This is a genomic window from Rhizobium changzhiense (assembly GCF_013087625.1).
Taxonomy (GTDB): Bacteria; Pseudomonadota; Alphaproteobacteria; order Rhizobiales; family Rhizobiaceae; genus Rhizobium; species Rhizobium sophorae.
In genome coordinates this window covers 288204-343365 of the sequence record NZ_JABFCQ010000005.1, presented here as the reverse complement: position 1 = coordinate 343365, position 55162 = coordinate 288204, and the positions used below count along the sequence as shown (strand labels likewise).

General features: G+C 61.3%; 57 protein-coding genes and 1 pseudogene (2 of these 58 only partly in view). 29 read left to right on the top strand and 29 right to left on the bottom strand.

Annotated features, from left to right (window positions below; genetic code table 11):
* The 3 genes and pseudogenes from G9X68_RS24490 to G9X68_RS24480 all read right to left on the bottom strand — a co-directional run.
* Positions 1–205, bottom strand: the 5' portion of a protein-coding gene (locus G9X68_RS24490) for a RidA family protein (RefSeq protein WP_171604600.1). Its footprint begins 149 nt before the window's first position; the window shows 205 of its 354 coding nt (coding positions 1–205); the start codon lies at positions 203–205; its stop codon lies beyond the left edge, outside the window.
* Positions 206–485: 280 nt separating this feature from the next.
* Entirely contained in the window at positions 486–1355 is an 870-nt protein-coding gene (locus G9X68_RS24485; protein WP_171604599.1) for a LysR family transcriptional regulator, read from the bottom strand.
* A gap of 134 nt (positions 1356–1489) precedes the next feature.
* Positions 1490–1654, bottom strand: a pseudogene (locus G9X68_RS24480) (TOBE domain-containing protein); the annotation flags it as partial.
* Between the two features lie 214 nt (positions 1655–1868).
* On the opposite strand from G9X68_RS24480, the gene speB reads away from it, so the two are divergent.
* From speB to G9X68_RS24450, 6 genes are all read left to right on the top strand, one after another.
* Positions 1869–2930 carry an agmatinase gene (gene speB / locus G9X68_RS24475; RefSeq protein WP_171604598.1) on the top strand — a complete coding sequence of 354 codons (1062 nt, stop codon included), beginning with the start codon at positions 1869–1871 and terminating at the stop codon, positions 2928–2930.
* Between the two features lie 84 nt (positions 2931–3014).
* Positions 3015–3812, top strand: a complete 798-nt coding sequence (locus G9X68_RS24470) for a transporter substrate-binding domain-containing protein (protein ID WP_129421968.1) — start codon at positions 3015–3017, stop codon at positions 3810–3812.
* A 144-nt stretch (positions 3813–3956) separates the two neighbouring features.
* Positions 3957–4625 carry an amino acid ABC transporter permease gene (locus G9X68_RS24465; protein WP_171604597.1) on the top strand — a complete coding sequence of 223 codons (669 nt, stop codon included), beginning with the start codon at positions 3957–3959 and terminating at the stop codon, positions 4623–4625.
* Positions 4622–5269: an amino acid ABC transporter permease gene (locus tag G9X68_RS24460; protein ID WP_171604596.1), complete on the top strand. Its 648-nt coding sequence runs from the start codon at positions 4622–4624 to the stop codon at positions 5267–5269. The genes G9X68_RS24465 and G9X68_RS24460 overlap by 4 nt, the downstream gene beginning before the upstream one ends.
* Positions 5270–5425: 156 nt before the next feature.
* The gene (lhpI, locus tag G9X68_RS24455; RefSeq protein ID WP_171604595.1) at positions 5426–6397 is read left to right on the top strand and encodes a bifunctional Delta(1)-pyrroline-2-carboxylate/Delta(1)-piperideine-2-carboxylate reductase; all 972 of its coding nucleotides are present in this window, start codon (positions 5426–5428) and stop codon (positions 6395–6397) included.
* Between the two features lie 164 nt (positions 6398–6561).
* Positions 6562–8364 carry an adenine deaminase gene (locus tag G9X68_RS24450; RefSeq protein ID WP_171604594.1) on the top strand — a complete coding sequence of 601 codons (1803 nt, stop codon included), beginning with the start codon at positions 6562–6564 and terminating at the stop codon, positions 8362–8364.
* Between the two features lie 34 nt (positions 8365–8398).
* Here G9X68_RS24450 and G9X68_RS24445 read toward each other — a convergent pair whose 3' ends face one another.
* Genes G9X68_RS24445 through tsaD form a run of 5 tightly spaced genes read right to left on the bottom strand, consistent with a single transcriptional unit; the run spans position 8399 to position 11869 of the window.
* A complete protein-coding gene (locus G9X68_RS24445) occupies positions 8399–9046 on the bottom strand; it encodes a class I SAM-dependent methyltransferase (RefSeq protein WP_171604593.1) in 648 nt (215 codons plus the stop codon).
* The gene (locus G9X68_RS24440; RefSeq protein WP_003543603.1) at positions 9043–9474 is read right to left on the bottom strand and encodes an EVE domain-containing protein; all 432 of its coding nucleotides are present in this window, start codon (positions 9472–9474) and stop codon (positions 9043–9045) included. Before G9X68_RS24440 ends, G9X68_RS24445 begins: the two co-directional genes overlap by 4 nt.
* Before the next feature lie 2 nt (positions 9475–9476).
* Positions 9477–9770: a YciI-like protein gene (locus tag G9X68_RS24435; protein ID WP_171604592.1), complete on the bottom strand. Its 294-nt coding sequence runs from the start codon at positions 9768–9770 to the stop codon at positions 9477–9479.
* Between the two features lie 9 nt (positions 9771–9779).
* Entirely contained in the window at positions 9780–10763 is a 984-nt protein-coding gene (locus tag G9X68_RS24430) for an NAD(P)H-dependent glycerol-3-phosphate dehydrogenase (RefSeq protein WP_171604591.1), read from the bottom strand.
* Positions 10760–11869 carry a tRNA (adenosine(37)-N6)-threonylcarbamoyltransferase complex transferase subunit TsaD gene (tsaD, locus tag G9X68_RS24425; RefSeq protein ID WP_171604590.1) on the bottom strand — a complete coding sequence of 370 codons (1110 nt, stop codon included), beginning with the start codon at positions 11867–11869 and terminating at the stop codon, positions 10760–10762. Before tsaD ends, G9X68_RS24430 begins: the two co-directional genes overlap by 4 nt.
* Before the next feature lie 72 nt (positions 11870–11941).
* Here tsaD and hemC point away from each other — a divergent pair, with 72 nt between their 5' ends.
* The 6 genes from hemC to G9X68_RS24395 are packed head-to-tail and all read left to right on the top strand — an operon-like array spanning position 11942 to position 17792.
* Positions 11942–12871: a hydroxymethylbilane synthase gene (gene hemC, locus G9X68_RS24420; RefSeq protein ID WP_077977850.1), complete on the top strand. Its 930-nt coding sequence runs from the start codon at positions 11942–11944 to the stop codon at positions 12869–12871.
* A 7-nt stretch (positions 12872–12878) separates the two neighbouring features.
* Positions 12879–13595 (top strand): uroporphyrinogen-III synthase, encoded by a 717-nt coding sequence (locus G9X68_RS24415; RefSeq protein WP_171604589.1) that lies wholly within the window; start codon positions 12879–12881, stop codon positions 13593–13595.
* A 59-nt stretch (positions 13596–13654) separates the two neighbouring features.
* Positions 13655–14926, top strand: coding sequence for a COG4223 family protein (locus G9X68_RS24410; protein ID WP_171604588.1), 1272 nt, complete (start codon positions 13655–13657; stop codon positions 14924–14926).
* Positions 14927–14930: 4 nt separating this feature from the next.
* Positions 14931–16547, top strand: a complete 1617-nt coding sequence (locus G9X68_RS24405; RefSeq protein WP_171604587.1) for a heme biosynthesis protein HemY — start codon at positions 14931–14933, stop codon at positions 16545–16547.
* Between the two features lie 17 nt (positions 16548–16564).
* On the top strand, positions 16565–17050 hold the full coding sequence (locus tag G9X68_RS24400; protein ID WP_017962409.1) for a tellurite resistance TerB family protein: 486 nt from the start codon (positions 16565–16567) through the stop codon (positions 17048–17050).
* A complete protein-coding gene (locus G9X68_RS24395; RefSeq protein ID WP_171604585.1) occupies positions 17028–17792 on the top strand; it encodes a glutamine amidotransferase in 765 nt (254 codons plus the stop codon). The genes G9X68_RS24400 and G9X68_RS24395 overlap by 23 nt, the downstream gene beginning before the upstream one ends.
* Positions 17793–17815: 23 nt before the next feature.
* On the opposite strand, the gene G9X68_RS24390 is transcribed toward G9X68_RS24395, so the two are convergent.
* Positions 17816–19051: an MFS transporter gene (locus G9X68_RS24390; RefSeq protein ID WP_171604583.1), complete on the bottom strand. Its 1236-nt coding sequence runs from the start codon at positions 19049–19051 to the stop codon at positions 17816–17818.
* 139 nt (positions 19052–19190) lie between these two features.
* Here G9X68_RS24390 and G9X68_RS24385 point away from each other — a divergent pair, with 139 nt between their 5' ends.
* On the top strand, positions 19191–19481 hold the full coding sequence (locus G9X68_RS24385; protein ID WP_025396317.1) for a YggT family protein: 291 nt from the start codon (positions 19191–19193) through the stop codon (positions 19479–19481).
* The gene (locus G9X68_RS24380; protein WP_171604581.1) at positions 19478–19789 is read left to right on the top strand and encodes a DUF167 domain-containing protein; all 312 of its coding nucleotides are present in this window, start codon (positions 19478–19480) and stop codon (positions 19787–19789) included. Before G9X68_RS24385 ends, G9X68_RS24380 begins: the two co-directional genes overlap by 4 nt.
* A 4-nt stretch (positions 19790–19793) precedes the next feature.
* Here G9X68_RS24380 and ppa read toward each other — a convergent pair whose 3' ends face one another.
* The 4 genes from ppa to G9X68_RS24360 all read right to left on the bottom strand — a co-directional run bounded on the left by ppa (position 19794) and on the right by G9X68_RS24360 (position 25357).
* A complete protein-coding gene (ppa, locus tag G9X68_RS24375) occupies positions 19794–20327 on the bottom strand; it encodes an inorganic diphosphatase (protein ID WP_171604580.1) in 534 nt (177 codons plus the stop codon).
* A gap of 209 nt (positions 20328–20536) precedes the next feature.
* A complete protein-coding gene (locus G9X68_RS24370; RefSeq protein WP_003543622.1) occupies positions 20537–21043 on the bottom strand; it encodes a GNAT family N-acetyltransferase in 507 nt (168 codons plus the stop codon).
* A 248-nt stretch (positions 21044–21291) separates the two neighbouring features.
* Positions 21292–23112, bottom strand: a complete 1821-nt coding sequence (typA, locus tag G9X68_RS24365) for a translational GTPase TypA (protein WP_171604578.1) — start codon at positions 23110–23112, stop codon at positions 21292–21294.
* 157 nt (positions 23113–23269) lie between these two features.
* Positions 23270–25357: a M3 family metallopeptidase gene (locus tag G9X68_RS24360; protein ID WP_171604577.1), complete on the bottom strand. Its 2088-nt coding sequence runs from the start codon at positions 25355–25357 to the stop codon at positions 23270–23272.
* Between the two features lie 229 nt (positions 25358–25586).
* Between G9X68_RS24360 and G9X68_RS24355 the strand changes: the two genes are divergently transcribed.
* A complete protein-coding gene (locus tag G9X68_RS24355; RefSeq protein ID WP_171604575.1) occupies positions 25587–26018 on the top strand; it encodes a hypothetical protein in 432 nt (143 codons plus the stop codon).
* 62 nt (positions 26019–26080) lie between these two features.
* On the opposite strand, the gene G9X68_RS24350 is transcribed toward G9X68_RS24355, so the two are convergent.
* Together G9X68_RS24350 and G9X68_RS24345 are read right to left on the bottom strand one after the other, a co-directional pair.
* Positions 26081–26722, bottom strand: coding sequence for a LysE family translocator (locus tag G9X68_RS24350; protein ID WP_171604573.1), 642 nt, complete (start codon positions 26720–26722; stop codon positions 26081–26083).
* Between the two features lie 369 nt (positions 26723–27091).
* Complete coding sequence (locus tag G9X68_RS24345) at positions 27092–27784, bottom strand: winged helix-turn-helix transcriptional regulator (protein ID WP_171604571.1); 693 nt, start codon at positions 27782–27784, stop codon at positions 27092–27094.
* A 167-nt stretch (positions 27785–27951) separates the two neighbouring features.
* On the opposite strand from G9X68_RS24345, the gene G9X68_RS24340 reads away from it, so the two are divergent.
* From G9X68_RS24340 to G9X68_RS24330, 3 genes are all read left to right on the top strand, one after another.
* Positions 27952–29109 (top strand): acyl-CoA dehydrogenase family protein, encoded by a 1158-nt coding sequence (locus G9X68_RS24340; protein ID WP_171604570.1) that lies wholly within the window; start codon positions 27952–27954, stop codon positions 29107–29109.
* A gap of 480 nt (positions 29110–29589) precedes the next feature.
* A complete protein-coding gene (locus tag G9X68_RS24335; RefSeq protein ID WP_171604569.1) occupies positions 29590–30570 on the top strand; it encodes an AraC family transcriptional regulator in 981 nt (326 codons plus the stop codon).
* A gap of 59 nt (positions 30571–30629) precedes the next feature.
* The gene (locus G9X68_RS24330; protein WP_171604568.1) at positions 30630–31838 is read left to right on the top strand and encodes an MFS transporter; all 1209 of its coding nucleotides are present in this window, start codon (positions 30630–30632) and stop codon (positions 31836–31838) included.
* A 115-nt stretch (positions 31839–31953) separates the two neighbouring features.
* On the opposite strand, the gene G9X68_RS24325 is transcribed toward G9X68_RS24330, so the two are convergent.
* On the bottom strand, positions 31954–33177 hold the full coding sequence (locus G9X68_RS24325; protein ID WP_171604567.1) for an argininosuccinate synthase: 1224 nt from the start codon (positions 33175–33177) through the stop codon (positions 31954–31956).
* A 176-nt stretch (positions 33178–33353) separates the two neighbouring features.
* Between G9X68_RS24325 and G9X68_RS24320 the strand changes: the two genes are divergently transcribed.
* Positions 33354–34205, top strand: coding sequence for an SDR family NAD(P)-dependent oxidoreductase (locus G9X68_RS24320; RefSeq protein ID WP_171604566.1), 852 nt, complete (start codon positions 33354–33356; stop codon positions 34203–34205).
* A gap of 85 nt (positions 34206–34290) precedes the next feature.
* Entirely contained in the window at positions 34291–34932 is a 642-nt protein-coding gene (locus tag G9X68_RS24315) for a LysE family translocator (protein ID WP_171604565.1), read from the top strand.
* Between the two features lie 339 nt (positions 34933–35271).
* Here G9X68_RS24315 and G9X68_RS24310 read toward each other — a convergent pair whose 3' ends face one another.
* From G9X68_RS24310 to G9X68_RS24285, 6 genes are all read right to left on the bottom strand, one after another.
* Positions 35272–35580 carry a hypothetical protein gene (locus G9X68_RS24310; RefSeq protein ID WP_171604564.1) on the bottom strand — a complete coding sequence of 103 codons (309 nt, stop codon included), beginning with the start codon at positions 35578–35580 and terminating at the stop codon, positions 35272–35274.
* A 152-nt stretch (positions 35581–35732) separates the two neighbouring features.
* A complete protein-coding gene (locus G9X68_RS24305; protein ID WP_171604563.1) occupies positions 35733–36527 on the bottom strand; it encodes an ABC transporter ATP-binding protein in 795 nt (264 codons plus the stop codon).
* On the bottom strand, positions 36524–37402 hold the full coding sequence (locus tag G9X68_RS24300) for an ABC transporter permease (RefSeq protein ID WP_017989717.1): 879 nt from the start codon (positions 37400–37402) through the stop codon (positions 36524–36526). The genes G9X68_RS24305 and G9X68_RS24300 overlap by 4 nt, the downstream gene beginning before the upstream one ends.
* 122 nt (positions 37403–37524) lie before the next feature.
* The gene (locus tag G9X68_RS24295; RefSeq protein ID WP_171604562.1) at positions 37525–38478 is read right to left on the bottom strand and encodes an ABC transporter substrate-binding protein; all 954 of its coding nucleotides are present in this window, start codon (positions 38476–38478) and stop codon (positions 37525–37527) included.
* Positions 38479–38571: 93 nt separating this feature from the next.
* Complete coding sequence (gene rlmN / locus G9X68_RS24290; RefSeq protein ID WP_171604561.1) at positions 38572–39798, bottom strand: dual-specificity RNA methyltransferase RlmN; 1227 nt, start codon at positions 39796–39798, stop codon at positions 38572–38574.
* Between the two features lie 246 nt (positions 39799–40044).
* Complete coding sequence (locus G9X68_RS24285) at positions 40045–40554, bottom strand: invasion associated locus B family protein (protein ID WP_171604560.1); 510 nt, start codon at positions 40552–40554, stop codon at positions 40045–40047.
* 336 nt (positions 40555–40890) lie between these two features.
* Between G9X68_RS24285 and G9X68_RS24280 the strand changes: the two genes are divergently transcribed.
* A complete protein-coding gene (locus tag G9X68_RS24280; RefSeq protein ID WP_171604559.1) occupies positions 40891–41451 on the top strand; it encodes a sigma-70 family RNA polymerase sigma factor in 561 nt (186 codons plus the stop codon).
* On the opposite strand, the gene G9X68_RS24275 is transcribed toward G9X68_RS24280, so the two are convergent.
* Both G9X68_RS24275 and G9X68_RS24270 read right to left on the bottom strand, forming a co-directional pair.
* Positions 41448–41840, bottom strand: a complete 393-nt coding sequence (locus tag G9X68_RS24275) for a YkvA family protein (RefSeq protein ID WP_171604558.1) — start codon at positions 41838–41840, stop codon at positions 41448–41450. The genes G9X68_RS24280 and G9X68_RS24275 overlap by 4 nt on opposite strands.
* Before the next feature lie 66 nt (positions 41841–41906).
* Positions 41907–42212 (bottom strand): 4a-hydroxytetrahydrobiopterin dehydratase, encoded by a 306-nt coding sequence (locus G9X68_RS24270; protein WP_171604557.1) that lies wholly within the window; start codon positions 42210–42212, stop codon positions 41907–41909.
* Positions 42213–42246: 34 nt separating this feature from the next.
* On the opposite strand from G9X68_RS24270, the gene G9X68_RS24265 reads away from it, so the two are divergent.
* Complete coding sequence (locus G9X68_RS24265; RefSeq protein ID WP_171604556.1) at positions 42247–42747, top strand: low molecular weight protein-tyrosine-phosphatase; 501 nt, start codon at positions 42247–42249, stop codon at positions 42745–42747.
* Here G9X68_RS24265 and thpR read toward each other — a convergent pair.
* A complete protein-coding gene (thpR, locus tag G9X68_RS24260; RefSeq protein ID WP_088677535.1) occupies positions 42654–43247 on the bottom strand; it encodes an RNA 2',3'-cyclic phosphodiesterase in 594 nt (197 codons plus the stop codon). The genes G9X68_RS24265 and thpR overlap by 94 nt on opposite strands.
* Positions 43248–43315: 68 nt before the next feature.
* A complete protein-coding gene (locus G9X68_RS24255) occupies positions 43316–43960 on the bottom strand; it encodes an arylesterase (protein WP_171604555.1) in 645 nt (214 codons plus the stop codon).
* 72 nt (positions 43961–44032) lie between these two features.
* On the opposite strand from G9X68_RS24255, the gene G9X68_RS24250 reads away from it, so the two are divergent.
* From G9X68_RS24250 to G9X68_RS24235, 4 genes are all read left to right on the top strand, one after another.
* Positions 44033–44743, top strand: coding sequence for an ABC transporter ATP-binding protein (locus G9X68_RS24250; RefSeq protein WP_171604554.1), 711 nt, complete (start codon positions 44033–44035; stop codon positions 44741–44743).
* Complete coding sequence (locus G9X68_RS24245; protein WP_171604553.1) at positions 44740–47283, top strand: ABC transporter permease; 2544 nt, start codon at positions 44740–44742, stop codon at positions 47281–47283. Before G9X68_RS24250 ends, G9X68_RS24245 begins: the two co-directional genes overlap by 4 nt.
* A gap of 180 nt (positions 47284–47463) precedes the next feature.
* On the top strand, positions 47464–48192 hold the full coding sequence (locus G9X68_RS24240; protein WP_171604552.1) for a Bax inhibitor-1/YccA family protein: 729 nt from the start codon (positions 47464–47466) through the stop codon (positions 48190–48192).
* Between the two features lie 109 nt (positions 48193–48301).
* A complete protein-coding gene (locus G9X68_RS24235; RefSeq protein WP_171604551.1) occupies positions 48302–48850 on the top strand; it encodes a GNAT family N-acetyltransferase in 549 nt (182 codons plus the stop codon).
* Positions 48851–48856: 6 nt separating this feature from the next.
* Here the strand turns inward: G9X68_RS24235 and G9X68_RS24230 are convergent, their stop codons facing one another.
* The 3 genes from G9X68_RS24230 to acnA all read right to left on the bottom strand — a co-directional run bounded on the left by G9X68_RS24230 (position 48857) and on the right by acnA (position 53209).
* Positions 48857–49258 (bottom strand): DUF2794 domain-containing protein, encoded by a 402-nt coding sequence (locus G9X68_RS24230; RefSeq protein ID WP_171604731.1) that lies wholly within the window; start codon positions 49256–49258, stop codon positions 48857–48859.
* Between the two features lie 283 nt (positions 49259–49541).
* The gene (locus G9X68_RS24225; RefSeq protein WP_027666934.1) at positions 49542–50282 is read right to left on the bottom strand and encodes a DUF1223 domain-containing protein; all 741 of its coding nucleotides are present in this window, start codon (positions 50280–50282) and stop codon (positions 49542–49544) included.
* A 236-nt stretch (positions 50283–50518) separates the two neighbouring features.
* Positions 50519–53209 (bottom strand): aconitate hydratase AcnA, encoded by a 2691-nt coding sequence (acnA, locus tag G9X68_RS24220; protein ID WP_171604550.1) that lies wholly within the window; start codon positions 53207–53209, stop codon positions 50519–50521.
* A 262-nt stretch (positions 53210–53471) separates the two neighbouring features.
* Between acnA and ccmA the strand changes: the two genes are divergently transcribed.
* From ccmA to G9X68_RS24205, 3 genes are all read left to right on the top strand, one after another.
* Positions 53472–54119 (top strand): heme ABC exporter ATP-binding protein CcmA, encoded by a 648-nt coding sequence (gene ccmA / locus G9X68_RS24215; RefSeq protein WP_171604549.1) that lies wholly within the window; start codon positions 53472–53474, stop codon positions 54117–54119.
* Positions 54120–54390: 271 nt separating this feature from the next.
* The gene (ccmB, locus tag G9X68_RS24210; protein ID WP_163876132.1) at positions 54391–55050 is read left to right on the top strand and encodes a heme exporter protein CcmB; all 660 of its coding nucleotides are present in this window, start codon (positions 54391–54393) and stop codon (positions 55048–55050) included.
* A gap of 48 nt (positions 55051–55098) precedes the next feature.
* Positions 55099–55162 carry the beginning of a heme ABC transporter permease gene (locus G9X68_RS24205; RefSeq protein ID WP_171604548.1) on the top strand. It continues 698 nt past the right edge of the window, so only the first 64 of its 762 coding nucleotides appear in the window; it begins with the start codon at positions 55099–55101; the stop codon falls past the right edge of the window.

Genomic DNA, 55162 nt, shown 5'->3' with positions numbered 1-55162 from the left:
ATGAGGCAAGATCCCTGAGCCAGATGTTGGCGAGAATGATTTCTGACTTGTCGGTACCTTCGCGCAGCAGCATGTCATCGATGCGCTCCAGTATTTCGTTGGTCTGCGCCGTCACGCTCGCTCCCCGCGTGAGGTTTGCAACTTGGCCAGGCAGATAGGCGGCATCCGCGAGGAGAGTTTCGTCAACTTTGGCTTGCCCCATCATCGTATTCGCAGACTTCCATCAATGCTCGAGATTGGGCCGTCGACCCTTCATGGATCACTGTGGGGCTTCGCTGGCCACTCCGGTAGAGGGAATTAAATTGACCCGATATAATGGAAGCTGAACGCTCCTAAAGCATGTCGCGCAAAAGTGTGCAGCGGTTTTGCGACAACGACATGCGTAAAAACAAAGACCTAAAGCGCGACAGCGAATCTGAAAGATCGCGACGCGCTTTAGAACATGATGTCCTCCGAAAACCGATCACACTTTTCGGCATCATGCTCTAGCTGGACAATATGGCCGTATGCCGCGAAATGAAGTCCACAAGGTAGCGCGCGCCTTCGGCCGTATCGGGTTGAGCATAGAGACCGATCTCGATGCGCACCGGACCGGGCAGATCCGCCGATCTGTCAAGCGTCCGGCAGCCCTCCGGTTTCGTGGTGAGCATCATTGGCGCGATACCGATACCGACGCGAACCGCGGTCGCCATGGCGACCAGCGTCGATGCGACACACGCCGTCTTCCATTTGACGTTCCGCTGGGACAGCGCCGCAATCGTCGGGAGCGTCCAGGGACACTCCTCCTCGAACATAATGATGGGAAGCGGTTTTTCTGCATCCACCACGAAGTCGGATCTGACCGTCCACATCAAATATTCGGTCCAGATCAGGGTCGGTTTTCGCGAGAGGCAGGTGATGTCGCAAACCACGAGATCCAGCTTCCTGTCTTCAAACAGTTTGGCGAGGCGGCGATTCGGCTCGACAATGATGTCGATCTCGACCTTCGGGTTCTGGGCTCGGAAGTCACTAAGAATGTCGATCAGGTGGCCGGCTGCGAAGTCCTCAACGACGCCGAGGCGAATGCGGTCCTCGATCATCTTGCCTGTCAGCCTTTTCCCGACCTCGTCGCTGAGGGCGACCATTTCGCGGGCATAAGCCAGCATGATCTGCCCATGGCTCGTCAGCTCGAGGCCTTTTGACGAACGCGAAAACAGCGTAACGCCGACAAGCTCCTCCAGCTTGCGGATCTGCATGCTCACGGCCGCCTGCGTTCTGTTCAGCTTGACGGCTGCTCCATTGACGGTGCCGATCTCCGCGACGGTCAGAAATGCACGAAGCAGATAGGAATCAAGATCAAGCATCAGAAGCCGCATTCCATACTTTGTGGCGCTCGAGAGCCGAGGGCCTCTCTGCCCGTAAGTGGATATTGGACGAACCATGTCCTTCCGGCAACTGGTGACCCTTAGCCCCCGGGCGCAGTGCAGGCTGCGGCCCCATCAATGCCAGCTTATCGCGCGAAGAGAACGCATGCCTCGGGCGGAATGGAAACGCTGATCTCCTGCCCGCGAGCGAAGGCTATGTCTGCGCGGTTCGGGCAAGCCGAGATTATGCGGTCGCCACTGACGAGGTCCAGAACGACATGCCTGAAGGCACCGAGTGTCACGACGTCGGCAGACTGCTTGGAGGTTACCAACCGCGGTAGTGGGAAAATTCTCGCCGGGTTATAAAGTTTTCTGAATATACCGATGGACGCGCTAGCCGCATCGCGGAGCCTCGGCAGACCTAGTCTATCAAGAATCGTTATATCCCCTCTCGAATTTTCGCGGTTCCAAGAAAAGCGGGCGGCGCCGATGATGATGGCAGCATCAATACCGTGGGAGCCTGCCTTGACCATTGACCGGGATTTTCTGGAAGACTTGAGAAAGCGCTTCGGCAACGCTGCAGGCGGGGAGATGGAAGATCCGCACTTCCGCGCCGTGGCGGCGAGCGTATTCAAGGACGGCGACAGCCGCAAATGGCCCTTCGCCGATCCTGCGACCTTTCTGGATGCCCGTTTCATCGAGAACGGTTTGCGGCCCGAGGTGCTTGAGGCGCTTGACGTGGCTTTGATCGGCGTGCCGATGGACCTCGGCGTCACCAATCGCGCCGGCGCGCGGCTAGGCCCGCGGGCCGTTCGGGCGGTCGAGCGTGTGGGGCCTTACGAGCATGTTCTGCGTGTCGCGCCGATGGGAGGGCTAAGGGTCGCCGATGTCGGCGACGTGCCGATGCGCAGCCGGTTCGGCCTGGCCGAGTGCCATGCCGACATCGAGGCCTGCTACCGGATGATCGCGGCAACCGGGGTTATCCCGCTGTCGGTCGGCGGCGACCATTCGATCTCCGGCGCCATTCTCAAGGGCCTGGCGGCCAGCCAGCCGGTAGGCATGATCCACATCGACGCTCATTGCGACACCGCTGGTCCCTATGAGGGCTCCAAGTTCCATCACGGCGCGCCCTTCCGCGAGGCGGTTCTGGCAGGCGTGCTCGATCCAAAGCGGACGATCCAGATCGGCATCCGCGGCGGCGCCGAATATCTCTGGGAGTTCTCCTTTGCCTCCGGCATGACCGTCATTCACGCCGAAGAGGTGGCGGAGATGGGGCTCAAGGCCGTGATCGCAAAGGCTCTGGAGGTTGTCGGCGCCGGTCCGACCTATCTCAGTTTCGACGTGGACAGCCTCGATCCGGCCTTCGCTCCGGGAACCGGCACGCCAGAAGTCGGCGGGCTTCAGCCGAGGGAGGCCCTAACCCTGCTGCGCGGCTTCAAGGGCATCAACCTCGTCGGTGGCGACGTCGTGGAAATCGCGCCGCAATACGACAACACCACCAACACCGCGCAGATCGCCGCGCAGGTCCTTTTCGAACTCCTGTGCCTCGCGATGTTCAGTCCCGCGGTCAGGACAAAGGTGACCTGAGAACCAGCTCCACAACGGCAGCGTGCCTCGTGCCCGCTGCCATCCATCACCTGTCGCACAACACGTCTCAAAAAGGGGAACGACATGACTGCTCTTATGAAATTGCGCTACACCGCCACCGCGGCAATTGCCGTATTCGGCATCCTGGCAGGGGCCGCGCAGGCCGACGAACTTGCCGATATCAAGGCCGCAGGCGAGATAAACATCGGCATCTTCTCCGATTTCCCGCCCTTCTCTTCGGCAAGCGCCGATATGAGCATCAAGGGCTATGACGTCGACGTCGCCCAGAAGATCGCCGACGGGCTCGGCGTGAAACTCAATCTCGTCAGTGTTACCGGCCAGAACAGGATCGCCTACCTGAACGACGACCGTGTCGACCTGCTGATGAGCGTCGGCTATTCGAAGGAGCGTGCCGAGGTTATCGATTTTGCCGCCGCGTACGCCCCCTACTATATCGCCGTCATCGGTCCGGCTGCGCTGAAGGTGAGCGGCAAGGAAGACCTCGCCGACAAGACCGTTGCCGTCAATCGTGGGACGCTCGAAGACACGTCGCTGACGGCCGTCGCCCCCGGCTCGGCTGCGATCCAGCGTTTCGAGAACTATAATTCGGTCATCCAGGCCTTCATATCCGGCCAGACCCAGTTGATGGTCGTCGGCAACGATGTCGGTGCGCAGGTCCTGGCACGACAGGACGAGCTGAAGCCGGAGCAGAAGTTCCAGCTCCTCAGCTCCCCCTCGCACATCGCGCTCCGCAAGGGCGAGGAAGGCCTGAAGAAGGCTGTCAATGACAGCGTCGCCGCAATGATCGCCGATGGTTCGCTCGACGCAAGCTCGAAGAGCTGGCTGAAAGCGCCGCTCAACCCTGAAAACCTGAAGGACTGACGAGCACCGCCTCCCACTCACCAACGCATGATGCCGAAAACTGCAAGCGATTGCGGTGGCATCATGCTTCAATTCTTTGGTTGAGAGGCGGATCGGGATTTCGGGCCGACCCGGCCCGGATCATCCGGCTCCAAAGGACAAGCGATGAGATACAGCCTCGATTTCAATTGGCTTTGGGACGGCATGGGAGCTCTGGCTTATGGCGCAGGCACGACGCTTGCACTGACGATCTCCACATCGGTCCTCGGGATCGTTCTCAGCATTCTCGGCGCGGCTGCGCGCCGGGGACCTTATCCTTGGTTGCGCAAGGCCGTCGGCCTGTATGTGGAAATCATGCGCAACACGCCATTCCTGGTGCAGCTGTTCTTCATCTTCTTTGGCTTGCCTAGCCTCGGCATTCGCCTCGATCCGATCACTGCCGCCGTCCTTGCCATGACCCTCAACATGGCGGCCTACACGATCGAGGTGGTCGGGGCCGGGCTCGACGCCATACCGAGAGGCCAGAAAGAGGCGGCGCAGGCACTCGGCCTCAGGCCTCGGCTGGTGTTCTTCAAGATCATCCTGCCGCAAGCGATCGCCATCATCTTTCCGGCGCTGACGAGCCAGATCATCATCATGATGCTGGAATCGGCGGTTGTTTCGCAAATATCCGTCCGCGAGCTGGCGCAGGAGGCCGATCTGCTTCAGTCGCGCACCTTCCGCTCCTTCGAGACCTACCTGGTGGCGACGTTGATCTATCTTTCGATGTCCGCCGCACTTCGCCGGCTCCTTTTCGCCGGGAAGCGCCGTTTTCTGGGAGCCGGTCTGGCATGATTGAGTTCACCTTCTGGGACATTCTGCGCAATCTTGTCTTCGCGACACGCTGGACCCTGCTGCTTTCGCTCGCAGCCTTTGCCGGCGGCGCCATCGTCGGCCTGGCGATTTTGTCTGCACGCATATCGAAAACGCGCTGGCCGCGCAGCTTCGCGTCCGGCTACATTGCCCTGTTTCAGGGAACGCCGCTCCTCATGCAGCTCTTTCTGATGTTCTTCGGCCTGCCGATGCTCGGCTTCCGGATCGAGTCATGGACCGCCGCCGTTTGCGGCCTGACGTTCTACGCCAGCGCTTACCTTGCCGAAATCTGGCGGAGCGGCGTCGAGGCGGTGCCGCGCGGGCAATGGGACGCCGCAGCCGGCCTGGGCTTGCATCGTCTCCTCGAACTTCGCCTTGTCATCCTGCCGCAGGCTTTTCGGATCACGCGCGCGCCGACCGTCGGGTTCTTGGTCCAGTTGATCAAGAGCACCGCACTGGCCTCGATCCTCGGCTTCGACGAACTGCTGAAAACCGCAAACGCCATCAACAACGCGACCTTCGAACCTTTCAAGGTCTACGGTCTCGTCGCGGTGATCTTCTTCGCCCTGTGCTATCCGCTGACGCAATACGCTAGATTTCTGGAGAAGAAAGCGGCGTTTGGCTGAGCGGTGCTCAATGCTCCGCATTCCCTCGCAACGACGTGTCCAAAGGGCCGATGCCGGTTGAAAAGCCGGTACGCCGCGCAGCGGCGACGCGGCTCTCGTTCAATCACAGAGAATTCGCTTTATCCAGCAGTCAGAACTTACTGGGAGATCGTTTCAATGACCGACACACAAATCCGTATACTGGATGCCCGGATAACGGGCGAGCTCCTCCCTTTCGGCCCGCTGGTCGCGACCCTGCGGCAAGCATTTGCCGAAGGCTGTGTCGTGCCGGTACGGCATCACCACACGATAGCCAATAGCGGCGAGCCGGATGCGACGCTGCTTCTGATGCCCGCCTGGCATGAAACGCACCGGTCGGAGCGCTACCTTGGCATCAAGATCGTCACCGTCTTTCCCGGCAACACGGTGCGCGGCATTCCCGGTTTGACCTCGACTTACATGCTCTATGATGGCCGGACCGGGATGCAGCTTGCACTACTTGACGGAAATACGATCACGGCGCGCCGCACGGTAGCGGCATCGGCCCTTGCCGCGGATTATCTTGCTCGAGAAGATGCACGCCGTCTGCTGGTGATCGGCGCGGGCCGCGTCGCGAGCCTCATACCCGATGCCTACCGCGCCGTCCGGCCGATCGCCGATGTCGATATCTGGGATATTGATCCCGCCAGCGCCGAACGGCTGGCGCAGAGCCTCCGGCAACGTGGGCTCCAGGCCACTGCCGTCACGGATCTGGAAGCAGCAGTGCGGCGAGCCGATATCGTCAGCGCGGCGACGCTGGCGACAGCACCGCTTATCCGGGGCGAATGGCTGCGGCCGGGCACCCATGTCGATCTGATCGGCGGCTTCACCCCGGCGATGCGCGAGGCCGATGACGAGGCGCTTCGGCGCTCGTCTGTCTATATCGACACGCACGAAGCCCTTCACGAAGCCGGCGATCTGGCTCAGCCGATCAGGGCCGGCGTCATTGCTGCGGATGCGGTGCGTGCGACACTTGGCGAGCTGTGTCGCCGGGATGTTCCAGCGCGGGCGTCCAACGGCGAGATCACTCTCTACAAGGCTGTCGGAACGGCATTGGCTGATCTTGCCGCCGCGACGATGGTGTATGAAGCCGCCTCGATCGCCGGCTGACGTCTTTGGGTCCGGGCGATCGCGAATGATCGGAACGCGCCTGTCGCCCTGCTCCACTTGTCCTGGACCTGCGCCAGAAACAAGAGCTATTCGTGCTTCCTTCCCCCGACGGCGTTCCCTACAATCTCGCCAGTCCTCCCCCGAGCCTTGGAAATGAGGTTTACATGAGCACGCTTACCCGCTTCTCCGTTCAGCCGCTCTCGACCATGACCCGCCGACTTGCCGATGTCGCCTCCGCTCGTCGCGAACCCGACCTGGTCATCCAGGGTGCGCGCGTCTTATCCACCTATTCGGAGCGCCTTCTCGATGGACGGGAAGTCTGGATTTTGGGGGGCCGCATTGCGGCCGTGAAGCCGGCCGGCAGCTACAGGGGCGGGAGCGCTAAGCTCTACGACGCCAGGGGCGGCATCATCGCCCCGGGCCTGGTCGATCCGCATATTCATATCGAATCCTCGATGGTAACGGCCTGCGCCTATGCGGAAGCGGCGCTCCTCAACGGCACGACGACGATCTTCTGCGACAGCCATGAGATCGGCAATGTCATGGACGTCGCCGGCGTCGAGGCCATGCTCGAGGATGCACGGCAGGCGCCGCTATCGATCTTCCTGACCGTGCCAAGCACCGTGCCGGCGACGACGCCGGATCTGGAAACAGCCGGCGGCGACCTGACGCCGGACAAGATCGCCGCCCTGTTCGACAAATGGCCGGAAGCCGTGGCTCTCGGTGAGAAAATGGATTTCGTCCCCGTTGCGATGGGCGACGAGCGCAGCCATGCGATCCTGGCTGCAGCACTCGGGCGCGGCAGGCCGGTGTCGGGCCATGTCTACGGACGGGAGTTCGTTGCCGCCTATGCCGCATCCGGCGTCACCGACACGCATGAAGCCATCGACCGCGACATTGCCGACGACCTGCTGGAAGCCGGCGTATGGATCTTCCTGCGCGGCGGCCCGCCGACGACTCCCTGGCATTCGCTGCCGCAGGCGATCAAGACGATCACCGAGCTCGGCGCCTCCCACAAGCGCGTCGCCGTCTGCACCGACGACCGTGATGCCGAAGATCTGCTCGCCTTCGGCTTGGACTGGGTAACGCGCGAAGCCGTGAAATACGGCATGAGGCCGGAACAGGCCTGGGCGATGGGTTCGCTGCACGGCGCGACGCGGTTCGGCATGGAAGGCGAAATCGGCGGTCTGGGCGGCGGACGCCGCGCCGACCTGGTGCTTCTCAGCGACGACCTTACGCCGGTCAGCACCTGGTATGGGGGCGAACTCGTCGTCGACGGCAAGAAGATCACGCCGATCCTCGACGAAGCCCTGTCGAAACCGTACCGCTATCCGGATGCCGCCTACCAAACGATCAAGCTGCAAAAAAATCTCAAGCTGACGCCGGAACTACCAACGGAGACGGTCGTCGCTCATACGATCAAGACGGAGCTGCCTGGCATTACCCTCGGCCATGTCACCGTCACGCTGGAGCCGGCCAATGACTGGCAGGCGCATTTCGACAGGCACGACCTCTGCTTCGTGACGGTGGTGGAACGTCACGGCAAGTCTGCCGGCAATGTCGCCCACGGACTGCTCAACGGCTTCGGGCTCAGACAAGGCGCGGTCGCATCCTCGGTCGGCCACGACAGCCACAACATCATCGTCGCCGGCACCAATGCCGCCGACATGCAGGTGGCGCTCGACGCGATCGAGGAAAGACAGGGTGGCGTCTGTGTCGTCATGGACGGCAAGGTGACGGCCATGGTGCCGCTGCCGATCGCCGGGCTTTTGTCCGACCAACGCGTGCACCAGGTCGCGGACGAGGTAAAGGCCCTGAAGCTCGAATGGGAAAAGGCAGGCTGCACCATCGCCTATATGGGCTTCAACCTCATCCCGCTGTCGGTCATCCCGGAAATCCGGATAACCGACAAGGGCCTGGTGCTGGTGCCGGAAATGGTGATCTCGCCGCTCTTCGAAAAGGCTTGATTGCGCATGGTCGAAACCTGAATGTCGGTCCGACCTAAGGAGCGAAGCGCCACACCGTCGTCCTTTTGATTTCGCTGTCCTCCAGCGCCCGCGTCACCGGCACCTCATAAACCGCGCAGAATTCCAGCCGATCCCGCGGCAGGTAACTGCGTCCGGGGTCTCCAACCAGCACCCACTTGCCGTCGGCTGCCAGCTTGGCGAACCAGGGAACGAGCGCATCGGCGAAAGTGCGGTCGTAGAAGACGTCGCCGGCAAGCACGATATCCGCATCGACGGCCTGCCCGATCAGATCGACACCGGTAAATCCGAGCGAAACGCGGTTGGCTGCGGCATTCAGCCGGACTGCGGCTTCCGTCCAGGGATCGACATCGGCGGCCGTGACCTCCCGGGCACCGGCCATCACAGCCGCAATGCCGACAAGGCCGGAGCCGCTGGCGAAATCGAGCACGCGCTTGCCGCGCACCATTTCCGGATGATCGAGAACGTAGCGCGCCAGTCCCTGCCCGCCCGCCCAGGCAAAAGCCCAGAAGGGTGGCGGCAGGCCGATCGCCTCCAACTCCTCCTCGGTCTTCAGCCAGAGCTCATGCGCCTCGCTCGCCAGATAGAGCGAAATCTCCGGCACATGCGGCGGCGGCATCAGGCTGGTATTGGCGCGGATGAAGGCTTGCGGGTCGGTCTTCAACGCGGCGGATTGTCCAATCCGCCCATGCGGCAGACTTCGAGATATTCTTCCTCGGTCACTGGCTGCACCGAAAGCCGCATCGAGGTGACGAGCGCCATCTTGGCAAGCTTCTCGCTCGCCTTGACGTCCTTCAACGTCACCGGCTTCGGCACGTCCATGACGGCGCGGATATCGACGCAATCCCACTTCGGATCGCCCTTGGCGGAAGAATCGGGATGCGACAGGGCGCAGACTTCGACGATGCCGACGATCTCCAGTCCATCATTGGAATGATAGAAAAAGCCTTTGTCGCCGATCTGCATCGCCCGCATGTTGTTGCGCGCCAGATAGTTGCGGACGCCGGTCCATTCCGTGCCCTTTTCGCCGGCAGCCTTCTGCTGCTCCCAGGACCAGGAGGCGGGTTCGGATTTATAGAGCCAATGCGCCATGCTCACGCCTCCGGCTTGTTGAAGACCCAGTTATAGGCCTTCACGTCGACGCTTTCGAACAGCCCGGCCTTGGCATAGGGATCGGCATCGGCAAGCGCACGCGCCGCCTCTTTCGATTCCGCTTCGACAATGATCAGGCTGCCGCAGGGCTTGCCGTCGTCATCGAGAAACGGGCCGGCGATCTTCAGCGTGCCCTCCGCATTCAGCTTGTTCAGATACTCGATATGCGTCGGACGCGTATCCATCCGCACGTTCAGATGGTCCGGTTTGTCCTTGCAGAGAAGGGCGAAAAGCATGTCTGTCTCCTATTCGGTGGTGATCGGACGCGTCATCAGCTGCTCTATCGCCTCTGCGATATCGAGCTTGCCGTCGATGATGGCGGAAATGGCATCGGTGATCGGCATGCTGACCTTCAATTCCGCCGCAAGCCGCGAGGCGACCGAGGCGGCAAACGCGCCTTCCACCAACGCACCCTGCAGCGGATCGGTCTTGTCACCGCGCCCGAGCGCGATGCCGAAACGCAGGTTTCGCGATTGATGGCTCGTTGCCGTCAGCACCAGATCGCCGAGGCCGGAAAGCCCGCGCACCGTATCCGCCTGCCCGCCCTGGGCGACGACGAAACGCGACATCTCGGCAAGACCGCGTGCAATCAGCGCCGCGCGAGCGGAATCGCCGATGCCACGGCCTTCGACGATGCCGCAGGCGATCGCCAGCACATTCTTCAGCGCACCGCCGAGCTGCACGCCGATCCGGTCGTTGGAAGCGTAGAGCCGGAAGGTCCGTCCGGAAATCGCCTGAGCGAGCCGCTCCGCAATTTCCATGTCGGCTGCAGCAATCGCCATCGCCGTCGGCAGGCCCTTGGCGATATCGGCGGCAAAACCCGGACCGGAGAGCACAGCGACTGGATGGTCCGGCAGTTCCCGTTCCAGCATGTCGGTCAAAAGATTACCGGTCGCCCGCTCGATGCCCTTGCCACAGGTAACGACGACAGCATCCTTGGAAAGATAAGGTCCGTATTGCCGCGCCGCATCGGCCTGCGCCTGCGACGGCATTGCAAAAAGCACGATGGAGGCGCCGGTTATCGCATCCGCCTCGGCGGAAAATTCCAGCGTATCGGGCAGGAGAATGCCGGGCAGCACCGCATCATGCAGCCGTTCGGCCTTCAGATCGGCAATCAGTGACGGATCGCGCCCGACGAGGGTCACGGCGCTGCGGCCGGCAAGCGCGATGACGGCGGCAAGCGCCGTGCCGAAAGCCCCCGATCCGACGACGGCGATATTTTCGCTCATGCCTTGGCCCCTCGTTTTCCGAAACCGATCAGCGTTTCCGCATTGGAATCGAGCGGCCAGCGCGACCGCGGCTGCACGTCGAGCGCATCCGGTGCAGCACCGGTCGCCATCCGCTCCAGTCCCGCCCAGGCGATCATCACGGCATTGTCGGTGCAGAGCCTGAGAGGCGGCGCGACGAAGCGGAAGCCGTTCTTGTCGCACAGCGCCTGCAGCGTGCCGCGCAGTTCGAGATTGGCGGCGACACCGCCGGCAACGACGAGCGCCGGCTTTTCGCCAGTCGCTGGGAATGTCGCTGGAAATTCCGTCTTGAATCGCTGCAGGCCGCGGCCGATACGGTCCTTCAGCGTCCGCGAAACCGCCTTCTGGAACGAGGCGCAGATATCCGCGACGTCCTGATCGCTGAGCGGCGCAATATCCTGCGCCGCCTGCCGTACCGCGGTCTTCAGACCGGAAAAGGAGAAATCGAGCCTCGCCTCGCCGACCAGCGGCCGCGGAAAGTCGAAGCGATCGGGATTGCCGGCCTGCGCCATCCGCTCCACCGCCGCCCCGCCGGGATAGGGCAGGCCGAGCAGCTTTGCCGTCTTGTCGAAGGCTTCGCCCAGCGCATCGTCGATCGTCGTGCCCCAGCGCTCATACTGCCCGACACCACGCACCAGGATGAGCTGCGTATGGCCGCCGGAGACGAGCAGCATCAGATAGGGAAAGGACAACCCGTCCGTCAGCCGCGCCGTCAGCGCATGGCCTTCGAGATGGTTGATCGCATAGAGCGGCTTGCCGGCGGCTCTGGCGATCGCCTTGCCGGTCATCAACCCGACCAGCAGCCCGCCGATCAGCCCCGGCCCCGAGGTGGCGGCGATGGCGTCGACATCGTTGAGCGACACATTGGCGCGCTTCAGCGCTTCCTCGATCAGCTCGTCCAGCGCTTCGACATGGGCGCGTGCGGCGATCTCGGGCACCACGCCGCCATAGGCGCTATGCTCGTCGAGCTGGGAAAGCACGACGTCCGACAGCACGTTGGAATGCCCCTTCGCATCGCGCTCGACAACCGCGGCGGCGGTCTCGTCGCAGCTCGTTTCGATGCCAAGAATACGCAGAAAGGGAACCATGAAGCCTGTTCGTTGATTGCGATGGGATGGAAACCCGTTTACGAGAACTCCGGTAACAACGGAATAGAGCGGATGCAAACAAAACCTTTCCGGATCGGCACGCGGGGCAGCCCGCTGGCGCTTGCCCAGGCGCATGAGGCCCGCGACAGGCTGATGGCGGCGCATCATCTGCCCGAGGACATGTTCGAGATCGTCGTGCTGACCACCAAGGGCGACCGCATCACCGACCGGTCGCTGGCCGAGATCGGCGGCAAGGGCCTGTTCACCGAAGAGCTCGAACAGAAGCTTGCCGCCGGCGAGCTCGATTTCGCCGTGCATTCCGCCAAGGACATGGCGACGAAGCTGCCCGAGGGGCTTTATCTCTCTGCCTATCTGCCGCGTGAAGATATCCGCGACGCCGTCATCGGTCGCACTGCGCGCAAACTGATCGACCTGCCGCATGGCGCCACCGTCGGCTCCTCGTCGCTCCGCCGCCAGGCGCTGATCCGCCGGATGCGACCGGATATCAATGTGGTCACCTTCCGCGGCCTGGTCGAAACGCGCCTGCGCAAGCTCGAAGCGGGCGAGGTTGATGCGACCCTGCTGGCGCTTGCCGGTCTGAAGCGTCTCGGCAAGGTAGACGTGCTGACAGATATTCTCGACCCCGACACCTTCCCGCCGGCGCCGGCGCAGGGAGCGATCTGCATCGAAAGCCGCATCGGCGACGCTAGGGTCGACGATCTGCTGGCGCCGGTCAACGACGGCCCGACCTTCGACACCGTCTCCTGCGAACGTGCCTTCCTCGCCGCACTCGACGGCTCCTGCCGCACGCCGATCGGCGGGTATGCTGTCTGCGAAGGCGACCTGATCCGGTTCTCCGGCCTCATCATCACCCCCGACGGCCGCAGCCAGCATGCGGTGACGACCGACGGCCACCGCCGCGATGCGGCAGCACTCGGCACCCGCGCCGGCCAGGACGTGCGCGCCAGGGCCGGCAGCGCCTTTTTCGACGACTGGCACTGAAGCGGCCATGCGCGTGCTCGTCACCCGCCCCGCGCATTCGGCGACGAGAACCGCACAACGTCTGCGCGATATGGGTCACGAGCCGCTGCTGCTGCCGCTGCGTCAGCCGCTGCATGACAGCGCCGCCGCCCTAGTCGCGCTTGCAACCACCAGCGGCGCAATCGCGGTGACCAGCGCCGAAGCCATCAGGGTCCTCTCCGCGCTCGGCGAGCAACTTCACCCGCATCTTGCCCGCCCGCTTTTTGCGGTCGGCGAAACGACGGCGGACGAGGCGCGCAGCCTCGGCTTCCGATCGGTTGCCTCATCCCGGGGCAACGGCGGCGATCTCGCCGATCTCGTCGCGGCGGAGAAACCGGGCTCGCTGCTCTACCTCGCCGGCACACCGCGCGCCGAGGCCTTTGAAAGGCGATTGCGCGAACTCGACATCCATTTTTCCGTCGCCGAATGTTATCGCATGCAGCCGACCGTCCCCGATCTCGCCGAGATCGACGCGATCTTCGCTAACGGTTACCCGGACGCCATCCTCTTCTATTCCCGCCGGACGGCTGAGGATTTCTTTCGCATGCCGGAACTCCTATCAGCCGGGCCGGAACACAGTGGAATCCGCCTTCTCTGCCTTAGCGAGGCGGTGGCGGAGGCCGTTCCGGCGGTGCTCCGAAAAAACGTAGCGATTTCGTCGATGCCGGATGAGAAAAGCCTTTTGTCGCTGCTTCGAAGGCTCTAGCAGCGCAAATTTGATCTAACCTCTTCCCTTAACTGGCATCACTGTCTAGTTTCGTTGCAATGCAGAATAAAGAGGACGTCATGGTATCGGGAAACCCGCCACGCCATTCGAAGAGCGCCGACGAGCCGGTCACGATCGACCTCGATGCACAGGAATTCGCCGCTGCAGCCGATACCGAAAAACCGGTAGACAATGAAACCGCCGACGCCGACGGCACCGCTGCAGCCGATGTAGGCCTGCCGCCCGAAACCGAGACTTCGTCGCATGCCGAATATGAAGAGAAGCCTGCGATGGATGCTCCGGAGGCGGAACCGGTAGCCGAGGAACCTTCCTTCACCCCTCCTCCCGAACAGCCCGCGCCGAAGAGCGCCGGCACCTCTGGTCTCATTGCCGCCGGCATCTTCGGCGGCCTCGTGGCGCTGCTTGGCGCCGGCGCCATCCAGTATGCCGGTTACCTCCCAGGCTCCTCCACGCCGCAGACGACATCGCCGGAGACGGCCGATCTTGCCGGTGAGATCGACGGCCTGAAACAGACCGTCGCCAACCTTGCCGCCAATCCGGCGAGCACGGACGACGGCGAGCTTGCGAAACGCGTCGCTGCGCTGGAAACGGCTGCAACGGCCCCCGCAGTCGCCGCACCAGCCGATTCTGCTAACGTCGAGGCACTCAACCAGAAGATTGCGGAACTGACCAGTCAGGTCGACCAGCTGCGCTCAACGCTTGCCCAGTCTTCCGAGCAGCAGACGACGGACGGCGCCGATATCGCCAAGCGCCTCGAGGAAGCCGAAAAGAAGCTGAACGAGCCGCGCGAGGACGTTGCCGTTGCCCGGGCGATCGCCGCTGCCGCCCTGAAGGCGGCGATCGATCGCGGTGGCCCGTTCCTGGCCGAACTCGACACCTTCGCCGGCGTCGCCCCCGACGATCCAGCCGTCGCCGACCTTAAAGCCTTTGCCGAGACCGGCATTCCCTCCCGCACCGAGCTGGTGGGCCAGGTTCCCGATGTCGCCACCGCGATCGTCGAAGCGGTCAACCAGCCGGATCCGAACCAGAGCTGGTCTGACCGGCTGATGTCGAGCGCCAAGTCGCTGGTGACGGTGCGTCCCGTCGGCAATATCGAGGGCGAAAGCGTCGAGGCCATTGCCGCCCGCATGGAGGAGAAGGTGAAGAACGGCGACCTGCCCGGCGCTTCCGCCGAATGGAACAATCTGCCGGCCCTCGGCAAACAGGCGTCCGCTGCCTTCAAGCAATCGCTCGAAGCGCGCATCCGCGTCGAGGAACTGGTCGGCGGAGCGCTGTCGAAAGCGGTCTCCGGCACCGGCAAGGAGGGATGAGACCATGCTGATCCGCCTTGTCGTCTTCGCCCTCTTCGTGCTGCTTCTTGCCTATGGCTTCTCCTGGCTTGCCGATCGTCCCGGTGACCTCTCGCTGATCTGGGAGGGCCAGATCTACCAGACGAAGCTGATCGTCGCCGCCAGCGCGATCATCGCCCTCGTCGCCGCCGTGATGATCACCTGGTGGTTCGTCCGCCTGGTCTGGACCTCGCCGCATTCGGTGACGCGTTATTTCCGCGCCCGCAAGCGGGACCGCGGTTATCAGGCGCTGTCGACCGGCCTGATCGCCGCCGGCGCCGGCAACGCGCTGCTTGCCCGCAAGATGGCCGCGCGTTCGCGCGGCCTGATCCGCGCCGATCAGGAACCGTTGATCAACCTGCTCGAGGCCCAGGCCGCCCTGATCGAAGGTCGCCACGATGAGGCGCGCGCCAAGTTCGAGGCCATGGCCAACGATCCCGAGACGCGCGAACTCGGTCTGCGCGGCCTCTATCTGGAAGCCCGCCGTCTCGGGGCCAACGAGGCCGCCCGCCAATATGCCGAAAAGGCTGCCGACAACGCGCCATATCTGCCCTGGGCCGCGCAGGCGACGCTCGAATATCGCAGCCAGGCCGGCCGCTGGGACGATGCGATCCGCCTGCTCGAACAGCAGAAGGCCGCCCGCGTCGTCGAAAAGGCCGAAGCCAACCGTCTGCACGCCGTCCTCCTGACGGCGCGCGCCGGTGAGAAGCTGGAAAGCAACCCGACAGGTGCCCGCGACGACGCTCTGCAGGCGCTGAAGCTTGCCGCCGATTTCATTCCGGCAGCCCTCATCGCCGCAAAGGCGCTGTTCCGCGAAGGCGGCGTGCGCAAGGCCGCCTCGATCCTTGAACAGGCATGGAAATCGGCCCCTCATCCCGAGATCGGCCAAGCCTATGTCAGGGCCCGCAGCGGCGATTCCACGCTCGACCGGCTGAAGCGCGCCGAGCGGCTGGAAGGGCAGCGTCCGAACAACGTCGAATCCCTGCTCGTCGTCGCCCAGGCAGCCCTCGATGCGCAGCAATTTGCCAAGGCTCGCGCCAAAGCGGAGGCAGCGGCGCGCATGCAGCCGCGTGAAGCAGCCTACCTGCTTCTGGCCGACATCGAGGAAGCCGAGACCGGAGACCAGGGCCGCGTGCGCCATTGGCTGGCCCAGGCGCTCAAGGCGCCGCGCGATCCGGCCTGGGTGGCAGACGGCTTCGTATCGGACAAGTGGCTGCCGGTATCGCCGGTGACCGGCCGCCTCGACGCCTTCGAATGGAAGGCGCCCTTCGGCCAGATCGAGGGTGCACTCGAAGGCGGTTCGGCGCCAGCCTCGATCGAAACCGCTTTGAAGACATTGCCGCCACTGCGTGACGTTAAGCCGGAAAGCCCGGTCAACGACCATCGCATCATTGAGCTTGAACGCGCCGCGACGATTGCTGAGGCTGTGCGCCCCACGCCGGCACCGACACCGGCAAAACCGAAACCCGTCGAACCAGCCGCGGGCGATAAAGCGCCGGCGCCAAGCGAGGCAAAACCTTTCTTTGGCGGACTGCCGGATGATCCCGGCGTTCGCGATCCCAGGGTGGAACCGGAACCCAAGACACGGCTCCGCCTTTTTTGAAATGGAACGAAAACCGCATGTTCGAACGCTTTCAGGCATTCTTCCAGAAGCTCACTGCCGACAATCCGAAGAAAGGCTTTGCCCCTGATGATCCGCGCATCACAGTGGCAGCGCTCTGCATGCAGGTCATGGAGGCCGACGGCCAGATCAAAGCCAGCGAGAAGAAACGGCTGCGCAAGCTCCTGAAGGAGCAGTATGCGCTCGACGGCAAGCAGCTCGATGCTCTGATGGCCGCCGGCCTCGAGGCCGAAAGCTCCGCCGTCGACTATTATCGCTTCACCGCCGACCTGAAGCGCCATCTCAATACCGAGCAACGGCTGGAGCTGATCGGCATCCTCTGGGACATCGTCTATGCCGATGGCGAGCGCAGCGAGATGGAAGACCATGTGATCTGGCGTATCGCCGATCTGCTCGGCGTCTCCTCGCGCGAGCGCATCCAGAAGCGGCAGGAGGCCGCCGCCAGGGTGACAGACGTCCAGGTTGCGCAAGATGATGCCGACTGAGCAAAACCCGAACCGCGACGGCCGCCCGATTCTTATCGTCCTGCATCAGGAGCGGTCGAGCCCCGGCCGTGTCGGCCAATTGCTTGTCGAAAAGGGCTATCGCCTCGATATCCGTCGTCCGGTTCTGGGCCAGCCGCTTCCGACGACGCTCGAAGACCATGCCGGCGTCGTCGTCTTCGGCGGGCCGATGAGCGCCAATGATCCCGATGACTTCGTCAAGAAGGAGATCGACTGGATCGACATTCCGCTGCGGGAAAAACGCCCCTATCTCGGCATCTGCCTCGGCGCGCAGATGCTGGTGCGTCATCTCGGCGGCAAGGTGCAGTCGAATGCCGACGGCTCGACGGAGATCGGCTGGTATCCGCTGCACCCGACCGAGAAGGGCCGCCTGCTGATGCACTGGCCGAAAATGGTCTATCATTTCCACCGCGAAGGATTCGAGCTGCCGCACGGCGCCGACCTGCTGGCCGAGGGCGATGCCTATCCGAACCAGGCCTTCCGCTACGACGGCAACGCCTGGGGCCTGCAGTTCCATGCCGAACTGACCCGGGCGATGATGCATCGCTGGGTCGTGCATGGCGCCCATCGCTTCATCCTGCCGAATGCCCAGCAGGGCCGCGAACATCTCGAAGGCCGCATGCTGTTCGACGCGCCGCTGAAAGCCTGGCTGACCGAATTCCTCGACACCGTCTTCGAAGGAAAGACAGCAAAGGCGACGTCTTCTATCGTCCTTCGCGCATAACCCAAGAATCGATCAGATCGTCGTCAGGCTCCGGGCGCGTCGAGCGTATCGATCCGGCGCAGTTTGGGGAAACTCGACGCCCAGATCGCCGCCACGACAAGCGTCCCGATTCCGCCGATAACGACCGCCGGCACCGCGCCGAAGATCGCCGCCATCGTGCCCGCCCTGAATTCCCCGAGCTCGTTCGAAGCGCCGACGAAGACCATGTTGACCGCATTAACTCGGCCGCGCAGCTGATCCGGCGTCCAGAGTGCAATCAGGCTCTCACGCACATAGACCGACACCATGTCGGCCGCCCCCATCAGCGCCAGCGCCGCGATCGAGACCTCGGTGTTGGTCGAGACGCCGAAGATGATCGTTCCGACGCCGAACAGGGCGACGCCGATGAACATGTAGATGCCGGCGCGATGTTTGAGCGGATAGGCGGCAAGGAAGATCGCCATGACGATGGCGCCAAGTCCCGGTGCGGCGCGCAGCAGTCCGAGGCCCCAGGGACCGAGGGTTAGGATATCGCGCGCAAAAATCGGCATCAGCGCCGTGGCCCCGCCGAGCAGCACGGCGAAGAGATCGAGCGAAATCGCCCCGAGCACCACCTTTTCGGCACGGATGAAACTGAAGCCGCCGAGGATCATCGCCCAGCTTTTGGTCTCGCCCGTCGTCTTCTGCACCGGTTTCGGGATCATGTAGAGAAGGGCGGCACCGAGCACGGAAAAGATCACCGCCACCGTATAGGCAGTCGGCGCACTGACACCGTAGAGCAGACCGCCGAGCACCGGCCCGGTGATTGCCGCGAGCTGCCAGGACGACGAATTCCAGGCGATCGCATTGGAGAGTGCCTCCTCCGGCACGAGATTGGGCGCCAGCGACTGCACTGCCGGCGACATGAAGGCGCGCTCGATGCCGAAGATCAAAAGCACCGCGAAGACAGGCAGCGGCGTAAAGCTTCCCATCAAAGTCATGACAAGCAGTGCCAGCGTGCAGAGCGCGCTCACCAGCGAGCAGAGGGCGGCGATCGCCCGGCGATTGTACCGGTCGGCCACCGAGCCGGTGACGAGGATGAGCAGCAGCGACGGCAGGAACTGCACGAGACCGATCAAACCGAGATAGATCGCGCTGCCCGTCTGGTCGTACATCTGCCAGCCGACCGCGACGCTGACGATCTGCTGCGAGAAGGAAAGCAGGAAGCGCGCGAAGAAGAACCGCGTGTAGGACGAATGCCGGAACGCGGCAAAACGGTCTCCGGTGGGCGAAAACGACATGGATGTTTTCCGAGGAGACGGACGCCGGAATAGCTGCAAAGCCGCCCGTTAAACATGATTCACCGTGCGTTTCCACACGGCACTTGCCCGTTTAGTCGCCAATGTCTACATGTCTGTCAACAACGAATTGGAGACGATGATGTTTGCGCTGTTTCAAACCATTGATTTGGCTTTGAATATTTACACCTGGATCCTGATTGCCAGTGCCATTTTTTCCTGGCTCTATGCTTTCAATGTTATCAATTCCAGCAATCAGTTCGTCAATTCGGTCGGCACATTCCTCTATAATGTCACCGAACCGGTGCTGAAGCCGATCCGCCGCCGGCTGCCGAACCTTGGCGGCATCGACATTTCGCCGATCATCCTGCTGCTGATCATCTTCTTCCTGCGCACCCTGCTCTGGACCACGCTGTACCCGCTGGTCGCTTGAGCCATCCCTGGAGCCTTTTCGGTGACCATCTGCGCCTCGCCGTCCGGCTGACGCCGAATGGCGGGCGTGATGCTCTCGACGGCGTTGAGGCCGACGGCGAGGGTGAAGCGTTCCGGAAGGCACGCGTCACTGCCGTGCCCGAGAAAGGCAAGGCCAACAAGGCGCTCATGCTTTTGATCGCAAAATCCCTGCGCATTCCCAAATCCAGCGTCAGCCTCGTCTCGGGTGAGACCGCGCGCAAAAAAATCCTCCGGATCGACGGCGATCCGGAGGATTTGGTAAAAAAGCTCGAAATATTTTTAGGCTGAGCGATCAGCCTTTCTTCTTGGCGCGCTCGACGGCTTCGAGGATGAGTGCGCCGGCTTCCTTGGAGTCGCCCCAGCCGAAGATCTTCACCCACTTGCCGGGTTCCAGATCCTTGTAGTGCTCGAAGAAATGCTCGATCTGCTTCAGCGTGATCTCGGGAAGATCGGTGTAGTCCTTCACCTTCTCATAACGCAGCGTCAGCTTCGGCGACGGCACGGCGATGATCTTCTCGTCCTTGCCGGAATTGTCTTCCATCTTCAGGACGCCGATCGGGCGCACATTGATGACACAGCCGGGAACCAGCGGGCGGGTGCTGGCGATCAGGACGTCGATCGGGTCGCCGTCTTCCGACAGCGTGTGCGGCACGAAACCATAATTGCCCGGATAGGTCATCGGCGTATAGAGGAAACGATCGACCACCAGCGTGCCGGCTTCCTTGTCCATCTCATACTTGATGGGATGACCGCCGACCGGAACCTCGACGATTACGTTGACGTCCTCAGGTGGATTATTACCGATTGAAATGGCGTCGATGCGCATAAGAAACTCCCGCGAGGTTGAATGTGCTGGCAGCCAGATAATCAGTTTCATGTGGCAACGCAACATGGCACAGCACCAATGCTTGACTGCACCGGGCCACATTCACATCAAAAGTTTCTAAGAGGAGATAGGCGACCACTGACTCCAGCCCCACACGTCTTTTCAGACGCCGAAGGACACTGTGGCACTTTGAATTGTGTGTAGACCGTTCAGCTCCAGATGAAGCCGATCTTCTTCAATTGCCTGTGGTCGAAACTTTCCATGCCTTCGCAGAAATCGACACCGCCATGATTGCGGTAGAAGTGGCTGGCGGTCTCATTATCCTCAAGGCACCAGACGACCAGCCCGTTGCAGCCGAGCGACTTCAAGAGCCGGCGCGCCTCGCCGAACAGCATTCTGCCGAGGCCGATGCCCTGATACTCGGGGCGAAGATAAAGCTCGTAAATCTCACCTTCCTGCGGCAGAGCGCGGGCGCGGTTGAGGCCGAGCGTCGCATAGCCGGCGACCGTTCCGGCAACATCGAGAACCAGCAGCGTCGCCGGTCCGCGCGTTGCCTTGCGCCACCAGCTTTCGCCGCGCCGCTCGATCATCTGCGTCAGTGCACGATGCGGAATGATGCCCGCATAGGTGTGTTGCCAGGCAAGCCTGTGTGTTTCCGATATGGCTCGGGCATCTTGCGGCTCGGCCCGCCGGACATCGATCGACAACGTCTTCATAACGCTTACTCTGGTCCCGCCAGAGGCAATTAACCATATGCGATACCGCATTCCGGTCCATTGCCCACAGACTTAACATGTGGACGATGGTCAAAAGTTAACGCTTTTTTAACGATTGTCACAAGATGGAATCGACGCGGCGCACAATAAAAAAACCCCGGCGCGAAGGCCGGGGTTTTGAAGGATTACTCTCCAGCGCCGCGCCTCTTTTTGAGAGACCCAAGCCGCTGTAGCGCTTTGAGTGGCGCTCAGAGCGCCGCCTTGGTCTTTTCGAAACGCTTGCGATCGTTTGCGTCGAGATACATCTTGCGCAGACGAATATTCTTCGGGGTCACTTCCATCAACTCGTCATCCTGAATCCAGGAGAGCGCGCGATCAAGCGTCATGCGGATCGGCGGCGTCAGCTTCACCGCTTCGTCCTTGCCGGCGGCGCGGATGTTGGTGAGCTGCTTGCCCTTCAGGACGTTGACTTCAAGGTCGTTGTCGCGCGAATGGATGCCGATGATCATGCCGGCATAGACCTTTTCGCCCGGCTCGATAATCATCGGGCCGCGATCCTCCAGGTTGAACATCGCATAGGCGACGGCTTCGCCGGCAGCGTTGGCGAGCAGCACGCCGTTGACGCGGCCACCGATCACACCCTTGTAGGGCTGGTAGTCGTGGAACAGGCGGTTCATGATCGCCGTGCCGCGGGTATCGGTCAGCAGTTCCGACTGGTAGCCGATCAGGCCACGGGTCGGTGCGTAGAAACGCAGGCGAAGACGGTTGCCGCCCGACGGACGCAGCTCGACCATTTCGGCCTTGCGCTCGGACATCTTCTGCACGACGACGCCGGAATGTTCTTCGTCGACGTCGACGACGACCTCCTCGATCGGCTCCAGAAGCTGGCCGTTTTCATCCTTGTGCATCACGACGCGCGGACGCGACACGGCAAGCTCGAAGCCTTCGCGACGCATGGTTTCGATGAGAACGGCGAGCTGAAGTTCGCCGCGGCCGGACACGTAGAACGAATCCTTGCCTTCGGCTTCTTCGATCTTCAGGGCGACGTTGCCTTCCGCTTCCTTGAAGAGACGGTCGCGGATGACGCGGCTCGTCACCTTGTCGCCCTCGGTGCCCGCCAGCGGGCTATCGTTGACGATGAAGGACATGGTGACAGTCGGCGGATCGATCGGCTGCGCCTGCAGCGGCTCGGTGATCGAGGGATCGCAGAAGGTGTCGGCGACCGTGCCCTTGGAAAGGCCGGCAATCGCAACAATATCGCCCTGATGCGCTTCTTCGATCGGTTGACGTTCAATGCCGCGGAAGGCGAGGATCTTGGAAATACGGCCGGTTTCGATCGTCTTGCCGTCGGCGTGGAGAACCTTCACGGCCTGGTTCGGCTTGATGGAGCCGGAATTGATACGACCGGTGATGATGCGACCGAGGAAGGGGTTGGCTTCGAGGATCGTGCCGATCATCGTGAACGGACCTTCGTGGACGGTCGGCTCCGGAACATGCTTGAGCACCAGGTCGAGAAGTGGCGCAAGACCCTGATCCTTCGGACCTTCCGGATTGACGTTCATCCAGCCGTCGCGGCCGGAACCGTAGAGGATCGGGAAGTCGAGCTGCTCGTCGGTCGCGTCGAGATTGGCGAAAAGATCGAAGACTTCGTTGATGACTTCTTCGTGGCGGCCGTCCGGACGATCGATCTTGTTGATCGCGACAATCGGACGAAGACCGACCTTCAGCGCCTTGCCGACCACGAACTTGGTCTGCGGCATCGGGCCTTCGGAGGCATCGACGAGAACGATCGCGCCATCCACCATGGAGAGAATGCGCTCCACTTCACCGCCAAAGTCGGCGTGGCCGGGGGTGTCGACGATGTTGATGCGGACACCCTTCCATTCCACCGAGGTCGCCTTGGCGAGAATGGTGATGCCGCGTTCCTTTTCGAGATCGTTCGAGTCCATCACGCGTTCAGCGACACGCTGATTTTCGCGGAACGAGCCGGACTGCTTGAGAAGCTCATCCACCAGGGTCGTTTTGCCATGGTCAACGTGCGCGATGATCGCGATATTGCGAAGTGCCATATGTGAAATCTCTGAGGCTGGGGCGCACGCTCTAGAGGACGCGCCTATTAGTTTGGGGCGTCCATACAGTTTTTTTTGCGTTTGCGAAAGGGGGGAACGCGCAAAAGCTGCGGCAGGGCTGTCGCCCCGCCGCATCATAGCGTGTCATCAAATTGTCTTAGGCGTCGCTGCCTGTCAATTCCTCGAAGGTCGAAAGTCCCTTTTTGACAAGCATCGCAGCCGGGCTCGGCAGCTTGCCGCGGAAGGCCTTGTAGGCGTCTTCCGGATCGACCGAACCGCCGACGGAATAGATATTGTCCTTGAGCTTGCGCGCCATCTCGCCGTTGAAGGCGTCTCCCGTCTCCTCGAAGGCGGCAAAGGCGTCAGCGTCGAGCACCTCCGACCACATGTAGGAGTAATAGCCGGCCGAATAGCCGCCGGAGAAGATGTGCTGGAAGTGCGGCGTCGCATGGCGCATGACGATCGACTTCGGCATGCCGATCTCGGCCAGCACCTCCGCCTGCACCGCCATCGGGTCCTCGACGGCCGTTCTCGTGTGAAACGCCATATCGACCAGCGCCGACGAGGTGAACTCGACCGTATTGAAGCCGGCATTGAAGGTGCGGGCGGCAAGCACCTTGTCGAGCAGGGCCTGGGGCATCGGCTCGCCGGTTTCGACATGCACGGCATAGCGCTTCAGAATATCGGGCACCGTCAGCCAGTGCTCATAGAGCTGCGACGGCAGCTCGACGAAATCGCGCGAAACGCCGGTGCCAGCAACCGAGGGATAGGTGACGTTCGAAAGCATGCCGTGCAGCGCATGGCCGAATTCGTGGAACAGCGTGCGGGCATCATCGAGCGACAGCAGCGCCGGCTTGCCTTCCGCTGGCTTGGCGAAGTTGCAGACATTATAGATGATCGGCAATTCACCGTGGCGGCCGTTCTTCAGCTCCAGCCTGTGCTGCGATTGCAGCGAGCTCATCCAGGCGCCGGATCGTTTCGAGCTGCGGGCGAAATAATCGCCGAGGAACAGGGCGACGAGCTTGTCCTCGCGATCCCTGATTTCGAACACCCTGACATCCGGGTGATAGGCGGCCACGCCCTTCTTCTCGACGGCCCGGATGCCGAACAGCCGGCCGGCCACGTCGAAGCAGGCTTCGATGATCTTCTCGAGCTGCAGATAAGGCTTGAGCTCGGCTTCGGAGAAATCGAACTTCCGCGCGCGGATCTTTTCGGCATAGTGGCGCCAGTCCCAGGGCATCACCTCGTGGTTCCGGCCTTCCTCGGCGATCAGTGCCGCGATATCGATCTCCTCCTCGCCGGCGCGTTTCACCGCCCGCGCCCAGACGGCCTTGAGCAGGCCGTTCACCGCATCCGCCGTCTTCGCCATCGTATTGTCGAGTTTCAGCTCGGCGAAATTGCCGTAGCCAAGCAGCGTCGCCACCTGATGGCGCAGCGCCAGCGTTTCCCTGATGACGGCGCGGTTATCCGTCTCCCCGGCATTTTCGCCGCGCGCCACCCACGCCTTGAAAGCCTGCTCGCGCAGATCGCGACGCTCCGAGAATGTGAGGAAGGGCTCGATGATCGAGCGCGACAGCGTCACTGCATATTTGCCCTCCTCGCCGCGTTCGCGCGCTGCTGCCGCCATCGCGTCGCGAAGGAATTCCGGCAGGCCCTCGAGCTCGGCGCTGTCCGAAAGGACCAGTGCCCAGGCCTTTTCATCGGCCAGCACGTTCTGGCCGAATTGCGTGCCGAGGCCGGCAAGCTTTTCATTGATCGCGGCGAGTTTTTCCTGCTCGGCCTTGTCAAGCTTGGCGCCCGATTTGACGAAGCCTTTCCAGTGGCGTTCCAGCACGCGTGTCTGTTCGAGCGTCAGGCCAAGCGTCCCGCGGTTCTCCCAGAGCGTGTCGATGCGGGCAAAAAGCGCTGCATTCATCCCGATCTTCGAATAGTGGCGCGACATCTTCGGCGAGATCTCCCGCTCCAGCGCCTGGATCACATCATTGGTATGCGCGCCGGCTTTGTTCCAGAACAGCGCGGAGACACGCGACAGCGCATCGCCGGCAATCTCCAGCGCCACGACCGTATTGTCGAATGTCGGCGCATCGCCGTTTCCGGCGATCTCGTCGATCTCCTTTTCATGCGCGGCAAGCGCGGCTTCGAAGGCGGCGGCGAAATCGCCATCATCCAGCGCATCGAAACGCGGCAGGCCGTGAAGACCGTCCCAGGTCACCAGCGCCGGATTGAAATCATGTGGAGAAGGCATCGGAGAATTCCCTTTTGGCATGCAGATGGATCGTCAATATAGGAGAGCCGTCGTAGAATTGGTATGTTGCCGGGAGGGACCTTTTGCCCCGCCTGGCAAATTTGGCGGGCGCCCTCCAAATCTGGTGGACAACAATTGATACGTGAAAATTAACCAATCGTTAACGATTGACGCGAATCACGCGCAAGCGCTAGTTTCCAGGTGATCTTCTTGTAAGGGGACATGCGCCATGGAAATTTTTTCTGTGCGGTCTTCTCAGAGTTTGCTTTTTAAAAACAATCCTAATAACGCAAAAAGTTCGAAGACCTCTGATATTCAAATCGAGACCAGAGCTCCCGCCCCGGCCTCGTTCCAGATCGAAGACGATGTTGGCGAAGGCCCGGATTTCACCGCGGTCAGCCCGGGAGAACTGCGCAATTACGCACGCCAGGGTTTCGACAGTGGCCTGATTGATCAAAACACCTACGCCGCGATCTCCGAACCGCTGCCGATGCATGCGATCGATCCGCTCGGCAACATCATCGATCTCTCCAGCGTCACCGACGGCACCAGCTTCAATTTCCTCGATTACTACAAGAACCAGCTGCAGATCGCCATGTCGATCGGCGATTCTGAAGAGGTCCAGACGCTGAAATCGATCGTCAGCTTCCTGAATGCCTGACCTCACGCACGCATAAATCCAAGAACAAGCGCGTCGCGCACGCTTGGCGCGACGCGCTTTAATCAGGCCTTGCGCCAGCCGAGCAGGCCGGGCGTTGCGTGCCAGAGCGCCTGCGCGGCAAATCCCATGAAAAGCACGCCGGAGCAGCGCACGATCAGCCGTTCATGGGCACGATAGAAGCGGCGCACCGTACCGGCGCCGATGATGCCGATCAGGATGATGTCGGCCGTCACGAAACCGACGAACGACACGACGAGCAGCACCGGCAACGCTTCGAAATCGAGCGCGCCCGCCGAGCCTGCAACCAGCGCCGTGAAGGTGGCGAGCGCCACCGGATAGCCCTTCGGATTGGTGACGCCGAAGATCAGACCGCGACGAAACGGCCGCTCGACCACCACCAACGCCTGACCCTCCGCTTTCGGCTTGGCATTGACGGCGCTCCAGCCGATCCAGGCGAGGTAGAAGCCGCAGGCAAGGCCGAGCAGGTCGAAGACGTAGGTTCCGATCGTCTTTGCCCCGACGATCGCGATCAGCGCCAGCGACGACCAGATAAGATCCCCGACCAGATGCCCCATCATGAAGAAGGCGCCCGCCTTGCGGCCCTGCCCGGCGCCGATGCCGAGCAGCTGCAAAAAGGCGGGTCCCGGAATGAGCACGTAAAAGAGCGCCGCCAGAAAGGCGCCGAAGAGCAAGGACTGCGTCATGGAAATGCTCCGGAGGATGATGACAACAGACTAAGCGATCACGGCCGTCCGTCAAGGGTGGTGCACTGCCACGAAGAGTGGGATCAGGTAGCAAACGCTACCGGAGGCGGCGTTCGACCCGAGGCGGACATCTGTTCGTTGTTGAAGGATGCGGCTGCTTTGCGCGCCCGCAATTCCGTCATCCAAGAGCCAGATCGTCTACGCCGAAAGCTGCTGCCCGCGGCGGCTCATTCCGGTTTAGCAGTCGATTGAGCGGCTATGCGCCAAGAGCGGGCATCGGCTTCTGCAGGAATGCGTGCCAATTTTCCGGCTGGGTGACGGGTCTTCGTTGCTGGGCTGTATCCGTCAGAACCACTCGCCTTCGATGGTTCAAGCCCTCATCCGGGGGGTTTTGGCAAACACACTAAGACCGAGCCATTCCTGCATGTCGCGCGCGAGGACCCTGTCCCCTTCAAGTTTCAGCGTTTCTGCATCGGTTTCCTGACGTATGGTCGTGAGGCCCATCCAAATTGCGGTCATCGAACGGAGCGACCCTTCAACGAGAAGGTCTACATCATAGCCCGGATCGAAGTTGCAGAGATCGACTTTTCCGTTTTCGACCACAAGCCACCAGCTCTTTTGCGCGGCCGAAAGTTCCGGGTACAGAAACTGTATCGTACAACGGCGGGTCGGAAGTCTTCTTGTATCGAGGCTCCGCCGCATGTCCCACATGAGCAGAGAAGGGTCGAGATTGTTCAAGGAAAGTCGCGATTCCATCCACCGTTGAGCCCAATTTCCGAGACCGATGATCAGAGGTCTCAATTCTTCGCCCGCTGCCGTGAGTTGGTAATCGGTAATGCCGTTCGCACTCCTTGTCACCGTGATGACGCCCGATTGTTCCAGTTCTTTCAGTCGTTTTGATAGGAGTGCCGGAGACATTTTTGGTAGACCGCGACGCAACTCATTAAAGCGCGTCGATCCGCAAAGAAATTCGCGGACGACCAAGGTCGTCCACCGCGAGCAGAGGATTTCCGACGCCATTGATACTGGACAGAATTGCCCGTAGCCGTCACGCTCTACCATAGGGACCTCCACCGGTCTGGATCAGGCACAATATTGCAAAACAACCGGTCCGCCAAATGCTCCTTGCCTGGCCATACGTCCGGCGGCGTTCAGTACAGTTCGTGTACTAGCCGCAATTGTGAAACGAGCGCAGAGTCTCAATCCTCACGAGATAGGAGGCATTGATTATGCTCGGGCTTACAGAACCAAAACAGAACCTTGCCGGCGGTCGGACCATTGTCGAACTAACCAATTCGGTCCTGCCCACCATCGCGCAACGCGCCGCATCGATCGACGAGAGCAACACCTTCGTCGGCGAGAATTACGCACTTCTAAAGGAATCTGGACTCGTGCGGGCAGGCGTTCCAATCGAATTGGGCGGGCTGGGCGCGGAAGTGCCCGAACTTTCTGAGATGCTCAAATCCATTGCTCATGCATGTGGGTCCACTGCGCTTGCCTTTTCCATGCATACCCATCAAGTCGCCATCCCCGCCTGGCGCTGGCGTCATCAAAAGGTGGCCGCGGTGGAGCCGCTTCTGAGACGTGTTGCATCGGAGCAAATCATATTGCTCTCGAGCGGCGGATCGGACTGGATCGGCGGATCGGGCAAGGCCATGAAAGTTGATGGCGGATACCGGATCACCGCGCGTAAACGCTTCACTTCCGGCGCGGCGGCAGGAAACATCCTGATGACCGGTGCCGTTTATGAAGAACAGGACGGCGCGCGCTCCGTCATTCATTTCGGCGTTCCGATGGCATCGCCAGAGGTTTCGATAGAGGATACTTGGCGAACACTTGGAATGAGGGGAACCGGGTCAAACGATATCATCATCGAAAACCTCTTCGTGCCGGATGCGAGTGTCGCATTTTCCAGAAGCGCGGGGCAATGGCATCCAGTATTTCAAGTCATCGCCATGATCGCGTTTCCTCTGATCTACGCGGTCTATCTTGGCGTCGCCGAGAGCGCCCGCGACATCGCAGTCAAGATGATCCGTAGCAAGGCCAACAGCGATCATGTGATCGGGTTGGTCGGGCGCATGGAAACGTCTCTGAGGGCCGCACAGATCGCGCATCGCTGGATGTTAGAGGTAGTTGCTCGAAACGAACCGTCCGCGGAAACCGTCAACGAGGTTATGATCGGCCGTTCCTTGGTCGCACGGCACGCTATCGAGGTGACGGAGCTTGCAATGGAGGTCGCAGGCGGCGCGGCATTCTATCGAGAGAACGGGCTGGAGCGCTGCTTCCGTGACATACAGGGCGCTCGCTATCATCCGATGCAGCCCGGAGCCCAGGCGCAATACGCGGGTTCATTCGCGCTCGGACTTCCCACCGAGAAGATTTTCTAGCGCCTGGCGCAACGACGAACTCCGCGGAACCATAGGCTAGGTGGCTAGTTTGACGTCCAGAATTCGAATGGACGAGCCCCGCCAGCAGGGACGACAGAGCAACCTCTTGTGCGCTTTGGGCCGATATGCGACCTCGACCACGGCAGCAATGCGCCCTCATATCGGCCATCGCGGCAGTGGATGCTGCTGCCCTAAAGCGGCCGGAGTTCGTAACGACATCCGTGCAGCAATGTAGGTCGTCGACTTCAATTCAGACAAAGCCGACGAGGAGCTGCACCCCGCCGGACAGCGTTTGGATTAAGCCCCGGCTCGGCTTTTTGTGCCATTGGCGAGCCGGGGTCGCAGTGTCAGCTAGGCTGAGACATGGATTTCTACAATAAAAGGGAGCAGTTGCGCCCATTCCCATTGATGATCTCAGAGCCGGCCACGACAACAGATGCCATACTTGCATGCCGGACGCCTGGCATATAAATTGGCCCAATGGTTGATCGTTCATCCCAATCTTCGACGCCTGTTCCCACGGACGCACTAAGCGAAGTTCTACAGGACTTTCGCCTGAGCGGCGTCAACTACGGCCGATGTGAGCTCCGCGATCCATGGAGCATCGCCTTTCCGCAGCAACAACTGCTTCGCTTTCATTTCGTCAGTGAGGGACCATGCTGGATCCATACCGAAGCCCAGGGATGGCAGGAGTTGCAACACGGCGATCTGGTGTTGTTGCCGCAGGGTGTCGAACACCGGTTGGCCAGCAAGCCTGATGTTGTCGGAGACTCGCTTAAGAGCTGCCAGGTTACCAAGTTTGGAGGCAATGTCTGCGAAGTGGTGCAGGAAGGAACAGGAGCGACGAGCACCCTGTTCTGCGGTTCCATGGCTTTAGATGCGAACGCCCTCAACCCATTGATCGCTCTGATGCCACCGATTATCAGGGGTTGTGATGTTGCTGGCAATGATCCGGTCGTCGGCCCCCTTCTCGCCGCCATGACAGCAGAGGCGTCACAGCCCCAGATAGGCAGCGCCACGGTTTTGTCACGCATGGCCGACGTACTCGTCGCGCGGCTCATTCGTTGCTGGGTCAATTGCAGCGGAGCCTCGACCAGCGGCTGGCTCGCTGCGATCCGTGATCCTCATATCGGTCGAGCGCTGGCAGCAATGCACCGAGATCCCGGCCGCGACTGGACGCTGGAGACCCTTGCCGGCGTGGCAGGCCAATCGCGCTCGATCTTCGCGGAACGCTTCAGTGCCATCCTGGGGGAAGGCGCTGCACGGTATCTCACCCGTCTGCGTATGCAGCTTGCACGAGAGTTGCTCGGTCAAGATATGTCGGTTGCGGAGGTCGCTTCTCAACTGGGCTATGAATCTGAAGCTTCGTTCGCGCGCGCCTTTAAACGTATTACCAGCGTTTCACCTGGCGTTGTGCGTCGCACCATTTCCGGACGAACGGACATAGAATTCGGACTTTAGGATACATATCATCCTGAAAGACTCCGCTATGAAGTCCTCCAAACCTTGGAGGTATTTCAATGACGGATACAACATCACAGCTCGACGGCACCGCGGTCGCCCTCGATTCTACCGTTCCGAGTTCATGGAGCCCCACCACCTGGTTTGCCGTTATTTCAATGGCAGCCACAAGTTTTGCGCTTGTGTCAGCTGAATTCCTGCCCGCGGGCCTGTTGACGCCGATGGCGCGTGACCTTGGCATCAGCGAGGGAACAGCTGGTCAGGTTGTCACTGCAACCGCGTCTGTTGGCGCGGTAACGGCCTTACTTAGTAATGTTCTCATCGGCAAATTGAACCGGAAGACTGTCCTTGTTGGCCTAAGCGCCTTGGCTATCGGCTCCAATCTCGTGGCCGCCCTCGCGACGGATTTTTGGCTATTGTTATTGGGCCGAGCCGGACTGGGCATCGCCTTAAGTGGCTTCTGGGCACTTTCAGTTGCCGTGGTGGCGAGATTGGTTGGCGCCAATGCGACAGGGCGGGGTATGGCAATAGTCACTCTGGGCGTCTCTCTTGCCACTATAGCTGCACCATCCATGGGTGCTTTGATCAGCGATTGGCTTGGCTGGCGTGCCGCCACGGCCATGACCGCAGGCCTCGCAGTGATTGCGATGCTGCTGCAGATTCTCAGCTTGCCGACTCTACCCGCAAACACAAGTAACAGTCTTTCTGACGTCTTCCGGCTGACCAAACGGCGCACTGTTCAACTGGGAATGCTTGCCATCCTCTTGCTGATGACGGGACATTTTGCCGGCTCAGTCTACGTGCGACCCTTCCTCGAACAAGTAACCCTGCTTGGCACGGGGCCGATTGCCTTGGCGCTTCTCGGTTTTGGCATCGCCGCGGTGATTGGCAATGTCGCCGGAGGCCGACTGGCAGACGCCAATATCCGTACGGCACTCGCTGTGACCGCCGCATTGATGGCGTTTGCGGCGTTTGCTCTCGTACTCTGGGGTGCATTTAGCGGCATCGCGTTTGCTCTGGTTACAGTTTGGGGATTCGCTTTTGGGATGGCTCCGGTGGTACTACCTACCAACTTGTCTCGCGGCGCAGCGGATGCCTTGGAGGCTGCTGGCAGCCTGATGGTCGTTTCCTTCCAGGTCGCCATCAGCATCGGTGCGCTTTTCGGCGGCTACGTTGTCGATCACTACGGTGCGTCAGCGCCATTGACACTTACGGCCGTCTTGGCGTTATCGACTATCGTTCTGGCATTGCTGCAGCCCCGCAACTGACTCTTCGAGCTCTGCCACGGTGAGCAGAAGAGGCGGGCGTTTGCCACCTCACTCCACGAAAAAGCCCGCGCGGCAATGCCGGCGGGCTCGTATCCGGTTCGAAGGTGAACCGCGATTACTTCACGAGATTGCGCTTGGCGAGCGTGCGCAGGCGCAGCGCATTGAGCTTGATGAAGCCGGCCGCATCCTTCTGGTCGTAGGCGCCCTGATCGTCCTCGAAAGTGACGAGCTTGTCGGAATAGAGCGACTTGTCGCTTTCGCGGCCGATGACCATGACATTGCCCTTGTAGAGCTTCAGCGTCACTTCGCCTTCGACATGCTCCTGGCTCTTGTCGATCAGCGCCTGCAGCATCTCGCGCTCCGGCGAGAACCAGAAGCCGTAATAGATCAGCTCGGCGTAACGCGGCATGATCTCGTCCTTGAGATGGGCGGCACCGCGGTCGAGCGTGATCGATTCGATAGCGCGATGCGCCGTAAGCAGGATGGTGCCGCCGGGCGTCTCGTAGACGCCGCGCGACTTCATGCCGACGAAGCGGTTCTCGACCAGGTCGAGGCGGCCGATGCCGTTGTCGCGGCCGTAATTATTGAGCGTCGCGAGCAGCGTGGCCGGCGACATCTCGACACCGTTGATCGAGACCGCATCGCCCTTGCGGAAGCCGACCTTAATGGTGGTCGCCTTGTCGGGGGCAGCTTCCGGCGAGATGGTGCGCATATGCACATATTCCGGAGCTTCCTGCGCCGGATCTTCCAGAACCTTGCCCTCGGAAGAGGAATGCAGCAGGTTGGCATCGACCGAGAACGGCGCTTCGCCCTTCTTGTCCTTGGCCACCGGGATCTGGTGCTGTTCGGCGAAGGCGAGCAGGTCGGTGCGGCTCTTGAACGCCCAGTCGCGCCACGGCGCGATGATCTTGATGTCGGGGTTCAGGGCATAGGCGGACAGTTCGAAACGAACCTGGTCGTTGCCCTTGCCGGTCGCGCCATGGGCGATCGCGTCCGCACCGGTCTTGCGGGCGATATCGATCAGATGCTTGGAAATCAACGGCCGGGCGATAGAGGTGCCGAGCAGGTAGACGCCTTCATAAACGGCATTGGCGCGGAACATCGGGAAGACGAAATCGCGCACGAATTCCTCGCGCACATCCTCGATATAGATCTCCTTGATGCCGAGCATCTCAGCCTTCTTGCGCGCCGGCTCCAGCTCTTCGCCCTGGCCGAGATCGGCGGTGAAGGTGACGACTTCGGCGCCGAGCTCCGTCTGCAGCCACTTCAGGATAATCGAGGTGTCGAGGCCGCCCGAATAGGCGAGAACGACTTTCTTCACGTCTTTGTATGATGCCATGATGATGAGGTCCGTTGCATAAAAGGCCGGCAAAACCCGGTGTCGCGGCACTTTTAGCGAGATTGACGCGTGACGCAAGGCCAAGTGCGACGGCGATGGTGCCGATACCGTTTGACAGCGCGAAAGCGGAGCCCATATTCCCCAGCGTTCGCAAATGCTCGAGGAGAGGCTGCCCCGTGACGAATATTCAAGACATTTTCAAAAAATCCAATGTTGCCGTCATCACCGGCGGCGCCTCCGGCATCGGTCTTGCCGCGGCGAAATACTTCGCCGGACGCGGCATGAGCGTCGCCATCGCCGATCTCGGCGGCGATCGGCTGGCCGACGCCGCCAATGAACTCAAGGCCATTGCCGGCGAGGAAAATGTGATGGCGGTCGAGACCGACGTCGCAGTCAAGGAGTCTCTGGAGGCGCTCGAACGCGCCGTGCTCCAGCGTTTCGGCCGTGTGCACGTGCTGATGAACAATGCCGGCATCGGCCCGGAAACCTCGATCTTCAGCCCGCAGGCGAACTGGGACCATATCTTCGCCGTCAACCTGATGGGCGTGATCAACGGCACGCGCACTTTCGGCCCTAAGATGCTCTCGCATGGTGAGCCGGGCCTGATCATCAACACCGGCTCCAAGCAGGGCATCACCACGCCGCCCGGCAACCCCGCCTACAACATCTCCAAGGCTGGTGTGAAAGTCTTCACCGAAGCGTTGCAGCATGAGCTTCGCAACACCGAAGGCGGAAAAATCTCCGCCCACCTTCTGATCCCCGGCTTTGTCTTCACCGGCCTCACCAAGGGCGACCGCGCGGAAAAACCGGCTGCCGCCTGGACGCCGGAACAGACCGTCGATTTCATGGTCGAAAGCCTGGAACGCGGCGATTTCTATATTCTCTGCCCCGACAATGACGTGGCGCGTCCGGTCGACGAGCGCCGGATGGCCTGGGCAGTCGGCGATATCATCGAGAACCGTCCGCCACTATCGCGCTGGCACAAGGACTACGCCGACAAGTTCAAGGCCTTCCTCGACCAGAAGTAATCGGCGCCATCAGAAGGTTTGATTGGTAATTTTCTGAAAGCCGGGTAAGAGATCCCCAGATCCTTTCCGGCTTTCAGAGTGTGTCATGGATTTCCTGCCCAGCCTTCCGACCCTTCTCGCCTTTGCGGCCGCGACGCTGCTGCTTGCGGCAACCCCCGGCCCCGATATGACGCTGTCGATCAGCCGCGCGCTGGCCCAGGGCAAGAAGGCGGCGCTCTTCGTTGTCGTCGGCACCAGCCTCGGCATCGTCGTCCACACCATGCTGGTCGCTTTTGGCATTTCGGCGCTGATCACCGCCTCGCCGACCGCCTTCCTGATCCTGAAGACCGGCGGTGCCGCCTATCTGCTGTGGCTGGCGGTGCAGGCGATCCGCTTCGGCTCGAAGCTCACCGTCGCCAAGGTCGAGGAGCAAAAGGGCACCGCCCTTTCGAACATCTCGTCAGGCTTCTGGGTCAATCTTCTGAACCCCAAGGTCATCATCTTCTTCATGACCTTCCTGCCGCAATTCGTCAGCGCCGGCGATCCGGCCGTCACCCACAAGCTGCTCTTTCTCGGCTTCTGCTTCATCCTGATCGGCATGCCGGTCAATGCCAGCGTCGTCTTTGCCGCCGACTGGCTGGCCTCCTGGCTGCAGAACAACAAGAAAGTGCTGCGCGGCATGGACTACACCTTCGCCGGCGTCTTCTCGATCTTCGCCGCGAAAATCCTGCTCACCCAGGCGAGGTAAGCCCGCGGTCGGCTTATTGATCCGCCCGCGGTCGTGAAATGATCCGCCGCCAGCTATGCCAATATTCGCGAGACGCCATGCCGGAGCAGGCAGTGACCGCGAATTTCGTCGTCTTCCAAAATTATTCCATGCCTTTCGCGCGATTACTTGTGATCAACATATGATCGTAAGTCGGCAATTGTGGCTAGGCCACGCCACCTTCGCTGCCCACATATCCTTTACGGCTCACGAAGAGCTACCTTGAAAGGATAAGCCCATGATTACGTTCCGCAATATCATAACAGCAGGAGTTGTTGCGCTGACGTTTGCCGCCACTCCCTTACAGCGACAACACCTGCCTTAGCTCACGGCGGCGGAGGCCATGGCGGTGGCGGCTTCTCGCGTGACGGCGGCCACTTCGGCGGTGGTACGCATATGGGCGGCGGCAATTTCGCCGATCGCGGCTTCGGAGCGCATCATTTCGGCGGAGCTAGCCATTTCGGCGGACACCGCGACGGCCGTTTCGCCTTCCATGATAGAAATCGTCTGTTCTTCGGCGATGACGACTATTACCCGGAACAGTGCCAGCCGGAATGGCCCAACCAGTACGGCCATCGCGTGCTGGTGGAAGTCTGCTCTTGATGACGGCCCGCCGAGGACGAGCGGCATATGATCACTGATATCATCTTCTTTCAGCAGAAGATCTGATATTTGGATCGCAGCGCCGCTCGTGTTTCAGCAGCAATTCGCCCGCGGTCGGTTGATCGATCCGCCCGCGGTCGATTGATCGATCCGCCGGGCGTGAAACGATCACCTGCCCGCTAACCGATCAGCAACGCATCATCATCCAGCGTCTGGCCGCGCATCTTGCGGAACATCGCGATCAGATCCTCGACCTGCAGGTTCTTTCTGTTGTCCCCTGCCACATCGAGAACGATCTCGCCGCCATGCAGCATGATCGTGCGATGGCCGTAGTCCAGCGCCTGCCGCATCGAGTGCGTCACCATCATCGTCGTCAGCTTGCGCTCGGCGACGATCTTCTGCGTCAGGTTCATGACGAACTCAGCCATCCCGGGGTCGAGTGCTGCCGTATGTTCGTCGAGCAACAGCACTTCCGATCCCGCCAGCGTCGCCATGACGAGAGAAACGGCCTGCCGCTGCCCGCCGGAGAGCAGATCCATGCGGTCTTTCAGGCGGTTCTCCAGACCGAGATTGAGCTCGGCGATCCGTTCCTTGAAATAGTCGCGCCGCTTGCTGCCGAGCGCCGATACAAGTCCGCGCTTCTCTCCACGCCGGGCAGCCAGAGCGAGATTTTCCTCGATCGACAGGGCGCCGCAGCTTCCCGTCAGCGGATCCTGGAACACGCGCGCAACCAGACCGGCGCGCGCCGCCGTCGATTTGCGTGTGACCTCGTGCTTGCCGATCAGCACTTGCCCTTCGCTCGGAATGACGTCGCCGGCGAGCACGCCGAGCAGGGTCGATTTGCCGGCGCCGTTGGAGCCGATAACCGTGACGAAGGAGCCTTGCTCAATGGTCAGGCTGACGCCGTTCAGCGCCTGCTTCTGCAGCGGCGTGCCGCGCCCGAAAACAACCTTGATGTCCTTGACGCTGATCACGATGCGGCACCTCCGCGAAGGCGGGGAAGGATGAGCGCCACGGTCACCAGCACCGCCGTCACGAAATTGAGGTCGGATGCCTGCAACCCGATGACGTCGCTCGAAAGCGCCAGCTGGATGGCGATGCGATAGAGGATCGAGCCGAGCACGCATCCAACAAGCGCGATCAACAGACCGCGCCGCCCGAGCAGCGTCTCGCCTATGATGACGGCAGCCAGACCGACGACGATCGTGCCGACGCCCGAGGTGACATCGGCAAAGCCGTTTGTCTGGGCAAACAGCGCGCCGCCGAGCGCCACCAGCGCATTGGAGATCGCCATGCCGAGATAGATCTGCCGGCTGGTATCGACACCCTGGGCCCGCGCCATCCTTGCATTGGCGCCGGTCGCCCGCATTGCCAGCCCGGCATCGCTTTCCAGGAAACGCCAGACCAGGATGAGCGCGATGACGACCAGAACACCGACGAAGAGCGGCCGCACGTAGAAATCGCGAAGGCCATGGCCGAAGAACGGGCTGATCATCGTGTCGGCATTGATGAGGGCGACATTGGGTTTGCCCATCACGCGCAGATTGACCGAAAACAGTGCGATCATCGTCAGGATCGAGGCGAGCAAATTGAGGATCTTGAAGCGTACGTTGAGCAGCGCCGTCACCATGCCGGCGGCGGCGCCGGCCGCCATGGCGATCAGCGCCGCAAGCCAGGCATTGACGCCGGCAATGATCAGCACGGCCGTCACCGCCGCGCCAAGCGGAAAGGAACCGTCGACCGTCAGGTCGGGAAAATCGAGAACTCGAAAGGCGAGATAGACGCCGAGAGCGACGAAAGAATAAACCAGGCCGAGCTCGACGGCCCCCCAGAATGCAATTTGGCTCAAGGCTTTCAGCCCCTTTTTGTGTCCGTTCCGCCCGTCGCGAAACGGAGCCTTTTAATACAAACAACCGCTCCCGTGCAAACGAGAGCGGCTGAATTCGATGAAGCGTTAGAAGTACCGGCCGACTATTCGATGACTTTGGTAGCGCGGGAAAGCACGCTCTGCGGCAGCGTGACCCCCATCTTCTCGGCCGCCGCCTTGTTGACGACGAGGTCGCTGCCGGCGGCCGTCTTGACCGCGATGTCGCCCGGGTTCTCGCCCTTCAGCACACGCACGACGATATCGCCGGTCTGCTTGCCGACATCATAATAGTTGAAGCCGAGGGCGGCGATCGAGCCGCGCGAAACCGAATCCGTATCGGCGGTAAAGAGCGGCAGCTTGCTCTCTTCGGCAACCGCGACGGCGCCTTCGAGCGCGGAGATGATCGTGTTGTCGGTCGGAATGTAGATCGCATCGGCCCGGCCGACGAGCGCGCGTGCCGCACCCTGAACCTCGGCCGACTTGGTGGCGGCCGATTCGACCACCTTCAGGCCAGCCTTTTCGGCTTCAGCCTTCAACACGGCGAGCAGCGAAACGGAATTCGCCTCGCCGGAATTGTAGAGGTAGCCGATGGTTTTCACATCAGGCAGGATTTCCTTGATCAGCGCAAGGTGCTCAGCGACCGGCGACATATCGGAAAGGCCGGTGACATTGCCGCCGGGCTTGTCCATGTTCTTGACGAGCTGGGCGCCGAGCGGATCGGACACGGCCGTGAAGACGACAGGAATGTCACGCGTCGAGGAAACCACGGCCTGGGCTGATGGCGTCGAGATCGGCACGATGACATTGGGCTCGTCGCCGGCGAACTGGCGGGCGATCTGGGCAGCGGTGGCCGGATTGCCCTGCGCCGATTCGAACACGAATTTCAGGTTCTCGCCTTCCTTGTAGCCCGCAGCCGTCAGCGCATCGAGAACGCCCTTGCGCGCCGCATCCAGCGCCGGATGTTCGACGATCGCCGTCACGGCGACGGTGACGTCATCGGCCTTCGCGGGCAGGGAAAGGGCCAAAGTGGCGGCAAGAGCGAGCAAAATCGGGCGCATGGGGATCCTCCTGAATGATTTTGGGGGCACTTTTAGGAAAAGCGCCCCCTGAAATCAATCGCGGAGAATTGTAGCGAGGATCAAACTTGCTGATCAGTCGTCGGCGCCGTGATTGGCGATCATCATCGCTTCGAAGGCCAGACGTTCGGTCTTGCGCATGCGTTCGGATTCCGATTTCAGCTGGCCGCAGGCGGCAAGGATGTCGCGGCCACGCGGCGTGCGGATCGGCGAGGCATAACCTGCCGAATTGATGAAATCGGCAAACTTCTCGATCTGCTCCCAGTCGGAACACTGGTAATTGGTGCCGGGCCAGGGATTGAACGGAATGAGATTGATCTTCGCCGGCACGCCCTTCAGGAGCTTGATCAGCCCCTTGGCGTCCTCAAGGCTGTCGTTGACATCCTTCAGCATCACATATTCGAAGGTGATGCGCCGCGCGTTCGAAAGGCCAGGATAGGTCCGGCAGGCCTCGATCAGCTCCTTCAGCGGGTACTTCTTGTTGATCGGCACGAGAATGTCGCGCAGATCGTCGCGCACCGCATGCAGCGAAATCGCCAGCATGACGCCGATTTCCTCGCCGGTGCGGAAGATCTCCGGCACGACGCCGGAGGTGGAAAGCGTCACGCGGCGCCTGGACAGCGACAGGCCGTCGCCATCGGTCGCGATCAGCAATGCCTGCTTGACGGCATCGAAATTATAGAGCGGCTCACCCATGCCCATCATGACGATGTTGCTGACCTTGCGGCCCTCGGCAGGCATAATCGTACCCTGCGGCGCTTCACGGTCCGGGAAGTCCCCAAGCCGGTCGCGGGCAAGCAGCAGCTGCGAAAGAATTTCCTCCGCCGTCAGATTGCGCACCAGACGCTGTGTCCCGGTATGACAGAAGGAACAGGTGAGCGTGCAGCCGACCTGGCTGGAGATACAGAGCGTGCCGCGGCCCTCTTCCGGAATGTAGACGGCCTCGATCTCGACGGGACGCCCGGCGCCCCGCGGCGGAAAGCGCAGCAGCCATTTGCGCGTGCCGTCGTTGGAAACCTGCTCCTCGACGATCTCGGGACGTGCGATGGTGAAATGCTGCTTCAGCATCTCGCGCATGTCCTTGGCGACATTCGTCATATGGTCGAAATCGGAGACGCCGCGCACATAGATCCAGTTCCAGAGCTGCGAGACGCGCATCTTGATCTGCTTCTCGGCCACACCCTTTTCCCGGAGTGCCGCCCCCATCTCCTCGCGCGACATGCCGATCAACGACGGCTTCTCGAGGTTGGCGGACGTGCCCGCCTGCGGCTTGGTGACAACGATCGCATCCATGACGGACATAGGCATTCATCCCGAATTCAAACATGTAGCTGCTCCTCGCAACCCCGCGGACTTCAGCGGTAAGCCGGAAGACCTGCGGGCGCATGACAGCACATCGGCAGAAGTTGAATGGCGGAACGGCGACGGATATCGCGATCTGTCCGCTGTTGCGCGGCCTTTAGCATCATTTTGCCCGCGCGTCACTATAGATGGAAATGACAAGGGCCGGCGCAAGGCCGGCCCTCGAAGCTCTGCGAACAAAAAAGCTTACTTGCAGGTTTCGATCTGCTTCAGCGCAGCCGAAATGCCCGAGAGCGAATAGCTGTAGGAGGTGCCGGTGCCCTTGCGCGAAACGGCATTGACCGTCATCGAATGACCGGTCTTCATCGCGGCGACAAGGGCCGGCTCCTGGGCAGCATTCTCGACCCAGCCAGCCTTGTCCTTGGTGAACATCACGAAGGTCTTGTTGTCGATGACGACGTTGATCTTCGAATTTTCCTTGACCGTGTAGCCCATCATCGCCTGCGGTTCGTAGGAGATGTTCTGGCCCGGACGTTGGGAGACGATGAAGAAATTGTCGCCGTGGTCGACGCTTGCCGGCTGCTTTGCCGTCGGAACGGACAGCACGTAGCAGACGGTGCTGTTGCCCGACTTGTAGGAGTAGGCGCCCCATGCCTGGAACTGCTGGATGCGGTTCGGCGCAGCCTGCTGCGCTGTCGCAACTCCGGCCATGGTCAGGGTGAGTGCGAGAGCGGATACGATACTTTTTACAAACATGGATTCCTGCCGGTTCTTGCGATTCAAGGCCCGAAGCGATCATAGCGGGCGCCGCATAATCACGATCTGCTTTATTTTGACTTAATTCAGGTTACCAAATGGTCAACAATAGCTGCGATTTGTATCTGCCTGTGTCATTTCAGCTCGAGTGTCAATTTTCGCCCCTTTGACGGTATCGACCGCGACACCGTGCCCCAATGGCACTGGCCGTCCGTTCGGCTGAATTTAAGACACAAAGATTCAGGCAAGAGTTTGACCTTTCCCAAATCCGTTGTACCTCAGTAAGACTTGGAAATCCGGGACGAAATTATTGCCGCAGGGGGCTGGTGAGGAGATATGGATGCCGAGGAAAGACAGCGTTTCGCTGCCCTCGCGAAGGCCGTCGCGGACGATCGCGACCAGCAGGCCTTTTCCATCCTGTTCGACTATTTCGCACCCCGCCTGAAGGCCTGGCTGATGCGCCATAGGATGACATCAGGCGAGGCCGAGGAACTGGTCCAGGAGATCATGATCGTTCTTTGGCACAAGGCAGAGCTCTACGATGCCACGCGATCATCCCTCTCGACCTGGCTTTTCCGCATTGCCCGCAACCGCCGCATCGACATGCAGCGCCGCGCCAACACCCGCATCCTCGATGAGACCGATCCGGCCCTGCAGCCGCCGGCCGATATCGGCGCGGAAGAAATCATCGCCAATGACGATCGCGACGCCAAGATACGCGCCGCCGTCGGCCAATTGCCGGAGGAGCAGCGCGACATGCTGCGCGCCGCCTTCTTCCTCGGCCAATCGCATTCGGAGATCGCCGAATCAACCGGGCTGCCGCTCGGCACGGTGAAGTCGCGCATCCGGCTTGCCTTCGGCAAGCTTCGCAAGGTGCTGGAACGCGAAATCGCCTAAATCGTCTTCATTGCTTCTTCGGGCCGGTCGGCAAGAACGCGGTCGGCCGCTTCGTAATGGCCCGGCCGGATATGACCGCGCACCATGGCGAAAGCGGCCGAAAGCACGGCGATGTCGTCGGAAAAGCCGATGACGGCGAAAATATCCGGGATCATGTCGACCGGCATGACAAAATAGGCGAGTGCCGCAAGCAGCACGCCGCGCACCTTCGTTGGCGTCTGCGAATCGAGCGCACAATAGAAACCGGCGACCACATCGCGCGAGAACGGGATCTGCCGCACCGCCCGCCGGAACGTCGGCCAGAATTTCTGTCTGACGGTTTTCTCGCGCCGGCTCTGGGTATCTTCGTCGCCCGGCAACAGGATTTCCCCGAATTTAACCTCGTCCATCCCTGCATCCCTTTCGTCCAAGCGAACATATGGTGATGGCGGACCGGCTTTCAATCGTCCCCACTGTCAAACGACACGTCGCGCCGCAGCCTTCTCCATGGCTTTGGCGAGCTTGAAATCCAGCTCCGTCAGTCCGCCGGCATCATGCGTGTTCAGCGTCACATCCACTCTGGAATAGACGTTGAACCATTCGGGATGGTGGTTGAGCTTCTCGGCTGCGAGCGCTGCCTGCGTCATGAAGCCGAAAGCCTCGACGAAATTTGCGAACTTGAACGTCTTCGATATCGAAGAACCCGCATCATTGAGCACCCAGCCCGCAAGCTCGACCAGTTGCGCCTCAACCGCTGCCCGTTCCAGTCTTTCCATTTTCATGCCATGGTCCTCTCATCTTCCGACAGGTTTACCGATGAAACGCATCAGCATCCTCTTCGTTTGCATGGGCAATATATGCCGTTCTCCGCTCGCGGAGGGAATTTTTGGCCATCTCGTCGCCGAGGCAGGCTTGAGCGGCGGCTTTACGGTCGATTCCGCCGGCACCGGCGGCTGGCATGAAGGCGAGCCCCCCGACCGGCGTTCGATCGCCATCGCGAAAAGTCACGGCATTGACATATCGGGACAGCGCGCCCGCCGCGTCCAGCCGAGGGATTTCAGGGATTTCGATCTGATCCTTGCCATGGACCGCGACAACCTAGCGGCGCTTAGCAAGAGCGCACCGCCTGGGGCGAATATCCGTCTCTTTGGTGACATCGCGCTGGGAACCGGAGAGGAGATCCCCGATCCCTATTATGGTGGCCCGGGCGGTTTCGAGCTGGTCTATACCAGGCTCTTGACCGGCTGCAACAGCCTGCTCGAAACGCTGGGCGTCGAGCGCGCCTCGTGCAACGGGAATACTTCCTCGGTGAGGTAAGGCCCGCCGCCGACCGATTCGCGTGACGAAAGCAGCACGAAGCGCGGTGCGGTGAAGGTCGCGGTGTGGAAGTTGCCGCGTCCCGCCAGATATTGCACGACATCGTCGAGCCGCGAGGATTTGAGCCTTGCCAGCGTCACATGCGGCGTGAATTTGCGCGGATCCGGCGGCAGGCCGATGCGCTGGCAGATCCGCTCGATCTCGCCCTGCAGGGCATACATTTCAGGCGATTGCGAGACGCCGGCCCAGACCGAATGCGGCTTCTTCGAGCCGAACGAACCGATGCCTTCAAGCCGGAACTGGAATTCCGGCCGGTCGATCCGGTCGAGGCGTTCAACGATTTCATCGGCCGTGCGGCCGTCGACATCACCGATGAAGCGCAGAGTAATGTGGTAATTCTCCACATCGATCCATCGTGCTCCGGGGAGGCCACCGCGCAGCAATGAAAGGCTCATCGCCGCATTGCGCGGAATTTCGAGGGCGGTAAACAGTCTCGGCATCACGAGCACTCCCCGAATCTTTTGCAGGTGCTCACACGGAATCACGCAATCAACAACCGCGCAAGCCCCTATTTCTTCACAGAAGAAATCGTTTCGACGAAATTTGTGACAGCAGGCTCCATCTTTTCGACCATGACGTCGACCCCTTTCGCATTTGGATGCATGCCGTCCTCAAGCTTCAACCCGGCCTCCAGCGCAACGCCGTCAAGGAAGAAGGCATAGAGGGGAAGCCCATGTTTTTCCGAGAGTTTCTGATAAATCGGGTTGAATCGTGCGGCATAATCCGCCCCCATGTTCGGCGGTGCTATGATACCGACGAGCAGCACGGCAATCCCACGCTCCTTTAGCCGGGTAATCATCTGATCGAGATTCTTCTCGCTCTCCTCCGGCGGGATGCCGCGCAACGCATCATTGGCGCCAAGCTCCAGAATGACACCATCGGTGCCGTCGGGCACCGACCAGTCGATGCGCGCAAGCCCCCCCGTCGTCGTGTCGCCGGAGACACCGGCATTGGCGATGGTGACGTCGAGCCCCTTCGCTTTCAGCGCCGCCTGCAGCTTTTCCGGAAAGCCGTCGCCGGGCGGCAGCTGATAGCCCGCCATCAAACTGTCCCCGAAACCGACGAGATTGATCGTCCGGGCATTTGCTGCAGTGGCAAAGATCAGCGAGACGGCGATGACGGTGAATTGAAGGGCGGCAACTTTAAATCTCATCCTGGTTTCCCTAGATTGGCGAGGTGCCGTTATGCGGCCTTTCGATTACCGACTTATATAGGGCGATTTCTGTTGGCAAAAACCATTATCGAGTTGAAGGGCGCCGATCTGACCCTTGGCAGCGCAGCCGCCTCCGTCCATGTGCTGAAGGGCATCGATCTCGATATCGATGCCGGCGAATCCGTCGGCATCGTCGGTCCTTCCGGTTCCGGCAAATCGACCCTGCTGATGGTGCTCGCGGGGCTGGAGAAACTCGACAGCGGCGAGATCCATATCAACGACACACCGCTCCATAGCCTCAGCGAGGACCAGGTCGCCGATTTCCGTGGCCGCAACATCGGCATCGTCTTCCAGTCCTTCCATTTGATCGCCAACATGACGGCGCTGGAAAACGTCGCCGTGCCGCTCGAGCTCGCCAATGTCGACAACGCCTTCGAGATCGCTCATCGCGAGCTGAAATCGGTCGGCCTTGGGGAACGGCTGAACCACTATCCCGGCCAGCTTTCCGGAGGCGAACAGCAACGCGTGGCGATCGCCCGGGCGCTCGCCCCCTCGCCGGCGCTGCTGATCGCCGACGAGCCGACCGGGAATCTCGATACCGAGACCGGCCGCCAGATCGCCGACCTCCTGTTCTCCAAGCAGGCCGAACGTGGCACGACCCTGCTTCTCGTCACCCATGACGTCTCGCTTGCAAACCGCTGCTCGCGCCAGATTCGGGCCCGCTCCGGCAGGATCGAAGGCGACAGCGCCGCCGCCCGCCGCAGCGAAGCGGCGATCGCATGAGGATCATCACGCCACGCGTTTCGCTCGCTTTTCGCCTGGCGCTGCGCGAGTTGCGCGGCGGCATCCGCGGCTTCTACATCTTCCTTGCCTGCATCGCGCTCGGCACCGGCGCCATTGCCGCCGTCAATTCCGTTTCGCAGTCGATCACCGACACGATCGCCTCGCAGGGGCAAGAACTGCTGGCCGGCGACGTCCGCTTCGAACTCAACAACCGCGAAGCCACCCCTCAGGAAATCGGTTTCCTTGAAGGCCTCGGCACGGTTTCGGTGTCGACAGGCCTGCGCTCGATGGCCCGCAAGCCCGATGGTTCCGATCAGGCGCTGGTCGAGGTCAAGGCCGTCGATGACGCCTACCCGCTCTACGGCAAGTTCGTGGCCGAGCCGGACTATCCGCTTGCGGCACTGCTTTCGGGCCAAGGCGGCACCTATGGTGCGGTCGCAGCCCCACTGCTTCTCGATCGGCTCGGGCTTGCGGTCGGCGACGAATTGCTGCTCGGCAACGTCAAGCTCAGCATCACCGGCACGGTGAAAACCGAGCCGGATGCGCTGTCGGAAGGTTTTGGCTTTGCGCCGCGTCTGCTCGTCAGCCGCCAGGCGCTCGAGGCCTCCGGGCTGATCCAGACGGGAAGCCTGGTCGAACATGCCTATAAGATCCGGCTGGAAGACAAGGCCGCGATGTCGGGCATCCAGGCGCGCGCCTCCAAGGAATTCCCCTCCGCCGGCTGGGCGATCCGCACCAGTGACCGTGCCGCACCCTCGCTCACCGAAAACATCACCCGCTTCTCGCAGTTCCTGACGCTGGTCGGCCTCACCGCGCTGATCGTCGGCGGCGTTGGCGTCGCCAATGCCGTGCGCGCGTTCTTGGATGCCAAGCGCACCACCATCGCCACCTTCAAATGTCTCGGTGCGCCGGCGCAGGTCGTCGTCCTGATCTATCTCTTCCAGATCGCCATCATCGCCCTCGGCGGCATCCTGATCGGCCTCGTCATCGGCGCCCTGTCGCCGATGTTAGCCGCGCAATTCCTGGCCCAATTCCTGCCGGTCTCGACGACGCCGCCCCTCTATCCCGGCGCCCTGCTGCTCGCCACGCTCTTCGGCATCCTGACGACGCTCGCCTTCGCCATCCTGCCGCTCGGCCACGCCCGCGAAGTGCCGGCGACCGCACTCTTCCGCGAGCAGGGCTTCGAGGCCCGCCACCTGCCCTCCTGGCCCTACATCCTGCTTGCCGCCCTGTTCATGGCCGGCCTTGCCGGGCTTGCCATCCTCACCGCCTATGACCGCTTCATCGCCGTCGTCTTCGTCGGCGCGATTGTCTTCGCCTTCGTCGCGCTGCGCCTGGTCGCCGCGCTGATCGCCTGGCTTGCGCGCCGCAGCCCGCGCGTCAATTCGCCGGCATTGCGGCTTGCGATCGGCAACATCCACCGCCCCGGCGCCCTGACCCCCTCGGTCGTGCTCTCGCTCGGCCTCGGCTTGGCATTGCTGGTGACGCTGACGCTGATCGACGGCAACCTGCGCCAGCAACTGACCGGCCGCATGAACGAGGGTGCGCCGAACTTCTTCTTCGTCGATATCCAGAGCGCCGAGGTCGGCGCCTTCCGCGATCTCGTCCAAGGCCAAGCGCCGCAGGGCAAACTCGTCGAAGTGCCGATGCTGCGCGGCCGGATCATCGCCTTCAACGGCGAGGACGTCAGCAAGATGAACGTGCCGGCCGCTGGCCGCTGGGTGCTGAACGGCGATCGCGGCATCACCTATTCCGAAACCCTGCCGGAAAACGCTGCCCTCACCGAAGGCAAATGGTGGGACAAGGATTACAGCGGCGAGCCGCTCGTTTCCTTCTCCTCGGAAGAGGCGCATGAACTCGGCCTCAAGCTCGGCGATACGGTGACCGTCAACGTGCTCGGCCGCAACATCACGGCGAAGATCGCCAATCTGCGCCGCGTCGAGTGGGAATCGCTGTCGATCAATTTCGTCATGGTCTTCTCGCCGAATACCTTCCGCGGCGCCCCGCATGCGTGGCTGGCGACGCTGACAGATCCTTCTTCGACACCGGCCGAAGATGCGGCGATCCTGAAATCCGTCACCAACACCTATCCGACGATCACCAGTGTGCGCGTCAAGGACGCGATCGATATCGTCAACCAGCTGGTCGCACAGCTTGCGACCGCGATCCGCGCCGCAGCCTCCGTCGCCCTCATCGCCTCGATTCTCGTCCTTGCCGGCGCGCTTGCCGCCGGAAACCGGGCGCGCACCCACGACGCGGTGGTGCTGAAGACGCTCGGCGCCACGCGCGCCATGCTGATCCGCGCCTTCAGCTACGAATATCTGATCCTCGGGCTTGCGACCGCAATCTTCGCGCTGATCGCCGGTAGCGTCGCCGCCTGGTTCATCGTCGCCCGCATCATGCGTCTGCCGTCGACCTTTCTGCCCGACGTGGCGGGACTGACGCTTGTGACCGCGCTAGTACTCACCGTCGGCATCGGCCTGATCGGCACCTGGCGCATCCTCGGACAGAAGGCAGCCCCCGTCTTGCGCGAGCTTTGACCGGGCAGCGGCACCCAAACCCTTCACCTTACGGCGATTTAACCGACAGAGCCTTTGCAAGCCTCTTGTTTGCAAAGGGCGAAAGCCTCATATTATCCGCAGGCATGCTGGAGCTCCGCAGCGGCGCCCGGGTCGAAAACCCCGACACCGTATCTCCATCGGAGCTTGTAAGAGGAAACTATGGCTGATCTTCGTAACTATCAAAGCCGCGCTCAGACCGGCGAGATGATTGATCAAGGCCTGCGCGCTTATATGCTCAAGGTCTACAACCTGATGGCGCTGGGTCTGGCGATCACCGGTGTGGCCGCATATCTGTCGTTCCAATTCGCCTTCGCCAATGGTGAGCTGACCGCTTTCGGTCAGGCGATCTATGTGAGCCCGCTGAAGTGGGTGGTCATTCTGGCGCCGCTGGCTCTGGTGTTCTTCCTGAGCTTCCGGATCCATAGCATGACGGTGGCCGCCGCCCAGACGACCTTTGCGGTCTACGCGGCGCTCGTTGGCCTGTCGCTCTCGTCGATCTTCCTGATCTACACCGGCCAGAGCGTCGTTCAGACCTTCTTCGTCACCGCCGCCTCCTTTGGCGCGCTGTCGCTTTACGGCTACACGACGAAGCGTGATCTGTCGGCGATGGGCTCGTTCCTGATCATGGGTCTCTTCGGCCTGATCATCGCTTCGCTGGTCAACATCTTCCTGGCCTCGTCCGCCGTGCAGTTCGCGATCTCGGTACTCGGCGTGCTGATCTTCGCAGGCCTTACCGCCTACGATACGCAGCGGATCAAGGAATTGTATCTGGAAGCCGATGACGTCGCCGTGGCCGGCCGCAAGGCGATCATGGGCGCGCTGACGCTCTATCTCGACTTCATCAACCTCTTCATGTTCCTGCTGCAGTTCATGGGCAACCGTAAATAAGCAGGGCAGACTGAGATGGAAAAGGCGGCTTCGGCCGCCTTTTTTGTTGCGCGGGCTTTCACGGAATGGTTTTAGAAAGCCCTTGCCGCCCTTATGGATATACTGCCGAATGTCCTTCCTCCTGCGCGATGCTTCGAACGCCGATATTCCCGCCATTGCCGATATCTATCGCGAATCCGTCCTGAACGGCGTCGCGAGCTATGAGATCGTCCCACCCTCCGAGGCCGAGATGGCACTGCGTTTTTCGGCGATCGTCGGCCAGCAATATCCCTATATTGCCGCAACCGATGCGGATGGAACTCTGCTCGGCTATGCCTATGCCTCAGCCTTTCGTACGCGCCCTGCCTATCGCTGGCTGGTCGAGGATTCGATCTATCTGGCGCCGCAAGCCCGCGGCCGCGGCATCGGCAAGGCGCTGCTCGCCGAACTGATCATCCGCTGCACCACCCTCGGCTTCCGTCAGATGGCGGCCGTCATCGGCGGCGCCAGCCCCGCATCGATCGCGCTTCATCGCACGGCCGGCTTCGAAGAGGTCGGTCTGATGAGGGGCACCGGCTACAAACACGGCCGCTGGCTGGATACGATGTTCATGCAGCGCGCGCTCGGCGAAGGCATGAGCACCGATCCGGACCCGTCCGTCTATCCCGGCACGCTGTAATCCGGCTTACTTGTCGACGAGCTTCAGGGCCTTGTCGAACACCTTCAGCACCTGGTTCAGCTCGTGACCGCGCTTCAGGATCGTACCGTTGGTGTTGATGACGGAATAGGCACCCTGCTTGGCGGCGAGTTTCGGGTTTTTCTCGATGCGGAACAGCGGCATTTCGCCGGAACGCTTGAAAACGGAAAAGACCGCCCTGTCCTTCAAGTGATCGATAGCGTAGTCGCGCCATTCACCATCACCGACCATCCGGCCGTAGATCCAGAGGATCGCATCCAGTTCGCGCCGATGGAAGGTCACCGGAAGCGGGTCCTTGCTTTGCTTGTATTCCTTGAGATCGACGACGACTGAGGAACTATGGTCGACGGAACGGCTTTCGCCGTGTCGCAAATCCGGCTGATCTGTCATCAGTCTCACAAGGCCTCCGCGTGTGACAGGAGGGTGACAGTTTGCCCGAGCCGCCGCAAATTGCAAGAGTACCGCCCGTCACATTCGGCCGCAGCTGATAGCGCTACCGCTTTCTCCGCAGCGCCGCATTTCAGTCAAAACAGCGCCTCATTTGCAGGAGAATTATGAATCCCCGGTTTGGCGCCAGCGCGCCAAAGGGCCCGGCGGAGCGTATCGACCTTAACCCCAGCCCCGAATACGCTCAGCCGGGCCGCCCGGTTCTTCATCCGTACCGGATGGAATCTCAGATATTTTTGCCAGCCATCACCACGGTCGCGCCAAGGATCGCGGCCGGATCGCCGTCTGCGGTCGCCGATTGCAGCAGGATCGCGCAGCCCTCGAGCTGCGGCCGCTGCAGGACGCTGGCCGGCAGCGTCAGACTGGTTGCCTTGCCGTCCCACATGCCGACGGTTTCGACATTGGTGACGCTGTGCAGATAGGAGAGCTTCTGGCCGCTGTTCTCGCCTTTTTCGACGTCGATCGTCTTTTCCTTATCGAAATAGACCATCACGACATTGGCTTTGCCCTGTCCCGCGCCGATCTTGATCTCCAGCTCGTCGCCGCGCATCGCGGCGCTGATCGGAACGGTCAGCCCATTGCCTTCGCTGCTATAGGTGTCGATCTTGGTGTTGATGCCATTCAGATCGGCGCCGGCCAAATGGTCGCGTCCGTTGACGATGGCTTGCGGCGTGTAGACGTTGCTACGGCCCATCGTCTTGGCATAGCCATACTGTCGCTCGGTATTTTCCTTGGAGCTCAGCGTATCGGCCCAGCCGAGATAGTTCCAGTAATCGACATGATAGGCGAGCGCGATGACATCGCCCTGGTTCACCAGCTTGCGGAACGCGGCATCAGCCGGAGGACAGGAGGAGCAGCCCTGCGACGTGAAGAGTTCGACGACACCTTTCGGCGTGCCGTCTTCGGCCTGCAGCGGGCCCGACAGAACAACGCCGGCGATTAGCGGAAGCAAAAAACGGGGGGACATTCACCTGCACCTCTTTTTCAGCGCCGACGGCATGTTTGAACCGGCGGCCCTGACATATGAACGTACGAATAATCCTTCCGGGTCCAAACGAAAAGTCACGAACGGGTGAGACGCAGCTCGACCGGAACTTGCGTAAAACAAATCATCGTGAGCCCGTCCAAATACTATCGTCGCACCAAAGAAAAGCCGCCGGAGATTGCTCTCCGGCGGCCATTATCATGGGAGTCTCTTAAAAATCAGGCAGCGAGGTCGCGCAGAACCGTCTGCAGGATACCGCCATTGTTGAGGTAGATCACCTCGTCGAGCGTATCGACGCGCGACAGCAGCGGAACCTCCTTCACGGTGCCGTCGCCATAGGTGATCCTGGCGATCTTCTTCTCGCGCGGCTTGATCTTTTCCAGACCTTCGATGGTGACGAGTTCGTCGCCCTTGAGGCCGAGGCTCTGCCAGGTCGTGCCCTCTTCGAAGACGAAGGGGATGATGCCCATGCCGACCAAGTTCGAACGATGGATGCGCTCGAAGGACTGAGCGATCACTGCCTTGACGCCGAGCAGGTTGGTGCCCTTGGCAGCCCAGTCGCGTGAGGAGCCGTTGCCGTATTCGACACCGGCGAAGATGACGAGCGGCACGCCTTCCTGCTTGTACTGCATCGCGGCGTCGTAGATCGAGGTCTCTTCCTTCGACGGGTAATGGATGGTGTAGCCACCTTCCTTGCCGTTCGGGCCGAGCATGTGGTTGCGGATGCGGATATTGGCGAAGGTGCCGCGCATCATCACTTCATGGTTGCCGCGGCGCGTGCCGTACTGGTTGAAGTCGGCAACGGCAACGTCATGGCCGATGAGGTAGGCACCGGCCGGCGATGCCGCCTTGATCGAACCGGCCGGCGAGATGTGGTCGGTGGTGATCTTGTCGCCGAACAGGCCGAGAACGCGGGCGCCCTTGATGTCGGAGACACCGGTGCCCTTCTTGCCCATGCCGACGAAGTAGGGCGGGTTCTGCACATAGGTCGAATTGTCGTCCCAGGCATAGGTCTGACCCGGCGGGACCTGAACGGCCTGCCAGTTGACGTCGCCCTTGAAGACATCGGCATATTTGCTTTCGTAGAGTTCGCGGGTCACGTATTTCAGGATGAATTCCTGGACTTCCTTAGAGGTCGGCCAGATGTCCTTGAGATAGACCGGGTTGCCGCTCTCATCCTCGCCGATCGGCTCCTTGGTCAGATCCTTCTGCACCGTGCCGGCAAGCGCATAAGCAACGACGAGCGGCGGAGATGCGAGGTAGTTCGCCTGCACGTCGGGCGAGATGCGGCCTTCGAAGTTACGGTTGCCGGAGAGAACGCCGGAAACGATAAGGCCTTTGTCGTTGATCGTCTTCGAGATCGGCGCCGGCAGCGGGCCGGAATTGCCGATGCAGGTGGTGCAGCCGAAGCCGACCAGGTTGAAGCCAAGCTTGTCGAGGTCGGCCTGCAGGCCCGATTTGGCGAGATATTCGCCGACGACCTGCGATCCAGGCGCCAGCGAGGTCTTCACCCATGGCTTCGTCTTCAGGCCCTTGGCAACGGCGTTGCGGGCAAGAAGGCCGGCGGCGATCAGTACTGACGGGTTGGAGGTGTTGGTGCACGAGGTGATGGCAGCGATGGCCACGTCGCCATGGCCGAGATCGAAATCCGTGCCTTCGACGGCGTAGCGATTGTTCAGCTGGCCGGGCTTCTTGTAGTCGGCATCCATCGAGCCGGCAAAACCGGTCGCGATGTGCTCAAGCGAAATGCGGCCTTCCGGACGCTTCGGGCCGGCCATCGACGGCACGACGTCGCTAAGATCGAGTTCCAGCGTATCGGTGAAGACCAGCTCGGAACCGTCGCCTTCGCGCCACATCCCTTGCGCCTTCGAATAGGCCTCGACGAGAGCGATCCGGTCATGCGTGCGGCCGGACATAGTCAGGTAATTGATGGTTTCGCCGTCGACCGGGAAGAAGCCGCAGGTGGCGCCATATTCCGGGCCCATGTTGCCGATCGTCGCGCGGTCGGCGAGGGGCATGTTGTCCATGCCGGGGCCGAAGAATTCGACGAACTTCGAAACGACGCCCTTCTTGCGCAGCATCTGCACGACGGTGAGGACGAGGTCGGTCGCCGTGACGCCTTCCTTGAGCTTGCCGGTCAGCTTGAAGCCGATGACTTCGGGCAGCAGCATCGACACCGGCTGGCCGAGCATCGCAGCTTCCGCTTCGATACCGCCCACACCCCAGCCGAGAACGCCGAGACCGTTGATCATCGTCGTGTGGCTGTCGGTGCCGACGCAGGTATCGGGATAGGCGATCGTCTCGCCGTCCTCTTCCTTGGTCCAGACGGTCTGGCCGAGATATTCGAGATTGACCTGATGACAGATACCGGTGCCGGGAGGCACAACGCGGAAATTCTTGAAGGCCTGCTGGCCCCACTTCAGGAAGCGGTAGCGCTCGCCGTTGCGCTGGTATTCCAGCTCGACATTCCTGGCGAAAGCCTGCGGCGTGCCGAATTCGTCGACGATGACGGAGTGGTCGATGACGAGATCGACGGGAACGAGCGGGTTGATCTTCTCCGGATCGCCGCCGAGCGACACCATCGCGTCGCGCATCGCGGCAAGATCGACGACGGCGGGAACGCCGGTGAAGTCCTGCATCAGCACGCGCGCCGGGCGATAGGCGATTTCGTTTTCGACCGCACCCTTATTGTTCAGCCATTCGGCAACGGCCAGGATGTGCTCCTTGGTGACCGACTGGCCGTCTTCGAAGCGCAGCAGGTTTTCGAGCAGCACCTTCATCGAATAGGGAAGCTTCGACACGCCGGCCAGACCGTTTGCCTCAGCCTTGGGCAGGCTGTAATAGACATAGTCCTTCCCGTTGACGGAAAGCGTGGAACGACAATTGAAACTGTCAAGAGATTTAGACACGAGATACCCCGTTTCTGATAGCCAACACAGTCGTGCGAACGCCTATGCACTTAATGCACATCAGGATGCGGGTACGGCCATTTCCGCTGTCCGCACGTGGAACAGACGCTCCAAGTTCGGCGCAAGGATGAAATTCACGCCGACCGCTGGCGTGGTTGCAGGTCTTATAGATAATTTCCTAAAAACTTGCCATACCCGAGCACGGTCAAAATCGGACATTTTTTGACCCCGCCGCAAGCCGAAACCAGGAAAGAGCCGACGCATGCATCTCACCGCCGAAAATCTGGCTGCAAGGCGCGGTGAGGATCTCATTTTTGTTAACATTTCCTTTCACTTGGGGGCCGGCGAGGCGCTTGTCCTGACTGGCAGAAATGGATCGGGAAAGTCCACTTTACTGCGTGTCGCCGCCAGCCTGCTGAGGCCGGAAAAAGGCACTGTCATCTTCCGCGACGGAGAGGGCAGGGAAGACCGACATCCCGGCGAGGTCAGCCACTACCTCGGCCATAGAAATGCGATGAAGAATGAACTTACGGTTGCAGAGAACCTCGATTTCTGGCGTGCTTTTCTCGGCAACACAGGCGGCGCTGACGCCCTCTCCGTAGGGGACGCCGCCGAAGCGGTCGGTCTTTCGGGAATCACCCACCTTCCCTTCGGGTATCTCTCCGCCGGCCAGCAGCGCCGGATAGCCTTCGCCAAACTGCTCGTCGCTCACCGGCCGATCTGGATCCTCGACGAACCGACCGCGGCACTCGATGCCAGCGCCGACCGGCTGCTTGCCGATTTGATCGCGGCGCATCTGGCAAAGGGCGGCATGGTGCTGGCGGCAACACATCAGCCGCTGGGGCTGGAGAATGCACGGGAGTTGAAGATGACGGGCTTTGCCGGCGTGGATCAGGGGGTGTGGGGTTGATGTTTCTCGGTGTAGTTACCCCCCTCTGCCCTGCCGGGCATCTCCCCCACAAGGGGGGAGATCGGCTGGGGTCGTGCTCTTGCCCTGATCAAACGTCGCAGATGGCCGCAGCTGCTTGGCGCGCGATCAAGATTTCGCAAAGCCAGTGCATCTTGCCGATCTCCCCCCTCGTGGGGGTCCGAAGGACGGGTCGAGACCTGTGGCTCGACCCCGGGCCTGGCAGGGCAGAGGGGGGTGCCCCGGCCACCACACCGGAAGAGAGCCGCCGCGCATGACCGCCCTCTTCTTCCGCGACCTGAAACTCTCGATTCGCGCCGGCGGCGGTGCGCTGATCGGCGTGCTGTTCTTCCTGACCATCGTCGCCGTCATTCCCTTCGGCGTCGGTCCCGATCTCAAACTGCTGTCGCGCATCGGCCCCGCCATTGTCTGGATCGGCGCCCTGCTCGCCGCCCTTCTCGGCCTCGACCGCCTGTTCCAGGCCGAACGCGATGACGGATCGCTCGACTTGATGCTGATACAGGAAACGCCGCTCGTCCTCACCGTGCTGGTCAAATGCTTCGCCCATTGGACGGCCACCAGCCTGCCGCTGGTCATCGCCTCGCCGCTGCTCGGCCTCTTCATGAACATGGACGAGACGGCGATTGCTGCCACCATGCTGACGCTGCTGGTCGGCTCGCCCGCCATCACCTTCATCGGCGCCGTCGGTGCTGCCGTTGCCGTGGCGCTGCCCCGTGGCGGCCTGCTGGTCTCGATCCTCGTGCTGCCGCTGACCATTCCGGTGCTGATCTTCGGCGTCAGCGCCACCTATGCCGCAGTCGAGGATCCCGCCCCGTTCCTGCCGCCCTTCCTGATCCTCATTGCGCTGACACTCTTCTTCGCGGTCATCGGCCCGGCAGCCGCCGCCCTGGCGCTGCGAAACACAGCGGATTGATGGGCCGTTCGATTGCGGGAAAAGCCGGATCAAGGTAAGGAAGCGGACATGAGCGAAACGAGCCTTGCCATCAGCAAATTCAGTGATCTCGCCAACCCGACGCGGTTTCTGG

Bases quoted from the DNA above. Each gene is read 5' to 3' on its own strand.
- G9X68_RS24390 (WP_171604583.1), bottom strand. From the start codon at position 19,051: ATGTCGTTTTCGCCCACCGGAGACCGTTTTGCCGCGTTCCGGCATTCG.
- G9X68_RS24345 (WP_171604571.1), bottom strand. From the start codon at position 27,784: ATGGTAGAGCGTGACGGCTACGGGCAATTCTGTCCAGTATCAATGGCG.
- G9X68_RS24415 (WP_171604589.1), top strand. From the start codon at position 12,879: ATGCGCGTGCTCGTCACCCGCCCCGCGCATTCGGCGACGAGAACCGCA.
- G9X68_RS24370 (WP_003543622.1), bottom strand. From the start codon at position 21,043: ATGAAGACGTTGTCGATCGATGTCCGGCGGGCCGAGCCGCAAGATGCC.
- lhpI (WP_171604595.1), top strand. From the start codon at position 5,426: ATGACCGACACACAAATCCGTATACTGGATGCCCGGATAACGGGCGAG.
- G9X68_RS24265 (WP_171604556.1), top strand. From the start codon at position 42,247: ATGAAACGCATCAGCATCCTCTTCGTTTGCATGGGCAATATATGCCGT.
- G9X68_RS24295 (WP_171604562.1), bottom strand. From the start codon at position 38,478: ATGCGCCCGATTTTGCTCGCTCTTGCCGCCACTTTGGCCCTTTCCCTG.
- G9X68_RS24225 (WP_027666934.1), bottom strand. From the start codon at position 50,282: ATGTCCCCCCGTTTTTTGCTTCCGCTAATCGCCGGCGTTGTTCTGTCG.
- G9X68_RS24430 (WP_171604591.1), bottom strand. From the start codon at position 10,763: ATGAGCGAAAATATCGCCGTCGTCGGATCGGGGGCTTTCGGCACGGCG.
- G9X68_RS24245 (WP_171604553.1), top strand. From the start codon at position 44,740: ATGAGGATCATCACGCCACGCGTTTCGCTCGCTTTTCGCCTGGCGCTG.
- G9X68_RS24450 (WP_171604594.1), top strand. From the start codon at position 6,562: ATGAGCACGCTTACCCGCTTCTCCGTTCAGCCGCTCTCGACCATGACC.
- G9X68_RS24325 (WP_171604567.1), bottom strand. From the start codon at position 33,177: ATGGCATCATACAAAGACGTGAAGAAAGTCGTTCTCGCCTATTCGGGC.
- G9X68_RS24230 (WP_171604731.1), bottom strand. From the start codon at position 49,258: ATGACAGATCAGCCGGATTTGCGACACGGCGAAAGCCGTTCCGTCGAC.
- G9X68_RS24270 (WP_171604557.1), bottom strand. From the start codon at position 42,212: ATGAAAATGGAAAGACTGGAACGGGCAGCGGTTGAGGCGCAACTGGTC.
- ccmA (WP_171604549.1), top strand. From the start codon at position 53,472: ATGCATCTCACCGCCGAAAATCTGGCTGCAAGGCGCGGTGAGGATCTC.
- ccmB (WP_163876132.1), top strand. From the start codon at position 54,391: ATGACCGCCCTCTTCTTCCGCGACCTGAAACTCTCGATTCGCGCCGGC.
- G9X68_RS24330 (WP_171604568.1), top strand. From the start codon at position 30,630: ATGACGGATACAACATCACAGCTCGACGGCACCGCGGTCGCCCTCGAT.
- G9X68_RS24285 (WP_171604560.1), bottom strand. From the start codon at position 40,554: ATGTTTGTAAAAAGTATCGTATCCGCTCTCGCACTCACCCTGACCATG.
- thpR (WP_088677535.1), bottom strand. From the start codon at position 43,247: ATGCCGAGACTGTTTACCGCCCTCGAAATTCCGCGCAATGCGGCGATG.
- ppa (WP_171604580.1), bottom strand. From the start codon at position 20,327: ATGCGCATCGACGCCATTTCAATCGGTAATAATCCACCTGAGGACGTC.
- G9X68_RS24440 (WP_003543603.1), bottom strand. From the start codon at position 9,474: ATGGCGCATTGGCTCTATAAATCCGAACCCGCCTCCTGGTCCTGGGAG.
- G9X68_RS24485 (WP_171604599.1), bottom strand. From the start codon at position 1,355: ATGCGGCTTCTGATGCTTGATCTTGATTCCTATCTGCTTCGTGCATTT.
- G9X68_RS24355 (WP_171604575.1), top strand. From the start codon at position 25,587: ATGGAAATTTTTTCTGTGCGGTCTTCTCAGAGTTTGCTTTTTAAAAAC.
- rlmN (WP_171604561.1), bottom strand. From the start codon at position 39,798: ATGTCCGTCATGGATGCGATCGTTGTCACCAAGCCGCAGGCGGGCACG.
- G9X68_RS24400 (WP_017962409.1), top strand. From the start codon at position 16,565: ATGTTCGAACGCTTTCAGGCATTCTTCCAGAAGCTCACTGCCGACAAT.
- G9X68_RS24340 (WP_171604570.1), top strand. From the start codon at position 27,952: ATGCTCGGGCTTACAGAACCAAAACAGAACCTTGCCGGCGGTCGGACC.
- G9X68_RS24460 (WP_171604596.1), top strand. From the start codon at position 4,622: ATGATTGAGTTCACCTTCTGGGACATTCTGCGCAATCTTGTCTTCGCG.
- typA (WP_171604578.1), bottom strand. From the start codon at position 23,112: ATGGCACTTCGCAATATCGCGATCATCGCGCACGTTGACCATGGCAAA.
- tsaD (WP_171604590.1), bottom strand. From the start codon at position 11,869: ATGGTTCCCTTTCTGCGTATTCTTGGCATCGAAACGAGCTGCGACGAG.
- G9X68_RS24385 (WP_025396317.1), top strand. From the start codon at position 19,191: ATGTTTGCGCTGTTTCAAACCATTGATTTGGCTTTGAATATTTACACC.
- G9X68_RS24465 (WP_171604597.1), top strand. From the start codon at position 3,957: ATGAGATACAGCCTCGATTTCAATTGGCTTTGGGACGGCATGGGAGCT.
- G9X68_RS24350 (WP_171604573.1), bottom strand. From the start codon at position 26,722: ATGACGCAGTCCTTGCTCTTCGGCGCCTTTCTGGCGGCGCTCTTTTAC.
- G9X68_RS24310 (WP_171604564.1), bottom strand. From the start codon at position 35,580: ATGCCGCTCGTCCTCGGCGGGCCGTCATCAAGAGCAGACTTCCACCAG.
- G9X68_RS24410 (WP_171604588.1), top strand. From the start codon at position 13,655: ATGCAGAATAAAGAGGACGTCATGGTATCGGGAAACCCGCCACGCCAT.
- G9X68_RS24255 (WP_171604555.1), bottom strand. From the start codon at position 43,960: ATGAGATTTAAAGTTGCCGCCCTTCAATTCACCGTCATCGCCGTCTCG.
- G9X68_RS24335 (WP_171604569.1), top strand. From the start codon at position 29,590: ATGGTTGATCGTTCATCCCAATCTTCGACGCCTGTTCCCACGGACGCA.
- G9X68_RS24275 (WP_171604558.1), bottom strand. From the start codon at position 41,840: ATGGACGAGGTTAAATTCGGGGAAATCCTGTTGCCGGGCGACGAAGAT.
- G9X68_RS24280 (WP_171604559.1), top strand. From the start codon at position 40,891: ATGGATGCCGAGGAAAGACAGCGTTTCGCTGCCCTCGCGAAGGCCGTC.
- hemC (WP_077977850.1), top strand. From the start codon at position 11,942: ATGCAAACAAAACCTTTCCGGATCGGCACGCGGGGCAGCCCGCTGGCG.
- G9X68_RS24240 (WP_171604552.1), top strand. From the start codon at position 47,464: ATGGCTGATCTTCGTAACTATCAAAGCCGCGCTCAGACCGGCGAGATG.
- G9X68_RS24235 (WP_171604551.1), top strand. From the start codon at position 48,302: ATGTCCTTCCTCCTGCGCGATGCTTCGAACGCCGATATTCCCGCCATT.
- G9X68_RS24315 (WP_171604565.1), top strand. From the start codon at position 34,291: ATGGATTTCCTGCCCAGCCTTCCGACCCTTCTCGCCTTTGCGGCCGCG.
- G9X68_RS24405 (WP_171604587.1), top strand. From the start codon at position 14,931: ATGCTGATCCGCCTTGTCGTCTTCGCCCTCTTCGTGCTGCTTCTTGCC.
- G9X68_RS24360 (WP_171604577.1), bottom strand. From the start codon at position 25,357: ATGCCTTCTCCACATGATTTCAATCCGGCGCTGGTGACCTGGGACGGT.
- G9X68_RS24470 (WP_129421968.1), top strand. From the start codon at position 3,015: ATGACTGCTCTTATGAAATTGCGCTACACCGCCACCGCGGCAATTGCC.
- G9X68_RS24435 (WP_171604592.1), bottom strand. From the start codon at position 9,770: ATGCTTTTCGCCCTTCTCTGCAAGGACAAACCGGACCATCTGAACGTG.